The organism is Mesorhizobium sp. CU3, assembly GCF_006442965.1.
Classification (GTDB): Bacteria; Pseudomonadota; Alphaproteobacteria; order Rhizobiales; family Rhizobiaceae; genus Mesorhizobium.
Genome location: NZ_VFWX01000003.1, coordinates 167,445 through 222,599, shown reverse-complemented (window position 1 = coordinate 222,599; position 55,155 = coordinate 167,445). Strand labels below are relative to the sequence as shown.

General features: G+C 62.2%; 56 protein-coding genes and 1 pseudogene (2 of these 57 running past the window's edge). 26 read left to right on the top strand and 31 right to left on the bottom strand.

Features of this window, described 5'->3' with window-relative positions:
* The 8 genes in view from trbE to FJ988_RS07180 are tightly spaced (at most 11 nt apart) and all read left to right on the top strand, a layout consistent with a single transcriptional unit that may run on beyond the window.
* Positions 1–416: the final stretch of a conjugal transfer protein TrbE gene (trbE, locus tag FJ988_RS07215; protein WP_140816052.1), read on the top strand. 2,035 nt of this gene lie to the left of the window's left edge; only the last 416 of its 2,451 coding nucleotides appear in the window; its start codon lies off the left edge, out of view; its stop codon occupies positions 414–416.
* Positions 413–1,171, top strand: coding sequence for a P-type conjugative transfer protein TrbJ (trbJ, locus tag FJ988_RS07210; protein WP_140816051.1), 759 nt, complete (start codon positions 413–415; stop codon positions 1,169–1,171). The genes trbE and trbJ overlap by 4 nt, the downstream gene beginning before the upstream one ends.
* Before the next feature lie 11 nt (positions 1,172–1,182).
* Entirely contained in the window at positions 1,183–1,509 is a 327-nt protein-coding gene (trbK-alt, locus tag FJ988_RS07205) for a putative entry exclusion protein TrbK-alt (RefSeq protein ID WP_140816050.1), read from the top strand.
* 2 nt (positions 1,510–1,511) lie between these two features.
* Positions 1,512–2,882, top strand: coding sequence for a P-type conjugative transfer protein TrbL (gene trbL, locus FJ988_RS07200; protein ID WP_140816049.1), 1,371 nt, complete (start codon positions 1,512–1,514; stop codon positions 2,880–2,882).
* A 3-nt stretch (positions 2,883–2,885) separates the two neighbouring features.
* On the top strand, positions 2,886–3,575 hold the full coding sequence (gene trbF, locus FJ988_RS07195; protein WP_140816048.1) for a conjugal transfer protein TrbF: 690 nt from the start codon (positions 2,886–2,888) through the stop codon (positions 3,573–3,575).
* Positions 3,572–4,630, top strand: coding sequence for a P-type conjugative transfer protein TrbG (gene trbG, locus FJ988_RS07190; protein WP_140816047.1), 1,059 nt, complete (start codon positions 3,572–3,574; stop codon positions 4,628–4,630). The genes trbF and trbG overlap by 4 nt, the downstream gene beginning before the upstream one ends.
* Positions 4,627–5,760 (top strand): TrbI/VirB10 family protein, encoded by a 1,134-nt coding sequence (locus FJ988_RS07185; protein WP_140816046.1) that lies wholly within the window; start codon positions 4,627–4,629, stop codon positions 5,758–5,760. Before trbG ends, FJ988_RS07185 begins: the two co-directional genes overlap by 4 nt.
* Before the next feature lies 1 nt (position 5,761).
* The gene (locus FJ988_RS07180) at positions 5,762–5,986 is read left to right on the top strand and encodes a DUF2274 domain-containing protein (protein ID WP_140816045.1); all 225 of its coding nucleotides are present in this window, start codon (positions 5,762–5,764) and stop codon (positions 5,984–5,986) included.
* Positions 5,987–6,448: 462 nt separating this feature from the next.
* Here the strand turns inward: FJ988_RS07180 and FJ988_RS07175 are convergent, their stop codons facing one another.
* The 8 genes from FJ988_RS07175 to FJ988_RS31130 form a co-directional block, all read right to left on the bottom strand.
* On the bottom strand, positions 6,449–7,054 hold the full coding sequence (locus FJ988_RS07175; RefSeq protein WP_140816044.1) for a general stress protein: 606 nt from the start codon (positions 7,052–7,054) through the stop codon (positions 6,449–6,451).
* Between the two features lie 25 nt (positions 7,055–7,079).
* The gene (locus FJ988_RS07170; protein WP_140816043.1) at positions 7,080–7,832 is read right to left on the bottom strand and encodes a DUF4142 domain-containing protein; all 753 of its coding nucleotides are present in this window, start codon (positions 7,830–7,832) and stop codon (positions 7,080–7,082) included.
* A 568-nt stretch (positions 7,833–8,400) separates the two neighbouring features.
* The gene (locus tag FJ988_RS07165; protein WP_181183448.1) at positions 8,401–9,504 is read right to left on the bottom strand and encodes a sugar ABC transporter substrate-binding protein; all 1,104 of its coding nucleotides are present in this window, start codon (positions 9,502–9,504) and stop codon (positions 8,401–8,403) included.
* A 107-nt stretch (positions 9,505–9,611) separates the two neighbouring features.
* Positions 9,612–10,676, bottom strand: a complete 1,065-nt coding sequence (locus FJ988_RS07160; RefSeq protein WP_140816041.1) for a sensor histidine kinase — start codon at positions 10,674–10,676, stop codon at positions 9,612–9,614.
* Positions 10,676–11,122, bottom strand: a complete 447-nt coding sequence (locus FJ988_RS07155) for a response regulator (RefSeq protein WP_140816040.1) — start codon at positions 11,120–11,122, stop codon at positions 10,676–10,678. The genes FJ988_RS07160 and FJ988_RS07155 overlap by 1 nt, the downstream gene beginning before the upstream one ends.
* Positions 11,119–12,549: an ATP-binding protein gene (locus FJ988_RS07150; RefSeq protein WP_246688455.1), complete on the bottom strand. Its 1,431-nt coding sequence runs from the start codon at positions 12,547–12,549 to the stop codon at positions 11,119–11,121. Before FJ988_RS07150 ends, FJ988_RS07155 begins: the two co-directional genes overlap by 4 nt.
* A gap of 261 nt (positions 12,550–12,810) precedes the next feature.
* Positions 12,811–15,969, bottom strand: a complete 3,159-nt coding sequence (locus FJ988_RS07145; protein ID WP_181183447.1) for a GAF domain-containing protein — start codon at positions 15,967–15,969, stop codon at positions 12,811–12,813.
* 519 nt (positions 15,970–16,488) lie between these two features.
* Positions 16,489–16,980 carry a hypothetical protein gene (locus tag FJ988_RS31130; protein ID WP_246688454.1) on the bottom strand — a complete coding sequence of 164 codons (492 nt, stop codon included), beginning with the start codon at positions 16,978–16,980 and terminating at the stop codon, positions 16,489–16,491.
* Between the two features lie 448 nt (positions 16,981–17,428).
* Between FJ988_RS31130 and FJ988_RS07130 the strand changes: the two genes are divergently transcribed.
* From FJ988_RS07130 to FJ988_RS07095, 7 genes are all read left to right on the top strand, one after another.
* Positions 17,429–17,794, top strand: a complete 366-nt coding sequence (locus FJ988_RS07130; protein WP_140816037.1) for a low affinity iron permease family protein — start codon at positions 17,429–17,431, stop codon at positions 17,792–17,794.
* 926 nt (positions 17,795–18,720) lie between these two features.
* Positions 18,721–20,556, top strand: a complete 1,836-nt coding sequence (locus tag FJ988_RS07120; protein WP_140816036.1) for an EAL domain-containing protein — start codon at positions 18,721–18,723, stop codon at positions 20,554–20,556.
* Positions 20,557–21,069: 513 nt separating this feature from the next.
* Positions 21,070–21,618, top strand: a complete 549-nt coding sequence (locus FJ988_RS07115; RefSeq protein WP_140816035.1) for a hypothetical protein — start codon at positions 21,070–21,072, stop codon at positions 21,616–21,618.
* On the top strand, positions 21,615–22,244 hold the full coding sequence (locus FJ988_RS07110; protein WP_181183446.1) for an alpha/beta hydrolase: 630 nt from the start codon (positions 21,615–21,617) through the stop codon (positions 22,242–22,244). The genes FJ988_RS07115 and FJ988_RS07110 overlap by 4 nt, the downstream gene beginning before the upstream one ends.
* A 352-nt stretch (positions 22,245–22,596) precedes the next feature.
* Positions 22,597–22,968, top strand: a complete 372-nt coding sequence (locus FJ988_RS07105; protein ID WP_140816033.1) for a hypothetical protein — start codon at positions 22,597–22,599, stop codon at positions 22,966–22,968.
* Between the two features lie 480 nt (positions 22,969–23,448).
* A complete protein-coding gene (locus FJ988_RS07100; protein WP_140816032.1) occupies positions 23,449–25,563 on the top strand; it encodes a catalase in 2,115 nt (704 codons plus the stop codon).
* Positions 25,564–26,010: 447 nt separating this feature from the next.
* The gene (locus FJ988_RS07095) at positions 26,011–27,222 is read left to right on the top strand and encodes an FAD-binding oxidoreductase (RefSeq protein ID WP_140816031.1); all 1,212 of its coding nucleotides are present in this window, start codon (positions 26,011–26,013) and stop codon (positions 27,220–27,222) included.
* Positions 27,223–27,255: 33 nt separating this feature from the next.
* Here the strand turns inward: FJ988_RS07095 and FJ988_RS31125 are convergent.
* Together FJ988_RS31125 and FJ988_RS07085 are read right to left on the bottom strand one after the other, a co-directional pair.
* A pseudogene (locus FJ988_RS31125) lies at positions 27,256–27,703 on the bottom strand (ATP-dependent DNA ligase); the annotation flags it as partial.
* 76 nt (positions 27,704–27,779) lie between these two features.
* Complete coding sequence (locus tag FJ988_RS07085) at positions 27,780–28,841, bottom strand: site-specific integrase (protein WP_140816030.1); 1,062 nt, start codon at positions 28,839–28,841, stop codon at positions 27,780–27,782.
* Positions 28,842–28,956: 115 nt separating this feature from the next.
* Between FJ988_RS07085 and dusA the strand changes: the two genes are divergently transcribed.
* Positions 28,957–29,955: a tRNA dihydrouridine(20/20a) synthase DusA gene (gene dusA / locus FJ988_RS07080; protein WP_140816029.1), complete on the top strand. Its 999-nt coding sequence runs from the start codon at positions 28,957–28,959 to the stop codon at positions 29,953–29,955.
* A 9-nt stretch (positions 29,956–29,964) separates the two neighbouring features.
* Here dusA and FJ988_RS07075 read toward each other — a convergent pair whose 3' ends face one another.
* Both FJ988_RS07075 and FJ988_RS07070 read right to left on the bottom strand, forming a co-directional pair.
* Positions 29,965–30,669: a TIGR02281 family clan AA aspartic protease gene (locus FJ988_RS07075; RefSeq protein WP_140816028.1), complete on the bottom strand. Its 705-nt coding sequence runs from the start codon at positions 30,667–30,669 to the stop codon at positions 29,965–29,967.
* Between the two features lie 31 nt (positions 30,670–30,700).
* The gene (locus tag FJ988_RS07070) at positions 30,701–30,931 is read right to left on the bottom strand and encodes a DUF1289 domain-containing protein (protein ID WP_140816027.1); all 231 of its coding nucleotides are present in this window, start codon (positions 30,929–30,931) and stop codon (positions 30,701–30,703) included.
* A 124-nt stretch (positions 30,932–31,055) separates the two neighbouring features.
* On the opposite strand from FJ988_RS07070, the gene FJ988_RS07065 reads away from it, so the two are divergent.
* A complete protein-coding gene (locus tag FJ988_RS07065) occupies positions 31,056–32,090 on the top strand; it encodes a nicotinate-nucleotide--dimethylbenzimidazole phosphoribosyltransferase (RefSeq protein WP_407067723.1) in 1,035 nt (344 codons plus the stop codon).
* Here the strand turns inward: FJ988_RS07065 and FJ988_RS07060 are convergent.
* A complete protein-coding gene (locus FJ988_RS07060; RefSeq protein WP_140816026.1) occupies positions 32,087–33,607 on the bottom strand; it encodes a HAMP domain-containing sensor histidine kinase in 1,521 nt (506 codons plus the stop codon). The two genes, FJ988_RS07065 and FJ988_RS07060, sit on opposite strands and share 4 nt — an antisense overlap.
* A gap of 76 nt (positions 33,608–33,683) precedes the next feature.
* On the opposite strand from FJ988_RS07060, the gene FJ988_RS07055 reads away from it, so the two are divergent.
* The 4 genes from FJ988_RS07055 to FJ988_RS07040 all read left to right on the top strand — a co-directional run bounded on the left by FJ988_RS07055 (position 33,684) and on the right by FJ988_RS07040 (position 36,207).
* The gene (locus tag FJ988_RS07055; protein WP_140816025.1) at positions 33,684–34,307 is read left to right on the top strand and encodes a thermonuclease family protein; all 624 of its coding nucleotides are present in this window, start codon (positions 33,684–33,686) and stop codon (positions 34,305–34,307) included.
* A 41-nt stretch (positions 34,308–34,348) separates the two neighbouring features.
* Positions 34,349–34,960, top strand: a complete 612-nt coding sequence (locus FJ988_RS07050; protein WP_140816024.1) for a glutathione S-transferase — start codon at positions 34,349–34,351, stop codon at positions 34,958–34,960.
* Positions 34,957–35,607: a uracil-DNA glycosylase family protein gene (locus FJ988_RS07045; protein ID WP_140816163.1), complete on the top strand. Its 651-nt coding sequence runs from the start codon at positions 34,957–34,959 to the stop codon at positions 35,605–35,607. The genes FJ988_RS07050 and FJ988_RS07045 overlap by 4 nt, the downstream gene beginning before the upstream one ends.
* A gap of 108 nt (positions 35,608–35,715) precedes the next feature.
* Entirely contained in the window at positions 35,716–36,207 is a 492-nt protein-coding gene (locus FJ988_RS07040; protein WP_006205209.1) for an Lrp/AsnC family transcriptional regulator, read from the top strand.
* Positions 36,208–36,321: 114 nt separating this feature from the next.
* Here the strand turns inward: FJ988_RS07040 and FJ988_RS07035 are convergent, their stop codons facing one another.
* From FJ988_RS07035 to moaA, 13 genes are all read right to left on the bottom strand, one after another.
* Positions 36,322–36,894: a DUF3299 domain-containing protein gene (locus FJ988_RS07035; protein ID WP_140816023.1), complete on the bottom strand. Its 573-nt coding sequence runs from the start codon at positions 36,892–36,894 to the stop codon at positions 36,322–36,324.
* Between the two features lie 64 nt (positions 36,895–36,958).
* Positions 36,959–37,537, bottom strand: coding sequence for a GNAT family N-acetyltransferase (locus FJ988_RS07030; protein WP_140816022.1), 579 nt, complete (start codon positions 37,535–37,537; stop codon positions 36,959–36,961).
* Complete coding sequence (locus FJ988_RS07025; protein WP_140816021.1) at positions 37,497–38,201, bottom strand: DNA alkylation repair protein; 705 nt, start codon at positions 38,199–38,201, stop codon at positions 37,497–37,499. Before FJ988_RS07025 ends, FJ988_RS07030 begins: the two co-directional genes overlap by 41 nt.
* Positions 38,202–38,209: 8 nt before the next feature.
* A complete protein-coding gene (locus FJ988_RS07020; protein ID WP_140816020.1) occupies positions 38,210–39,079 on the bottom strand; it encodes an NAD(P)-dependent oxidoreductase in 870 nt (289 codons plus the stop codon).
* Positions 39,080–39,185: 106 nt separating this feature from the next.
* Positions 39,186–40,007 carry an ABC transporter permease gene (locus tag FJ988_RS07015; protein ID WP_140816019.1) on the bottom strand — a complete coding sequence of 274 codons (822 nt, stop codon included), beginning with the start codon at positions 40,005–40,007 and terminating at the stop codon, positions 39,186–39,188.
* Positions 40,004–40,720 carry an ABC transporter permease gene (locus tag FJ988_RS07010; RefSeq protein WP_140816018.1) on the bottom strand — a complete coding sequence of 239 codons (717 nt, stop codon included), beginning with the start codon at positions 40,718–40,720 and terminating at the stop codon, positions 40,004–40,006. The genes FJ988_RS07015 and FJ988_RS07010 overlap by 4 nt, the downstream gene beginning before the upstream one ends.
* Positions 40,721–40,797: 77 nt before the next feature.
* Positions 40,798–41,583, bottom strand: a complete 786-nt coding sequence (locus FJ988_RS07005; protein WP_140816017.1) for an ABC transporter substrate-binding protein — start codon at positions 41,581–41,583, stop codon at positions 40,798–40,800.
* 151 nt (positions 41,584–41,734) lie between these two features.
* Complete coding sequence (mobB, locus tag FJ988_RS07000) at positions 41,735–42,250, bottom strand: molybdopterin-guanine dinucleotide biosynthesis protein B (RefSeq protein ID WP_140816016.1); 516 nt, start codon at positions 42,248–42,250, stop codon at positions 41,735–41,737.
* Positions 42,247–42,879, bottom strand: a complete 633-nt coding sequence (gene mobA / locus FJ988_RS06995; RefSeq protein ID WP_140816015.1) for a molybdenum cofactor guanylyltransferase MobA — start codon at positions 42,877–42,879, stop codon at positions 42,247–42,249. Before mobA ends, mobB begins: the two co-directional genes overlap by 4 nt.
* A 5-nt stretch (positions 42,880–42,884) precedes the next feature.
* A complete protein-coding gene (locus FJ988_RS06990) occupies positions 42,885–43,805 on the bottom strand; it encodes a DMT family transporter (protein WP_140816014.1) in 921 nt (306 codons plus the stop codon).
* Between the two features lie 120 nt (positions 43,806–43,925).
* Positions 43,926–44,285 (bottom strand): hypothetical protein, encoded by a 360-nt coding sequence (locus FJ988_RS06985; RefSeq protein WP_140816013.1) that lies wholly within the window; start codon positions 44,283–44,285, stop codon positions 43,926–43,928.
* 112 nt (positions 44,286–44,397) lie between these two features.
* Positions 44,398–44,889, bottom strand: coding sequence for a hypothetical protein (locus tag FJ988_RS06980; protein ID WP_140816012.1), 492 nt, complete (start codon positions 44,887–44,889; stop codon positions 44,398–44,400).
* A 53-nt stretch (positions 44,890–44,942) separates the two neighbouring features.
* Positions 44,943–45,938 (bottom strand): GTP 3',8-cyclase MoaA, encoded by a 996-nt coding sequence (moaA, locus tag FJ988_RS06975; RefSeq protein WP_140816011.1) that lies wholly within the window; start codon positions 45,936–45,938, stop codon positions 44,943–44,945.
* 196 nt (positions 45,939–46,134) lie between these two features.
* Here moaA and FJ988_RS06970 point away from each other — a divergent pair, with 196 nt between their 5' ends.
* A complete protein-coding gene (locus FJ988_RS06970; protein ID WP_140816010.1) occupies positions 46,135–46,488 on the top strand; it encodes a gamma-butyrobetaine hydroxylase-like domain-containing protein in 354 nt (117 codons plus the stop codon).
* Positions 46,489–46,568: 80 nt separating this feature from the next.
* On the top strand, positions 46,569–47,180 hold the full coding sequence (locus tag FJ988_RS06965) for a pyridoxamine 5'-phosphate oxidase family protein (protein ID WP_140816009.1): 612 nt from the start codon (positions 46,569–46,571) through the stop codon (positions 47,178–47,180).
* A gap of 182 nt (positions 47,181–47,362) precedes the next feature.
* On the opposite strand, the gene FJ988_RS06960 is transcribed toward FJ988_RS06965, so the two are convergent.
* A complete protein-coding gene (locus FJ988_RS06960; RefSeq protein ID WP_140816008.1) occupies positions 47,363–47,815 on the bottom strand; it encodes a MarR family winged helix-turn-helix transcriptional regulator in 453 nt (150 codons plus the stop codon).
* 47 nt (positions 47,816–47,862) lie between these two features.
* On the opposite strand from FJ988_RS06960, the gene FJ988_RS06955 reads away from it, so the two are divergent.
* A complete protein-coding gene (locus FJ988_RS06955) occupies positions 47,863–48,771 on the top strand; it encodes an alpha/beta hydrolase (protein ID WP_140816007.1) in 909 nt (302 codons plus the stop codon).
* 109 nt (positions 48,772–48,880) lie between these two features.
* On the opposite strand, the gene FJ988_RS06950 is transcribed toward FJ988_RS06955, so the two are convergent.
* Positions 48,881–49,279, bottom strand: a complete 399-nt coding sequence (locus tag FJ988_RS06950; RefSeq protein WP_140816006.1) for a rhodanese-like domain-containing protein — start codon at positions 49,277–49,279, stop codon at positions 48,881–48,883.
* A gap of 357 nt (positions 49,280–49,636) precedes the next feature.
* Between FJ988_RS06950 and FJ988_RS06945 the strand changes: the two genes are divergently transcribed.
* Positions 49,637–51,529 carry a murein L,D-transpeptidase gene (locus FJ988_RS06945; RefSeq protein WP_140816005.1) on the top strand — a complete coding sequence of 631 codons (1,893 nt, stop codon included), beginning with the start codon at positions 49,637–49,639 and terminating at the stop codon, positions 51,527–51,529.
* Between the two features lie 39 nt (positions 51,530–51,568).
* Here FJ988_RS06945 and FJ988_RS06940 read toward each other — a convergent pair whose 3' ends face one another.
* The 3 genes from FJ988_RS06940 to FJ988_RS06930 form a co-directional block, all read right to left on the bottom strand.
* Positions 51,569–52,048: a hypothetical protein gene (locus FJ988_RS06940; protein ID WP_140816004.1), complete on the bottom strand. Its 480-nt coding sequence runs from the start codon at positions 52,046–52,048 to the stop codon at positions 51,569–51,571.
* A 67-nt stretch (positions 52,049–52,115) separates the two neighbouring features.
* Complete coding sequence (locus FJ988_RS06935; protein ID WP_140816003.1) at positions 52,116–52,841, bottom strand: lysozyme inhibitor LprI family protein; 726 nt, start codon at positions 52,839–52,841, stop codon at positions 52,116–52,118.
* 80 nt (positions 52,842–52,921) lie between these two features.
* Positions 52,922–53,179, bottom strand: coding sequence for a PepSY domain-containing protein (locus tag FJ988_RS06930; protein ID WP_140816002.1), 258 nt, complete (start codon positions 53,177–53,179; stop codon positions 52,922–52,924).
* A 417-nt stretch (positions 53,180–53,596) separates the two neighbouring features.
* On the opposite strand from FJ988_RS06930, the gene FJ988_RS06925 reads away from it, so the two are divergent.
* Positions 53,597–55,155, top strand: the 5' portion of a protein-coding gene (locus tag FJ988_RS06925) for an adenylate/guanylate cyclase domain-containing protein (protein ID WP_140816001.1). It continues 223 nt past the right edge of the window; only the first 1,559 of its 1,782 coding nucleotides appear in the window; its start codon is at positions 53,597–53,599; its stop codon lies off the right edge, out of view.

Here is a 55,155-nt window from a genome sequence, read left to right as displayed (position 1 = left end):
AGTCGCTCGCCGACATCGACAATTCGACGATTGCGCCGGCGATCATCGAAAGCTGTCCGACCCGCTTGCTGTTGCCCAACGAGCGCGCCGTTGAGCCGCAAATCACCGCCATCTATCGCCGCTTTGGCCTCAACGATCGCCAGATCGAGATCCTGGCGCGAGCGACGCCCAAGCGCGACTATTACTGCCAGTCGCGTCGCGGTAACCGTCTCTTCGAGCTCGGCCTGTCCGAGGTCGGGCTGGCGCTTTGCGCCGCGTCGTCGAAGAGCGACCAGGCCCTGATTGGCAGTATCATGGCCGAACATGGCCGTGACGGCTTCCTGGCGGCCTGGCTGCGCGCCCGCGAAATCGGCTGGGCCGCCGACCTCATTCCCAACCTCACCGTTCCCGAACCTGAAAAGGATCTCCAGCCATGACTATCCGTCAAAGTCGTCCACGCACCGTGCTTGTGGTCGCCGCGATGCTCGCCGCCCCGGTCGCTATCCCACCGATGATGATTGCGCCTGCACATGCTTTCATCGTGTTTGATCCGTCGAACTATTCCCAGAACGTCCTGACGGCGGCGCGCTCGCTGCAGCAGATCACGAACCAGATCACCTCGCTTCAGAACCAGGCCGAGATGTTGATCAACCAGGGGCGCAACCTGGCAAGCTTGCCTTTGTCCTCGCTGCAGCAGCTGCAGCAGTCGGTGCAACGCACGCAACAGCTTCTCGGCGAAGCGCAGAACATCGCCTTCGACGTCCAAGAGGTCGACAAGGCCTTCCAGCAGCAATATGGCGGTGTCTCTCTCTCGGCCTCCGACCAGCAACTCGTCGCGGACGCGCGCTCGCGTTGGCAAAACACGGTCGGTGGTCTTCACGACGCCATGCGCGTCCAGGCGGGTGTCGTCGGGAACATCGAGACAAGCCGCGCTCAGATGTCGGCGCTGGTCGACGCCAGCCAGTCGGCGACCGGCGCGCTGCAGGCCACGCAAGCGGGCAATCAACTGCTCGCGCTTCAGGGTCAGCAGCTTGCAGACCTGACCGCTGTCGTCGCCGCCAACGGCCGCGCTGAGGCGCTGACCGAAGCCGAACGTACCGCTGCGGTCGACCAGGGCCGCGAACAACGCAGCCGCTTCCTGACCCCTGGCTCCGGATATCAGGCTGGCGCCGTTCAGATGTTCCACCAGTGAGGGTCATTGCCATGAACGGCGAAGCCGTTGCTCGCATCGCGGCCATCGTCTTCGTCGCGGTCGCCTTGGCAGCCACCGGGATCGAGATGAGCCGGAAGAAGGAAAAGGCGGTGGGGGAGGGTACGCGAGCACCTGTGGCCTCGCTGCAAGACCCGCTTGGCGAGGCCATGCGCCGCTGCCAGGTCCTCGGCGAGGCGGCGCTGCGTGACGATGGGTGTGCGCGGCTGTGGGCCGAACAGCGCGATCGCTTCCTCGGTCTGGAAAAAGCGGGGGGAGGTTCGACAGGCGAGCCGGCCGTGTGGCAGTGGCCAGACGCCGCCTCACACGAGGCCCGATAGACATGGACAATACCGGGGTCATCGACCAATTCCTGGCCACCTTCACGCGCTACATCGACAGCGGTTTCGGTCTACTGGGCGGCGAGGTCGCCTTCGTCGCCACCACGCTGATCGTCATCGACGTCACACTTGCCGCGCTCTTCTGGAGCTGGGGCGCCGATGACGACATCCTGGCAAGGCTGGTCAAGAAGACGCTTTTCGTCGGTGTCTTCGCCTACCTGATCTCCAATTGGAACAGCCTCGCCCAGATCGTCTTCGAGAGCTTTTCCGGTCTTGGTCTCAAGGCAAGCGGAACCGGCTTTTCGGCACAGGACCTGCTGCATCCTGGCAAGGTGGCGCAAACCGGGCTCGACGCCGGCCGGCCATTGCTCGAGGCGATCTCCGGTCTGATGGGCTACGTCTCCTTCTTCGAAAACTTCATCCAGATCGCTTGCCTGCTCTTTGCCTGGGCGCTCGTCCTGCTCGCCTTCTTCATCCTGGCGGTGCAGCTCTTCGTCACGTTGATCGAGTTCAAGCTGGCGACGCTGGCAGGCTTCGTGCTTATCCCCTTCGGCCTCTTCGGCAAGACGGCGTTCATGGCCGAGCGGGTGCTTGGCAACGTCGTCTCGTCAGGCATCAAGGTTCTGGTGCTTGCCGTCGTCATCGGCATCGGATCGACGCTCTTCGGCCAATTCACCCAAGGTTTTGGCGGCGAAAACCCCACCATTGACCAGGCCATGGCGATCGTGCTGGCGGCGCTATCGCTGCTTGGCCTTGGCATCTTCGGTCCCGGCATCGCCAGCGGCCTGGTCGCGGGCGGACCGCAGCTTGGCGCCGGCGCCGCCGTCGGCACTGGGCTTGCCGCGGGCGGCATGGCGGTTGCGGGCTATGGCGCAGCCAGCATGGTGGCACGAGGCGGGACAGCCGCATTCACAGCAGGAGGGTCAGCGGCGCGTCGCGGTGCCTCACTCGCCGGGGGCGCCTCTGCTGCTTATACCCTTGGCGCCGCCGGCGAAGCTGGCGTGGCAGGCGTCGCTGCCGGCCTGGGCGGCGTCGCGCGTGCCGGCGTTTCGGCAGCGGTCTCCCCACTCAAGCGGACCGCCGCAAGCACCGGTCAGTCGCTCAAGTCGAGCGTCGCATCCGGCGCCAATTCAGTGGCCGACATCACTGGTGGTTCGTCGACCATGGGAACGATCGGCGGCGCCGCGCTCTCAGCTGCGGCGCATCCCTCCGGCACGGCCAAGCAGTTGACCACTCAAGGGCAACCCGAATGGGCCAGACGCTTGCAGCGCTCCCAGCGCGTCGCTCACGGCGCCCAGACCGCAGCCCACGCGGTGCGCGCCGGCGACAGCCAGGGCGGCGGCGCTTCGATTTCTCTTTCCGAAGGCGAATGATCCATGAACCTGTTTAGGCGCCCCGCAGTTCATTACGGCAAGACCCCTCGACCGGAAACACCCTATCAGAAGGCCGCGCAGATCTGGGATGAACGCATCGGCTCCGCCCGCGTGCAGGCGCGGAACTGGCGCCTCATGGCGTTGGGGTCGCTGATCCTGTCGGCAGGCCTTGCCACCTCCCTTGTCTGGCAGTTGGGCCGCGGCACAGTCGTGCCCTGGGTGGTTCAGATCGATCGCTTGGGCGAAGCCCAGGCCGTAGAGCCCGCGATCGCCGGCTACAAGCCGACCGATCCGCAGATCGCATGGCATCTCGCTCGCTTTATCGAACAGGTGCGCTCTATCCCCGCTGACCCCATTGTGCTGCGCCGCGACTGGTTAAGCGCCTACGAGTGGACCACCGACCAGGGCGCGGGGGCGCTCAACGATTATGCTCGCGCCAGCGATCCTTTCTCCGAGATAGGCAAGCAGCAGGTCGCGGTGGAGGTGTCTTCGGTGATCCGGGCTTCGCCGAACTCCTTTCGCGTCGCCTGGGACGAACATCACTATGAGGGCGGAAAGCTCTCCGCCACCGAACGATGGACCGCCATCCTGACGATCGTCTTCCAGCCGCCTCGCGACGCCGACCGGCTGCGGGCCAATCCGCTCGGCATCTACGTCAATGCCATCGACTGGTCGCGGGAGATGGGTCAATGAGCGGGAAGCGCGTTTTCTTCGTTCGGACCTTACATCGCCCGGCGCTTGTCGCCGTTCTGCTGTCGGCGGGTGTGCTCGCGGGCTGCGCCTCTCTCCGTAAACCGCCGCAGATCACCTACGATGCCTATGTGCCGCCATTGCCGGCCGCACCAATTGCCGCGACGGATGATAAGCCGAAGCCGTTGCATGCTCCGCCCGGCTGGACGCCGGCCCTTGGGGGTGCTGCGGCGGACACGCCGACCGCGCGCGTCGAAAACGCCAACGCCGCTGCGCGCATCCAGCCGCGGCGCGAGGGCTACTACAACGCCATCCAGATCTATCCCTGGAGCGAAGGCGCGCTCTATCAGGTCTATGCCGCGCCCGGGCAAATAACCGATATCGCGCTGGAACCAGGCGAAAGCCTGACAGGCGAGGGGCCAATCGCGGCGGGCGACACGGCGCGCTGGATCATCGGCGACACCGAGAGCGGTTCGGGCCCAACCCGGCGTGTTCACGTACTGGTCAAACCCTCGCGGGCCGACATCACCACCAACCTCTTCATCACCACCGACCGCCGCAGCTACATGCTTGAGCTCCGCGCCAGTGACAAACCATATATGCCGGCGGTTGCCTGGGCGTATCCGGCCGAGGCCGGCAGCCGGCGGCCAGCCGTTATCGAGACGCCAATCATCCCCGACGTCGCCGCCCGCAACTACCGATATGACCTTACTGGAGACACCCCGCCCTGGAAGCCCGTCGCCGTCTTCGATGATAAGCGCCGCGTTTACGTCGCGTTTCCGCGCGGCATTGTCCAGGGCGAAATGCCGCCGATCTTTGTGATCGGTCCCGACGGCAACGCTGAGATCGCTAACAGCCGTGTCTATCAAAACATCCTGATCGTCGACCGCCTCTTTGGCGCGGCTGAACTGCGTCTGGGCAGCGGCAAGCGACAACAGACCGTGAGGATTATCCGCATCAATCCAACGAGTCCAAACCGGCTGCCGTGGATTTCAGGGTTGAGCGGCTCGCCGAAGCTTTCAAATACGCAAAGGCAAAGAGGAGGGCAGCCATCATGACCGAGAAGGACGTCACCTCCGCTGCGATGCGGCTTCGCGCGGACCCGCCACGCGTGGCCCGCCTGTCGCGCAAGGTCCTTGCCAGCATCGGTTTCGTCGCCTCCATCGGTGTCGGCGGGGCGCTGATCTATGCGCTCCAGGCGCGCAATGCGGACACGCGTGGCGAGGAACTCTATTCTACCTCCAATCGGCAGCCCGCCGATGGCCTGGCGCGCCTGCCGCGCGATTACACGGGCCCGGTCCTTGGGCCTCCGCTGCCCGGTGACCTCGGCCGCCCCATGCTTGACGCCCGGAACAAAGGGCAGCCGCTCGTGCCGCCGTCGATCGCGTCGCCAGCTGTCGACGAGGCGGAACAGCACCGGCGGGCCGAGGAGGAGGCCGCCCGCACGTCGCGTGTCTTCTTCCAGTCGGATCCCGGAGCCTCAGCCCAACCGTCTGCCAACACGGCGACACCGGTTTCCGGTGCGGACGCCACCGGCCAGCCGGCGCAGGATCGCCAGGTCGCATTCCTCAATGCCGCTGCCGACCGGCGTACGATTTCGCCGGACCGCATGACGGCGCCGGCATCGCCCTTTGTCCTTCAGGCAGGAGCCGTCATTCCCGCCGCGCTGATCACTGGTATCCGTTCCGATCTCCCCGGACAGGTCAGCGCGCAGGTGACTGAAAATGTCTATGATAGTCCTACGGGCCAGTCGCTCCTGATCCCGCAGGGCACGCGCGTCATCGGTCAATACGACAACGGCGTCGGTTTCGGGCAGCGTCGCGTCCTTCTGGTCTGGAACAGGCTGATCTTTCCAGATGGCCGCTCGATCGTGCTTGAGCGTCAGCCCGGCGCCGACCCTCAAGGCTATGCCGGTCTTGAGGATGGCGTCGACTATCACTGGAGCGAGTTGTTCAAGGCCGCCGCGCTTTCCACGATACTTAGTGTCGGGGCCGAGGCGGGATCGTCCGGGCAACAGAACGACCTGGTGCAGGCCCTTCGCAGCGGCGCTTCCGATGGCGTTAGCCAAGTCGGGCAGCAGATCGTCGGGCGTCAACTCGACATCGCGCCTACACTCACCATTCGCCCCGGTTTTCCGGTCCGGGTCCTCGTCACCCACGATCTGGTTCTCGAACCTTACAGAGGTTGATATGGGCAAGCTGAAACTCGGGCCAATCGCCGACGACAAGCCAGTCAAAGTCACAGTTGAGCTACCAGCGCCTCTGCATCGCGACTTGGTCAGGTATGCGGAGATACTTGGGCTCGACGCCGGGCATACGCCGACCGATCCCATGCGTTTGATCGTGCCGATGCTCGAACGCTTCATTGCATCGGATCGCGCCTTCACGACGGCGAAAAGGACGTTCAAGTCCTAGTTGATCCAACAAACCAGTTTCGCGCCTGATCCCTTTCACGGATCACTCAGACCTCGTCGTGCTTTCAGGATCTCCGCCGCGATACTGCGTGGCGTTTGAACGGCGTTGGCAATAGCCGATGGCTTGGCTGTGCGGCACACCTTTGAGGTGCCACTCAGGGCTCTGTGCTCTAATGGTTATCTCAGCCTCGTGAGCTTGGCGCCAATCGATCTTGCGTCTTGTTGTTGCGAGGCGCCGCCGTTGATCGGCGACCGAGCGTTGCTTCGGCACCGTCAATGCAGTCGCATATCGCTCCTCTGGCTCATCTCCTGATGCCCAAGTTGGAAAGTCGATCGACCTGCGGACCGAGTGCTCGCCAACTCCAGCTGAATGTCTCGTTGCCCGATACCCGCGAACTTTTCCGCGCGCAATCTGTCCGGGCAGCGCAGGCGAAGGAGATCCCGCCTCCTTCGCCTGCCACGATCAGAGAGGCGTGGTGCGGCGGACTCGATCGCGCTCAGCCTCAATGTCCTCAAAAGGCTCTGCGCGGGGGTCGAAACCGGTCCACCCACCTGCCTCGTAGGCCCTGCGCCGTTCGTCAAGGTTCACCGAGCGTGTCCCGCGCAGGATGCGTTCCGCTTCACCGGTGAGCCGATCATCGACTTGGGCAGTAACCAGAGTACCGCCACGGCGCACGCCCTCGGCATAAAGATGGGCGTCCCTTTCCGGAACGCCGGACTCCGTCAGCGCCCCAACGATGCCGCCAGCTGCTCCGCCGACCACCGCGCCGCCGACGGCACCAACGGCCGTCGCCGCAAGCCAGCCTGCCGCAACGACAGGCCCTACGCCCGGTATCGCCATGATGCCGAGGCCCGCAAGAAGGCCACCGGCACCGCCGATCACGGCTCCGAGTCCCGCGCCCGTGGCCGCATCTTCACCGGTTTCTGATGGGGTATCGGTCTGATACCAGCTGTCGGAATTGTTCGCCACGATGCTGATATCGTCGCGCGGCACGCCAATCGCTTCCAATTCGCCGACGGCGTCGGAGGCGTCCTGATAGTCATCGAATAGTCCGGACACGTTGGTCATTTTCAACTCCAATTTTCGAGTTCGGTTATTGTGCGCCGGCGACAACGTTGCCTTGGAAATCAAGAGCGACGGCTACCTGTTTGCCATCCTTGTCGGCGGTTCCACGCCAAATGCCCTTGTCGTCTTTGGTCAACGCGCTGACATTTGAGAAGCCCGCGTCCTGGATCCGGTTTTTGGCCTGCGCTTCCGTGAAGCTGTTGGCTCCCGGCACAGGCGCCGACGCGTTCGACTGGTCGGTGCTCGTCGCCGCCGGAGCGGTGCTGGTCGTTGCTGAACTGTCGGTCTTGCTGGAAGCGATCTTGTCGATCATTTCCTGATGCATCTTGAGTGTCGGCAAGGTCTGCTGGGCAAACGTCTTGAGTTCGGCGTTGTCGCCGTCAGCCGCATAATCCTGGAACAGCTTTACTGCGTCCTGATGCGCGTCTTGCTGCATCTTGACATAAGGCTGATCGGCCGACCCGCTCGCAGCTTTCAAAGCCTCGAGGTCGCTCTTGTGCTTGGCATCCGTCTCCGACGGGACCTGGAGCTTCTGCTCTGCGGCGATCGACTGGAGCTTGGCGTTAGCCGCGCCGTGGTCGTCGATCATTTTCTGGGCGAAATCGTCGACGGATTTGTCTTGCGCCTTGCCGTGGACGATCTTGCTGGACTCGACCTCGAAGATGCCTCCCGCCGCGGCCTTGTTGACAAAATCCTGCGCCTTTTCAGCGCTCAGCGCTGGATAGGCAAAGCCCAACCCCACGGCCGTGCAGAGCGTGGCCGATAGCAAATAAGTCTTCATGGAACAGTACTCCCGGGCACCGAATGTGCTGGGATGCTAACAAGGCGTCGCGTTGTTTGTTCCGACATCGGTTCGATTTCGGCCACGGTTGCCGCACGACAGCAGGAACAAAGTTCCGGCTGGCGGCTGCTCGTGCAGCGATTTTTCCGAAGCGAGATGATGCGGAGATATCGTAGCAGCTTACCGCTCTTCAAGTCGCAAAGTCGGCTGCCTGATGAGATTCGCCGAAGCTTTGAAGCGCCTCGACGCCGCAGAGCGAAAGAAGGATTAATCGCCACGTTGTCGCCAAGGCCTCTGTGAGTTTTGCAAAAGCCTGGTACGCTTGGCAACCCGGCGCGAATATCGCGCGTACCCAGAACTTTAGCGCTGCGGACGCGGCGAACGGCGCGCGCTTACATCACAGTCTTTAAGGACGGGACGGTTAGTCTAGCCCGTGGCGATTCCGGAAACCTGCAAATGAGCTTCGCGCACGCGCGCTGCTAGGCGAGAACTGCAATGCAGTCGCAAGTATGCCGGCGCACAAGACGGACCGTGGGGCCGTGAGACAAACAAGACGAGGTGGTCGGTCTTATGGGGCTCCAGCTTCCGACGACCATGGGAAGTTTACATACTGGTCGCGGGTATCGTAGCAGATGCTTCCATACATGCGCAGATATGCATCGCGGCGCGCCCTGTCCGCGTAAACGGCGCCAGGATCGGCCAGGTCCTGCTGATAGTCAGCGAGATTGTCCGCCGTGATCATGTGGGGCAGAATGTCCATCGCCTGTGGTACACGCTTTCCCTCCAGCCAGTCAGCGGCATGCTGGCCCATGGCGTAGCCGAAAACTGGTGAATTGAGGCTGACGGTCGCTTTATATGGACTACCCCCTTTTTTGATTTCCGCGATTGCCTCCGGCTCGCCATCGATCCCCCCCAGAAACTGCTCGGGCCGATCCTTGCCCGCCTCGCGAAGCGCCTGCAATGCGCCCAGCACAACGCCGTCGGCGCCAAGCACGACGTCGACGTTAGGGTGGGCGAGCAGAACAGTGCGCATTGTTGCGAGGCCGCCTTCCTTGCTTACCGGTGTCGGGGAGATATCGGCGATGATCCGCACGTCAGGGAGCTTGTCCAAAGCGTCGCGGATCGCCGCGAAACGCGGCGTGAGGAACTGCAGGCTGTCCTGCGTCAGCAGCACCACATCGGCGCGGCCGTTGAGCTTGGATTGGATATAGGCAACGGCTGCATCGCCGAGTTCCTTGCCAGTCAGATATTGCGGCGCATTGAGAAGGGAGGTTGCAGGCGGCGCGACAACCGTGCTGACATAGGTACCCGACCACATGGCTTTCTGAAGGGAAGGTGCAAGGGCGGCCGGATCGACCGGCGAAACGACGACGGCTCCCATCTGCGCGGCGCGCATGGCCTCGACGTCGGTGATCATCTTGGTGCTGTCGTTGGCCGCAAGCGCGACCTGATATTCGAGACCTCTGTCCTTGGCCGCTTGCGCAAGGCCATGGTCGATGCCCTGGATGAATTCGCGTTCATTGTCCTTGGCGAAAGCCAGTTCCGGCCTTAGGCCTGCTGGCTTCGAACACGCTGGCGCGTTGGGATCGAACGCCTTGAAAACCGTGGGGCTGGTGATCCCAGGTGAGCCTTCTTGAGCAACCGCGGATGAGGCGGTCATGAGCAGCAGCATAGCCACACCCCCTACCGTCGCCGAACATCCTACGGCATGCTCACCCATCGTCGCGTTCTCCCCGGCGTCGGTGCATAGTTTCATGTCGCATACTAAATTCAAGAGCGCTAATGCTCGAGTTGGTCGGAGCCGGATGGAAGGCGGAAGCTCAGCGTTGCAGAGGTGCCGGGACTACGATCCTGGTAGGTGAGCTTGGCATCTATGCTCGCAGTCATGGCCTTGATGATGCGCGTGCCAAGGCCCGTTCCCTTGACCGTTCCGTCGTTGCGACCGACGCCATCATCTTCTACCGTCAGGACCGCTTGCCCATTGCCGTCTTCGCGCAGACTGACCCGTACTTCTCCCGAACGGTCGGGATAAGCGTATTTGAAAGCATTCGTGACCAGCTCGGTGACGATGACGCCGAGATTGATCGCACCATCGGTCCCAAGCCTGAGCGGGGCGAGGTCGTTGACCAGGGTCGCGCCATGTCCTTGTCCGCGCATGGAAGCGCTGAGGTTTTCCAAAAGCCCCGCCAGATATTCGTCAAGATCCACGGTCCCGACGGAGCGCGAGCTGTAGAGGCGCTTGTGAACGGAAGAAATGGCGAAGATGCGCGCCTTCGTCTCGGCGAGCGCATCCTTGGCGACCTGGTCGGCTATGAGATTGGCCTGCAGGCTCACCAATGACGATACCATCGCGAGGCTGTTTGCGACGCGATGATTGACTTCGGCCAGCAACAGTTCGGCACGGTCGCGAGCAAGCCGGACTTCGGCCTCGGCTGCCTCCTTTTCGGCCGTCAGGCGTGCCTTTGCGACCGCTTGGTTGAGTGCCGAGGCCAGCAAGGTGATGAAATCGTCGCCGATCGTCTTGGGCACGAAGTCGCTTGCGCCGGCCTTAAGCGCGGAGACGGCAACGTTCATCTCTGATGTTCCGGTCACATAGACCGACGGCGGGGCGCCACTGGTCGCCGCCAGCCGCTCAAGAAACTCCAGGCCCGTGCCCGTCGCCAGATAGTGATCGAGCGCCACCACGTCTATGCCGCCTTGGCCAATCCGCTCGAAGGCTTCGTCCGGCCCGGCGGCGTGCTCGACGACGAAACCCATCCGGCCGAGCTTCTTTTGCACCAGCCGGGCCAGCGCGTCGTCGTCGTCGACGTAGAGAACCCTGGTTGTCGTCGCGGCTTGCGTCATCAGGCGGTTTCAGGGACCTGGATGACGGTAAACAGCAGCCCCAGCTGGCGGATCGCGTTGGCGAACCCTTCGTAGTTTACCGGCTTCGTGATGTAGACATTGGCGCCAAGGTCATAGCAGCGCTGGATCTCGCGGCTATCGTCGGTGGTGGTGAGCACCACGACCGGAATGCGCTTCAGATGCGCGTTCGCCTTGAGGCGCTGCAGGATATCGATCCCGGTCATGTCGGGCAGATTGAGGTCGAGCAGGACAAGCATGTGCCGGCCGATGCTGACCTCGCCCGATCCGTCCGGGCCGAGCAGATACGAAAGTGCGCTGGAACCATTTGCAAACGCTTCGATCTGATTGCTGACGCCGGCGCGGCGAATGTTCTTCTCGATGAGCCGGGCATGGCCCTCGTCATCCTCGATCATGACGATCGTTACCGGTTTTCCTGCCTCGCTCATGCGTTCGGTCTTTCAACAAAGGTAGCGGTCAGCGGAAGCTCTAGCCTGAAAGTCGTGCCAGCGTCGAGCGCCGATTTGACGCTGATGTCGCCGCCCAGCCTGCGCACGACCGAGCGCACATAGGCAAGGCCGATGCCTTCGCCCGGCTGATCCTGCGCGCCGGCGCGGCGGAAGAGTTCAAACACGCGCTCAAGGTCCTGTGGGGCGATGCCGCGGCCGTTGTCGACAATCTCTATGGCCACGCGGTTGCCAGGAACGATCCGAGCGCCGACGTCGATCTTCAATGGCCGCTCGCGCGAGCGGTATTTGACGGCATTGTCGAGAAGGTTTGCGAAAACCTGCTCGAGCGCCAGTCGGTCGCTTTCAATCCGGGTCGCACCAAGATCAAGGCGTACCTCTCCGCCGGCTTCCTTGACCTGATGCTGGACGGCGGCCGCCGCGCCGGCGGCAAGATCGGCCAGCGGAAGCCATTCGGGCTTGAGCTGTCTGCGGCCTTCGCGCGACAGACGCAGGATGGCGTTGATCAGTCCGTCCATCTTGCGGGTCGAGGAGCGGATGAAGCCAATGGCTTCGGGAAGATCCTCGGTGGCGGCGTTGCGCGCATCGGCTACCAACGGATCGCTGGCATCGGCGGCTATGCCCGACTTTTCAATGAGCTCCTGGAGGGTCGCGACCCCGGTTTCGAGCTCGCTGGTGAAGCCCATGATGTTGACCAGCGGCGCTCGCAGGTCATGCGTGACGATATAGGCGAAGCGCTGGACTTCCTCATTGGCTTGAACGAGGTCTGCGGTACGCTCCTTCACGCGCTCTTCCAGCCCGGCGTTCAGCGCCTGCAGGGCGCGTTGCGCATCATTCAGCGCGCGCGTGTAGCGCAAGACTGACGCGCCCGCGAAGCCGACGACGATGACGATGGCGATGCCGCCAACGATCGTGATCAGCCGCAGCCAGGCGAAGTTCGATCTTTGTTCGGCCACGCTTTCCGTCAACCGGTCGTCGGCAGCCAGGATAATGCCGCTGAAGAAGATATTTGCCTCATCCATCAGAGCCTTGCCGCGATTTGTATTGACGATCGCCGCAACATCCGCGTCGTCACGTTGGCGCTTCAGGGAGATGGTGTTGTCCATCTCGGCAAATTTTTCGACCATGAGCGTCTTGAGCCGATCGAGCGCGGCCGTGCTGGCCGGATCGGCCGACAAAAGGGCACGCAGCCGCTCGTAGCGGCGCAGCGCTGTCGCTTTTGCAGTGTCGTATGGTGCCAGGTAGATTTCGTTGCCGTTGTAGACGAAACCTCGCTGGCTGGATTCCGCGGTCAACATGGCGTTGCGCAGCTCGACCGCTGTCGTGCGGGTGTCGCGTGCGGCAATGACCTCGTCGAAGCTGGCGCGGGAGCGCTCGGCGAGCATGTAGGTGATGGCGATGATCGCCATCAGGACAACGAAGCCAATCGCCAATAGGACACTTGTCGAACGCACGATGCGTCCGCTGCCAGGCGTGACGGCGAGTGGTGTCTCGATGGAACTCATAGGTTTCTCACGCAACCGAGGACAACGGGCGATCGAGTGAGCGAGACCACTGGCGACATTGGTCCGAAAGCATATTCAGCATGCGCCCCGATACGACGCAATCGCGCAGCGCGTCCACACCGGCGGCGAATGCGCTGAAGCGCTCCAACGAAGACACCGTAGCCTTCAAGAAGGTCGGTCCAGGATCTTGCGGACTTTTTCCGCGAGCTCATCGATCGTGTAAGGTTTGGTGAGAAGCTCGGTCCCAAAGTCGAGTGTGCCATTATGGACGATCGCGTTGCGCGTATAGCCGGTCGTGTAGAGCACTTTAAGTGTGGGCTGCACGAGTTTTACCTTGTCCACCAATTCGCGACCTGACATTTCCGGCATCACGACATCGGTAAAGAGCAGGGAGGGCACATTGCCAGCCTGGATGGCCTCGAGGGCGTCGCGAGGTCCTCGCATTTCGACAACTGAATAACCAAGTTCGCGAAGCGCCTCGACGGCCATGGAACGCACGCGGTCCTCATCTTCGACGACCATGACCACTTCATGCTGCTTGCCTGGGATCACCTCGGACGGCGCTAGCGGCTCGCCTTCTGCAACGCTTCCAAGTGAGCGCGGCAGGTAGATCTTGACCGTGCTTCCGACGCCCATTTCTGAATAGATCTTTACGTTCCCGCCGGATTGACGGACGAAGCCGTAGACTTGGCTCAATCCCAGCCCGGTTCCCTTGCCCACGGCCTTGGTGGTGAAGAAGGGATCGAATGCCTTGCTCATCACATCGGGCGTCATACCAATGCCGGTATCGCTAACCGCAAGAAGCACATATTGCCCGGCAGCGATCGCGTTTGCCTTGGCATACCGCTCATCGACGTGGGCGTTGGAGGTTTCGATGGTCAATTTGCCGCCACCGGGCATGGCATCGCGTGCGTTGACGCAAAGGTTCAACAACGTACTTTCAAGCTGGCCGGCGTCCACCTCGACGTGCCAGAGGCCTGCTGCGAGGACGGTTTCAATCTGTACTGTCTCTCCCAGCGTGCGTCGCATAAGCTCTCCCATGCCGGCAACAAGCCGGTTCGGGTTCAGGCGCTTCGGGGCCAGGGGCTGCTGTCGCGAGAAGGCGAGCAGCCTCTTGGTCAGCTCCGCGGCTCGTTGCGCGCCGTCGATAGCCCCGTCGACGAAAGCCTGGACGTTGGTGTCGCCGTTTCGCAGTTTGCGTTGCACGAGATTCAAGCCGCCTATGACGACGGCGAGCATGTTGTTGAAGTCATGCGCGATCCCGCCGGTGAGTTGGCCCACGGCCTCCATCTTCTGGGCCTGGCGAAGATGTTCCTCAGCTGTCGTGCGCTCGGCGACGGCCTCTGCCACGCGCTGCTCCAGGGTCGAATTCAACGACTGCAAGGCTCCAAATAGCCGCGAATTGTCGATCGCTGTCGCTGCGTGACCGGCAAGGCCTAACAAAGCGGCCTCGTGCTCCGCGCCAAAGATGCCTGTTTCGGAATGCCCGAAAAACAGTCCGCCTAGCACCTCGCCGGATCGGGAGATAACCGGGACCGCCAGATAGGATCTCACAGGCAGATGGCCCTCGGGCATTCCTTTGCGGGGCGCATTCTTTCCGTAACGTGGGTCCTTGAGGATGTCGTCGGAGCGCACCACGCCGGCGCCTCGGAACGTGGGCTCGAAGACCGCAGTATTGCGCGGCATGGGAAAGTTCTCGAACGCAGATCGCGGCGCCCCGGACAGCGTGTAGAGCATGTAGCTGTCGCCTTTCTCATCGACGACATTATAGAAGAACGCCCCGAACTGGGCGCCGCAAAGCTCGACCCCGACATCGGTTACTGTTTGCACGATGCGGTTTACGTCCAATTCGGACGCCACCGCGGCGGCTGTGGCGTTAATGACCTGCAGGTGGCGCTCGACGCGTTTGCGGGCCGTAATGTCCATGACGGTCCCGATAAAGCGTATGGCGCGGCCTTCCTCGAAGAGAGCGTCGCCGGTCGCCGCGATCCATCGCTCCTTGCCGTCCTCCAAACCAACGGTGCGATACTCTATGTCGTAGCGGGAGGATCCGCCCGGACTTATTGCTTGCCGGACAGCCTCATCGGCGCGATCGCGGTCGTCGGGGTGCAGCCCTGCCAGAAAGGCGCCTTCATACGTGACCTCTGCCTCTGGACGCAGCCCGAAAAGCGCCTTGCATCGGTCATCCCATCTCAGCGCGCCGCTGACGGGGTCGTAATCCCAGGTTCCGATCGCGGCTGCGTCCGTGGCCAGCCGCAAACGTTCCTCGCTGGCCCTCGCGGTTTCCTCGGAGCGTACCCGCTCCACATGCGCCCATGAGCGCTCGGTCACTTCCTTGAGCAAGGCGAGCTCGCGTTCCAACCACATCCGGGGATGCTTGTCATGGATGGCCATCAGGGCCGTGAGCCGGTCCTGCTTGACCAGCGGCATGCATATCGTGGCGCTTATGCCGATGTCCTGGAAGGCTTTTGCTGCTTGCGGCTCGATCTCGGACAGATTGTTGTTGATGATCAGCGGCCGGTTTTCCTTCAGGGTGCTGACCGCAAGCCCTCCGAAATCCGCGAGGCTGTAATAGCCCACGATGCTCGGCGATCCCGGTGCGGCCCAGTCACCGCGAATGGTAAAATGATCCTGGTCCGGTTCCATATCGGCATAGGCGCAGATCGAAACCTGGAGGTGTTCTCCCAGAAGTCTCGTGGTGATCGCCATCACGGCATCGCTGTCCTTGGCGACGGCGCTCTCGCGGCCAAGCCTGTCGAGGAACGCCAGTCGCTCGGCGCTTTCACGTAACGCCTTCTCTGCCTTGAGGCGTTCAATCGCGGTACGCGTCCGGTCAGCGACTTCTGATACGAGGGCGACATCGTCCGCGCTCCAGTGGCGCGCGGATTCGTGGTTCAGGTAGAACAGCGCGACAACCCCGCCATGCTCGCTGACAGGTAGGTTGATGATCGATCTGGCGCTGATGGCCTTGAGCGCGCCGGCCCTGTCGCGTGTGCGCGGATCAGTCTCCGCATCCTCGAAAATGACGGTCTCGCCGCGCTTGAGATCCTCGATATAGCTGCCGTAGTCTCGAAATTGTAGCGTGCCTGCCAGGCTTTTGACGCCAGGAGCATTCCAGTCGCGGTCAATGGTTATGGTTTCGCGCTCGACATCGATGGTGCCATAGCCGGCGCGGCTAACCTTGAAGTGTTGTCCCAGAAGTTCAGCCGCTGCGTAGGCGAGAGCGCTGGGGTCACTGATCGAGCGAATCCGGTCGCCGAGCGCGGCGAGCAATGCAAAGCGCAGCGTATCGTGTTGGCCAAGGCCGTCGGTTGTCGCCCCCAACTGGTGCCCCCCTAATGTCCAGCGCCATCAATGCAGAGCCAGCAAGATGGTTCCATGTCGGCGCGTCCGTGCAGAGGGCAAAACAGTCATGCAAAGGTCTTCGATGCGAGTTGGTGCGGTTATCGATGAGTTGGCGCAGCCCATGGCCGGCCTGCAGGTTTTCTCCAGCGAAAGGGAACAAGCTGCAATCCGATTTGTTGGAGGGATGTCTGCGGTCGCCCCCCTCAAGCGATCGCGGACTGGTGGAAGCACCGGCCCGCGTCCTCGCCGAGGGGCGCGGGCTACCGTTTTGGAAAACGTCGCAACCAAGCGGAGCCATTGACGCTTCCTCGCGTCGCATACCGGAGCAGAAGCATGCTTAGATTCTTGATCACTCTTGGGGCGGTCTGTGCCGTGTTCAAGCTTGGAAGGAATGTTCGCCGAGGTGAGGCGCGTTTTGCTTAGCGGCCCGTTGGATTACAAGCGCCGGCCATAATCACGAGGCTAAGACGAGGTCTCTGGTCGATCTGAGCAGAGGATTTACGCTTGGAGCAGGGCCCGGCCATATTGCGTCCATAACCGGTCGCAATCCCACTTTCTCAGGCTCGGCCTTCCCGGCAACTCGCACCGGACCATTGCACCGCGAACATCGTAGCCGAGCACTGACGCGTTTGCGACGAACTGGATTGCTTCCCCCAGGCTGATAGCCCCGATCCTGATTTCGGCCTTACTGTTCAGATCAATTACTCCGAAGATTTCGACCTTTGTCGCTCTGCCGGCCATAACGGTCGAGGAGATTGCATCGTTCAAGGCAAGGAGCATCTCAAAGTTCCCGTAGCGCCCTCCCAACTTCGTCTTGAGGATTTGGTTCCAAGTCGTGCGATGACCTGAAATTCCATCCCGTGGCGGAAGTGTCGCTTCAATCAGTGCTCTGCCCGCTTGTGCATCGGCCTCGTCAGACGCAACTCCGACCAAAGTCCCGGCCAAGAGCGTAATAGTCTGATTGGTGCAACGAAAGGCGCCAAGCCACATTGATGGCTGTCCGGCGACTAAGTCCCTTCTCGCTGGATGTGTCAAAGCGTCAAGATGCCCGCCAGTCCGCTTCGAACACGGATGGCGGGCATCCTGATCGGGTCTGCAGGAGATCAAGCATGCACAGCATCATTTACATCGTCGGCCTAGTCGTCGTGGTCCTTGCAGTCTTGAGTTTCTTTGGCCTTCGCCGCTAGCGGTACGAACCGGTGCAGCAACAAGTGAGCAGTAACTCGAGGTCAAGGCGGCTTTGGATCGCAATCAGCCTGCTCGTAGGAGGGGGCGTCCTGATCTTGCTTCTGGGACTTTCCTACGCCGTATTGACCCAACACCCGATAGGATAATGCCAACACTTTTCAGATGCCCGATGCTCCTGCCATAGTTGGCATACGCACCGATCATGTCATTTGTGATTGCTGATGCTCGCAAGCGGGGCTCTGTGATAGCTATGAACAATTTTCTCTTTCGAAGCGCTGACTTCCTCTCGCGACCTCCCGGGTTTTATGCCGTGGTCGTTGCGATGCTGGCGTGCACGCTGCTCGTGCCCTTTGGATTGACCAACGCTGTCACGTATGTCCTTTCGGTCGCGGCCATCATCATCACGGGCGTGGTCTTGATACAGGGCTACCGCGACACAGCCGCAATCCACGCCAAACTCGACGAAATCATTGTGTCCCTCAAAGAGACGCGAAACGACGTCGTTGGGCTGGAGCATGAAGATCCAGACCGGATAAAGACGAAGGTCGATCAACTCGAAGCCGAGGCGAACGCTGCTGCCACGACCGCGGATCGGCGCGGTCTATCACGAGGTTAGAACGGCGATAGTCTCCCCGACCGGCAGCGGAGCTTTGCTCGTTGGTATGTCAAAAGCGATAGCCAACATAACGCCTATAGCACCATTGTCCGCTGGCAACGCGCTTCAGCCGCGACATCCGCCCCGTGGCAAGGACAGCCTTAATGTACTCGCAAGACTACCTCGCGCCTCAGGATATCGCCCTGCTTTCTGCTGTAATCGAGAAATACTGCCAAAAAAGCGGGATAGCTCCTGACAGTCCAGATCGCGAACAGGTAGCCCTGAGGGTGCTTGCTCTTTTCAAGATAGGAGTACGGTGCCCGACCGAGATCACGATCCGCCTCGGCAGAAGTTTTGGGAGCGCCGCTTAAGGCGTTGTTGCGAGCCGCCTAACCGTGGCGCAATACGCCGGGGAGCGAGGGTAACGGCCGCGCCAGGCTTCGCAACGATGCGTTTCCTTCAAGGATTTCACGGCCTCTGCGAACTTGCGTAAGTCATTGCCGTGGCGGCGGATGAGGTGGCGCGTTTGGCTTTCTGAAACTGCGTGGCTTTCAACGACGTGCTTGACGTCTGTCTCTTCGCCTTTGAGAGAGCGGCTGCGTGGCTTCGTGGCGCTCCCATGGTGTTGTCTCGAGCCCCGGTCATCGATTAAATCCCTGCGCCAGCCGTTATCAACCGGTGATCGACAAGAAGGATTCAGCGGAGTGCGCGATCGAAATCGCTTGGCGCGTCACTTGAAGGGGGTGACCGGGGTGGCGCCAAAGAACGGTGTTTGGACGGTTTTGGAATCCATTTGCGACCAGCAGTTCCGATAAATTCGAGGGTTTCGGAGTTCAGTCTTTGTTAAGCTGCCGCACAGCAATACTAAACCTCTGCGCTGCAATTCCATAAAGCCACTCGCTTACCATGTCCGTGTGGGTCATGTCGAACGAACGGATCGAGGTAGCATGCTGCGTCTTCAAAACAGCATCCTTGAAATGATTGCGAGAGGCGAGTCGCTCGAAGCGACGACCCATCGGCTGTGCCGCCAAATCGAGAAGATGCTGCCAGGTATCTGGTGCTCTGTGTTGCGGGTCGATCGCAGTGGGCTGCTGCATCCACTCGCAGGCTCGTCCTTTCCTGACAGCTATCTGGCAATGCTTGATGGCTTGATGACCGGGCCGCTCGTCGGTGCTTGCGGAAGCGCGGCCTATCTCGCCGAACCGGTTGCCGCCACGGACATTGCAACCGACCCTCGATGGGAGGGTTTCAGGGATCATGTTCTGGCGCTGGGACTGCACGCATGCTGGTCAAGCCCGATCTGCGACGCCACTGGCGCCGTGCTCGGCACCTTCGCGCTCTATTTTCCTGAGAGCCGTGGCCCATCTGCCCAGGAGCAAGAGGTGGTCGCCTCCTGCACGGCGCTGTGCGCTATAGCTCTTGAGCGCCACCAGAAGGTCGTCGAACGTGAACGAGGCGCTTACGTCGACGCTCTCACCGACCTGCCGAACCGCGCCAGCCTGGACATAGCTCTGGAGCGCTTGTCCTGCACCCAACCTGGTGCATGGGCGATACTCATCGTCGATCTCGATAACCTCAAGGCCATAAACGACACGTTCGGTCACGCGATAGGGGACTCGCTACTGCAGAAGGTTGCGGCGCGTATCGCGACAAGCGTCGCACCTGACCGGGTATTTCGCATGGGCGGGGATGAATTCGCCGTAATCCTGCATAGCACAGAGTCGGGCCGTGTCCCGGATGATGTCGCGAGCTCGATTTTGAATGACCTTCGCCGAACAGTGGATTGCTCGGGACATGTAATCTTGCCGCGCGCGACCATAGGAGGCGCAGTTCTCTCGAGTGCTCACAGTCAAGCTGCACAAGTGCTCCAGCACGCTGACTTTGCCCTCTATCACGCGAAGGAAAACGCGCCTGGCAGTTTTGTGCGCTACTGGCACGGGATGGGAACCGCCATTGAGTCCCGCATTGAGGTTATTCGCGATGTCGATGCAGCATTGCGGGCCGGGCGCGTTGACGCGTTCTACCAGCCGATACTAAGGCTTGACACCCGTGCGATCGTCGGTGTGGAAGCTCTGTGTCGGCTGCGCAAGCCGGACGGAGAAATCCTCCCCGCGGCCGCTTTCCAAGAAGCCACATCGGACGTTGCCGTAGCCTCGCATCTGACCGAACAGATGATGGCACGTGTTGCAATGGACGTGCGCTCATGGCTTGAGCAAGGCATTGCCATCCAACACGTTGGGCTGAACATCGCGTCGGCGGATTTCCATAGCGGAACCCTTTTTCAGCGGCTGGAAGGCGCTTTCGGGCGCATGGGCGTGCCGTTGAAACACATTGTCCTGGAGGTCACGGAGTCGGTTTACCTCGGTCGTCGAGATCCTGTTGTAGCGAAAGAGATCATGGAACTCCGCAATCACGGCCTGCGCATAGCGCTAGATGACTTCGGAACAGGCTTCGCTTCACTGACACATCTACTGAACGTGCCCGTAGACGTTATCAAGATCGACAAGTCTTTCATCGACACGCTCGTCGACGGAGGACCAAGCCTGGCGATCGTCGAAGGCCTCGTCAACATCGCTCGAAAGCTGGGCATAAGGGTGGTTGCGGAAGGGATCGAGGATGAAGCCCAGGCGGATCTCCTTGGCCAAATCGGGTGCGAACTCGGACAGGGGTTTTTGTTTTCACAGGCGGTTTCGCGCCACATCGCAACCGATTTGCTCAGCCGGTTTGCACAGCCCAGTAATACCGGAGATGCAGCCAAATCGGCGGTTCGGCGAGCGATCTGATACGGTGAGGCGGGCCACCATCCGTCGGCGCCTAGCCGCGGTTGGTGACGACCCGCTGAAGGATATCATGCAAATGTCGGCTGCGGGTCGCGTGCCGTCCCGCGGCCAACCTGGGATGGAGCGATAGCGCCGCACGCCGAATAGGTCGGCTTATCATCTCCATCGTCTGATGGCCGGCGGCTCGGCTAGCCGGACCAGTTCGTTCCGCCTTCACGTTCGTCCTCAGGCCAACCAGGCCGTGAACTCATAAATGGCGCGGCCGATAGCTCGCCACTTTCCACTGTCAGTCGATCTTCAAAAGCCCCACGCGCTGAACGGACTTGCGGAATACGTTAGAGCGGCCACGCGGATGCCCAAGTTGCATCAGCCGCTTCACGTCTTGAATGACACCAGGTGTCCAATGGCTCCGGTGTAAGGAGATTAAATGAGGGCATCACGCCGCTCGGCCCCGGCCACCAAGGTTACTATCGTCGGCAGTTGCTCTAGTGTCGGGCGAAAAGAGGGAGACGCCTGATGCACTGGCTACTCGGCGTGCTGAGTCTTGTGGCGATCGTCGTGTCCGCCCTTGTGCTGGCACTTGCCATCGGCGCGGCACTCGACCCCACCAGTAGCTACGCCGCGACGACCGCGTCGTCGCTGTGGCCCACGTTCGGTCCACATTTCACATTGCTCGCGCTTTTGGCCACACTGCTCGCTCTTTCGGGTTGGCGATGGGGCCCGCTGTGGCTTGGTCGCGTCGCGGTCTTTGTTTCCACAATGTCGCTGCTCGCATCCTCCTTCATCGTTGGCAGCATCATGGCCGCAGCCACTTCGAGTGGAGGATCGGTCAACCCCATCGCCGGACTGGTGCTCGGCAAGATCGACGAGCCGCCTCCAGATAGGACCGTGACAGTCGCAATAGTTGACGGACAGAGCCTCGATGCGGCAATCTATCTCCCAGCTCGGCATGTCTTGGGCGCGCCGGTCTACGTCTATATTCACGGCGGCGGCTTCATGATCGGCACTCCCACCAAGACCGCCGCCGACCTGCGGTGGGTCGCCGATCACGGTGGGTGGTGGTGAGCATCGATTATCGGCTTTTCAAGCCCGACGTCCCTACCTGGGACAAGGCACCCGCCGACGTCGCCTGCGGCCTCGCCTGGGTCTATGCGAATGCCACGAGCTTGGGCGGCGATCCAGAACGCATCGTTCTCCTCGGCGACTCTGCGGGCGGCAATCTCGCAGTGAACCTTGCCTACAGCGCCGCGCTCGGAACGGCGGTGTCAAAATGCGGGCCGGTCCCCGTGCCCAAGGCAGTCGTTGTACAGTATCCAGCGGTTGATCCTGTCGCGACATACGAGCGCGGCTTCCCTGTCCCGGGATTCGAGCCCCAGATGCTCATGATGGGCTATATTGGCGGGACGCCTGAGCAGTTCCCCGAGCGCATCAAGGCGATCAGCTCGGCCACCTACATATCTGATAAGGCTCCAGCCACGCTTGTAATCGAGCCTGAAAAGGATGGCCTTGTGGTCTCTGATGGCGTCTATAACTTTGTCGATGCCGCCAGAGCTGGGGGAATTGACATCGAGATGGCGCGCATCCCATTCGCCAATCACGTCTACAACCAGATCGCGTCCAATTCGATCGGCAATCAGGCGCGGCTCACCATCACCGTGCACTATCTGCAATCGCGGGGCCTCGCGCCCTAATAGCAGCTCCGTGTCATTTGCGAAGCATGTGGCGACACGACCATATACGCTTTGACGGCGACCTCGGGTAACACCGGTTCGGGGGGCAGAGGGCGCAGTATCTCGACGACGTCGAGGCGGTCGACCAGGTCGCCTTCATCCCCGGCGCAACGCTGGAACTGCTCGACGGCATCGGCAGCAGCTTCACCTACAAGCAGGGCACCAGCAAGTTCAGGGGCGGCGCGCTTTGACGTGACCCGGCAGATGGACGCTTTCTATCAGCAGCCGACCCATTCAGTTCGGCCTGCGCTGGCTCGACGTTTCCGGAAAGCGAGGGATCGGTCGCCGCCTTCAACTTCAACGCAGTAACGAGATGTTTTATGTGGCGACGCCGGCGCTTGAACTCGGCGCCGACATTCCAATCAGCGACAAGGCCAGTTTTTGCGCCTATGACAAGGCAGGCGTCGAGTTCTCGACCAAGCAATGGGAAATCGAGGGACGGTCAGAGGCGGCCGAGAACCTGCCAGGTGCACCGGCTTTGCACTTGACGGAAGCAATAGCTTCGCCGCTCTATCGCGTCGTTGCCGAATTTGGACTTAACGGAGTTGATGGCGTCCACCTCTCGGTTAAAATTTTGCACCGTCGAGGAAACGGTCGAGCAGAACGCGGTGGGCGCATCTCTCAAGGTCGACTTCCAATCAGCCTGATATGGTGGCCGGGACGGTGTAGGGCGCGAAAGTGCTGACGCGCTAAGCGTTTTGACCGAAAGACTTATCCTTCCGCGAAATAAACCTCGAACGAGGTTGGGCGCGTTGGGTGTCTTGGAGCCAGAGGACGCGCCATCCCGAATCCTGGAACTCCCAAGAGAGCTGGCTGCTGCGATAGCGCTGCGAAGCAGGAAACGCCCGCCGAAGCGACGTCATGCAATTCCAACTCGATCAGTTCGTTACGCGGACGTTATAGAAACGACGGTCATGCGCATTTGTTCGGACCGAGTTCGCCGGAGCGGATCAATGCAAGATGCAGTACGCGGCCTGGTTGCCGATCCAATACCGCACTGGCTGCGTCGCAAGGCAGATGTCTTCAGGTCGACGTATTTCTCGCTAGGCCGGCCGTCCGATGCAAAACGCGAAACAGGCCGGTCGAGACAGAAGCGACCCTCCTGGAACAATACGCCCGGCCGCGGGTTCGGTTCTATCAGCCCCGTAACACCCAGGAGACGCATATGCCTCGGAAAGCTACCCCGGCCGACGCCAAGACGACTGCCAAAATCCACGATCAGGAACTCGTTCGCGGCAATGGCGGGGAACTGCACCAGGTGGCTGAAGCCGGTTCCGAGGTGTTGACGACAGCGCTGGGCGCGCCGGTCTCGGATGACCACAATACATTGAAGGCCGGCGAACGCGGCCCGACGCTGATCGAGGATTTTCATTTCCGCGAAAAGATGTTCCATTTCGATCATGAGCGCATTCCCGAGCGCGTGGTTCATGCCCGCGGCTACGGGGCGCATGGATATTTCGAGACCTACGAGTCGCTCGCGAAATACACCAAGGCCGACATCTTTCAGCGGCCCGGCGAGAAGACGCCGGCCTTCGTGCGTTTTTCGACGGTCGCCGGCAGCAAGGGGTCATCCGATTTGGCCCGCGACGTTCGCGGCTTCGCCGTCAAGCTTTACACGACGGAAGGCAACTGGGACCTCGTCGGCAACAACATCCCTGTGTTCTTCATTCAAGATGCGATCAGGTTTCCGGACATGGTCCATGCTGTGAAGGAGGAGCCGGACCGGGCTTTTCCGCAAGCGCAGTCCGCCCACGACAACTTCTGGGACTTTATTTCCCTCACGCCGGAATCAATGCACATGATCATGTGGGTCATGTCCGATCGCGCAATCCCGCGCTCCTTCCGTTTCATGCAAGGGTTCGGCGTCCATACCTTTCGCCTCGTCAACGCGGACGACGAGTCGACTTTCGTCAAGTTCATCTGGAAGCCGAAGCTCGGCATGCAGTCGGTGGTCTGGAACGAAGCGGTGAAGATCAATGGCGCCGATCCTGATTTCCATCGCCGTGACCTGTGGAACGCCATCCAGTCCGGTGACTTCCCGGAGTGGGAGTTGTGCGTGCAGCTCTTCGATCAGGATTTCGCCGACAGTTTCGATTTCGACATCCTCGATGCGACCAAGCTCATTCCTGAGGAGATCATCGAACCCATCCCTGTCGGGCGGCTGGTTCTCGACCGCATGCCGGAAAACTTCTTCGCCGAGACCGAGCAAGTCGCGTTCATGACGCAGAACGTGCCGCCGGGCATCGACTTCTCAAACGATCCGTTGCTGCAGGGGCGCAACTTTTCTTATCTGGACACACAGCTGAAACGTCTCGGCAGCCCCAACTTCACGCATCTTCCGATCAATGCGCCGAAATGTCCCTTCCACCATTTCCAGCAGGACGGGCACATGGCGATGCGCAATCCGGCCGGCCGCGCCAACTACGAGCCGAACTCCTGGGGCGAGGGGCCGCGTGAATCGCCCAAGCGCGGCTTCCGCTCATTTGCAGACGCCGAGGAAGGCCAGAAGGTCAGGCTGCGCGCCGAAAGTTTTGCCGACCACTACAGCCAGGCGCGGCAGTTTTTCCGCAGCCAGACCGAGCCGGAGCAACGCCACATCGCCATGGCGCTTACGTTCGAACTGAGCAAGGTCGAAACGCCGGTCATCCGCGAACGCATGGTCGCCCACCTTCTCAACATCGACGAAACGCTGGCGAGCAAGGTTGCGGACAAGCTTGGCATCAGGAAGATGCCGAAGCCGGCCGATGCGGCCGTGGCGCCGCGCGACGACCTCGAACCCTCGCCGGCGCTCAGCATCATCAACAACGGCCCGGACAGCTTCAAGGGCCGCAAGATCGGCGTGCTGGTCAGCGACGGCGCGGACGCGGGCCTGCTAAAGGCGATACAAAAGGCCGCGAAGGCGGAAGGGGCGACAGTAGAGATCGTGGCTATGCGTGTCGGTGGCGCCGAAGCCGCCGACGGCAGCTGGATCGAAGCCAAGCATATGGTCGACGGCGGACCTTCCGTCCTGTTTGACGCGGTGGTGCTGCTCGTCTCCGAGCAAGGCGCCGAGCTGCTCGCCAAGGACGCGGCCGCCAGGGATTTCGTGTCCGACGCTTTCGCTCATCTGAAGTTCATCGGCTTCGTCGAAGGTGCAAAGCCGCTGCTGGCGATCGCCGGTGTCGCGCCCGATGCGGATGAGGGGCTTATAGGGCTCACCGCGGATCGCTCGGCTCGGACCTTTTTAGAGACCTGCCGCAAGCTGCGGGTGTGGGCAAGAGAGAGCGCTGTGAAGCTCTGACCATCGCGCAAGGTCCCGGCGCGGATCGGCGCGCCGGGGTACAAGGAACTCATTCCCCGCAGGGCTGGCCATTAGATAGGTAAACCTCGGCTCGACCTCCATCGTGCCTCCATCGTTTCGCGCTCCCAGCGCGCGCCGGCCGCGGCGCTCATAATCTTTGCGAAGGCCGAAGCCGATAAACCTGCCTGTTGGCGAGGTGGCGGTGAAAAGTCGAACGGCTTGTATTGCCGGTCGGCGATGTGGCGGGCGAGAATGCCTTCCTCGGTCGGCGTGATCAGCTCCGGCTCGTAATGAAATCATTCGGGCAGTTAGCCGGAAGCAGCAAATGAATCGCCTTAGCAAGCCGGCGTGACAGGTCTTGATCTTGTCGAGGTCGGAACCGGTGCCCGACGATGGAATGGAACCGGCAGGCGGTAAAGCGGCTTATGATGGCAACGGGGAGTTTTCATGCCGCGCAAGCTGGACCTCAGAAGCGGGACGCCTGTCTGGTCCGCATATCGTTCGCCGTCGGTGCCCACCGGCCGGCTTACTCGGGACATCAAAACCGATGTGCTGGTCGTCGGCATGGGCATAAGCGGTGCGATGATGGCCGAGGCGCTGACGAGGAATGGACTTTCTGTTGTGTGCATCGACCGCCGAGGACCACTGAAAGGCTCGACTGCCGCGACAACGGCACTGGTGCAATTCGAAATTGACCAGCCGCTGATCAAGTTGTCCAGGATGCTCGGTGTCGAGGCCGCCCGACAGGCATGGCGGCGTTCACGTCTTGCGCTCGTCAATTTGCAAGGCAGGATCGCCGAACTCGACATCCGATGTCGAGCGGCAAGCAGCCCGTCGCTCTATCTGGCAGGTACTGTGCTCGGCGCGTCGGATTTGCGCATGGAGGCCGAGGCGCGCAAGCATGCCGGGATCGGCGCATCCTATCTGCCGCGCGAAATGCTCCGGGCCGAATTCGGGATCGATCGTGCTGGCGCCATTCTGAGCCAAGACAATTTGGCGCTCGATCCGCGAAAGCTGACTTCTGGCTTGCTCCTCCAAGCCTTGCAGCGCAAGGCACGTTGCTACGCTCCAGCGGAGGCGAGGGCGATCGAAGACGATCGCTCAGGGGTGACGGTCGCGACGAGTCAAGGCCCGGCGATCCGCGCGCGCCATCTCGTCCTGACGACAGGCTACGAACTTCTTGATTGCGTGCCTGCGCAGGCCCATAGCATTATCTCGACCTGGGCGATCGCGACGCCGCCTCAACCGCGGAAAATCTGGCCGCGCGCCGCCATGGTCTGGGAGGCTTCCGACCCGTATCTCTATTTTCGCACGACGGCGGATGGTAGGGTGATCTGCGGCGGCGAAGACGAAGACTTCACCGACGAGCAAAAGCGAAATGCCCTGATATCGAGAAAGGCAACCGTCCTGGCGAAGAAGCTGGTGCAAGTCTTTCCCAAGATAGACGCGGCCGTGGAATTTGCCTGGACTGGGTCCTTCGGCTCGACGGCGACCGGGCTTCCTATCATCGGCACTTTGCCTCAGCACCCACGCGTCCATGCGGTGATGGGCTATGGCGGTAACGGTATCACCTTTTCGCAGATAGCGTCGGAGCTTGTTTCGACTTCGATCGCCGGCAAGGAGGATGCGGACGCGGCCTTGTTCGCGTTCAAAGTATGATTGAATATCCGTCCTTGAGACTCGCGGCTCAGTTTACTCGATCTGCTCGAAGGTGCATTGGCGTGGTGCCTTTTCGGGCCGCCAGCGCACGAGCCTCGTTCCGTGCCGGAAGCGCTCGCCAGTGACTTGGTCAAAACGCACTTCGACGACAAGTTCCGGCTTCAACGGTTGCCAGTGGCCGCTGCGCGCGGTGCTGCAGCGGCTTGGCCGCCTGGCGCCTTGCCGGTGGAAGCCGGATCCGCCACGCGGCCGTTCGAGCTTGTCCGTCAGCGCCGCGCTTGGGATTGGCGACAGTCGAGGTGAAGCCGACATGGCTGAGCAAGCCGCGATCGTCACAGACCCCGACCAGCAGCGAACCGACCTGCCGTTTGCCGTTCAGGTAGCGGAAGCCGCCGACCACGCAATCGCAGGCGTTTCACCTTGACCAGCGCCCGTTCGCGTGGCCTGTAGGACCGTCGAGCCGTTTGGCAACTACACCGTCCCTGCACCGCGGCGCGCCGGTCTTTATCAGTTGTGCTAGCCGGGCCTGCACCCTGTTGCTGCGGCTCGGGCTTCGACTATGCGGCCGTTGCAGCGTGAAGGGTATGAAGCATCTCGGGCTTTAGATGTGTGTAGCGTCGCAGCATCTTCCAATCCTTATGACCTGTGACCAAAGCTACCTGCTCGATTGTGAAACCAGCTTCGAACAAGCGGCTGGTGCCTTCATGACGCAAATCATGAAAATGAAGGTCGTTGATATCCAGCTCGGCGCACCCACGACGAAAGGCGGTGCCAACCGACCGATGATTGAACGGGAAAATTCGATCATCGTCATTGCTTCGCTTTGCGCGCTGCTCCTCGACGATGGTCCATGCATCGTATCCAGTTGCTGCGAACAGCGGTATGCGCTGATTGTTGCCTTTCTTGTTGCGAGGATCTTTCCTGTCGCGGATGAGCAGCATGCGCGTGCGACTGTCCACGTCGGACCAGCGCGCCGTGCAGATTTCCTCCTGTCGCATCGCTGTGGCAACGGCGAAACGTATGATGCGGCCAACCGGCGCTAACTGAAGCGGGTTCGAATCGAAGTGAGCGATCAGCTTGTCGAGTTCGTCCTGGGTGGGTCGCCTGTCGCGCTCACATCCCTTGCCGACAAGGCCGAGGTGCTTGAGTGCGATACGCGCAAGATCGACTGGTTCGACCTTTACCGGTAGACCATGGACGGCCGCGGCATGACATAGGACAAGTTTTATAAAGCCGATGTCTATTCCGAGCGTCATGGGGCCAGCACCTTGCGCGGCTCGCTCACGACCGAACCGAATAAGCCGCTCGCGATCGAGCGCCGCGATGTTGCACTTGCCGAGATGTCTTTTCAGCATAGCGAGGGCCGCGGACTTGGAGCGGCGAGGGGACTTGCCTACATCGCACATGTCGTCGATATGAAGGTCGATGAGTTCGCCGAACGTCTTGAGGCGCGCTATGCGGGATTTGGTCGGCGTCTCGCCGCGATCGACTTGGCGTTCAGTTTCGGTCGCCCAGCGGCGTGCGTCGTCTCTTCGCAGAAAGGTCTCGCTGACGTAGCGACCTTTGCGACGGACTTGTACACGCCAGGAACCGGATGAGAGCTTTGTGTAGGTGGCCATTTTTTCGTGTGCGCTCCGTGTGCACTGAGAGATCGAAACGTGGCGAAAAGGGTCGTATTCTGGCGTAAATTCGGGTGGGTGCGGCAGGTGCTAAGAATTTGATGTTAAAGAAAAAATGCTGAAAAATCAAGAGCATAGAGTGGCCGTGGCCCCGATGATGGACTGGACGGACCGGCATTGCCGGTTCTTCCACCGTCAGCTGACGCGCCGCGCGCTGCTTTATACCGAGATGGTGGTGGCCGACGCGGTCATTCATGGCGCGCGCGAACGGCTGCTCGGTTTCGACGATGCGGAGCATCCGGTGGCGCTGCAGCTCGGCGGATCGGATCCGGCAAAGCTTGCCGAGGCGGCGCGGGTCGGCGAGGCCTTCGGCTATGACGAGATCAACTTGAATGTCGGCTGCCCGTCCGACCGGGTGCAGTCGGGCACGTTCGGCGCCTGCCTGATGAAGACGCCGGTCCTTGTTGCAGATTGCGTGGCGGCGATGAAGGCGGCGGTGAAAATCCCCGTCACGGTGAAATGCCGCATCGGCGTCGACGATCAGGATCCCGAGCCTGCCCTCGATACGCTGGCCGACGGCGTGTTCGCGGCCGGCGCCGATGCGCTCTGGGTGCATGCGCGAAAGGCCTGGCTGGAGGGGCTGAGCCCGAAGGAGAACCGCGAGATCCCGCCACTCGACTATCCGCGCGTCTATCGGCTGAAGGCGAAAAAGCCGAACGAATTCATCGGCATCAATGGCGGCATTCAATCTCTCGAAGAAGCCTTGGCGCATCTTGGCCATGTCGACGGGGCCATGCTTGGCCGTGCCGCCTATCATACGCCTGGCATCCTCGCCGGCGTCGATGCCGCCTTCTATGGCGATGCGCCCGGCGCCTTCGACTATGCGGCGCTGGTCGACGCCATGGCCGATTATGCTGCGCGCCACATCGAGAAGGGCGGGCGGCTCGGCCATGTTACCCGCCATATGGTCGGGCTGTTTCACGGACAGCCCGGTGCGCGCCGCTTCCGGCAGATCCTGTCCACCGAAGCCAACAAGCCGGGCGCCGGGCCGGATGTGCTGCGGACCGCATTCGCGGCGATCGATTTCGCGGCGGCCGAGCCCGAGGCGGCCTGACTTTTCCGATCAGTCCCGCAGGGTCATGCGGTCGCCGCGCACGTCGAACCCCGACAGCGAGCTGATGAAATTCATCCCGAGCAGGCTTTGTTCCAGCATGCCGGGCGCCGCCACCATCACCATCATGTTCTTGCGGGTGATGCCGCCGATCGCAACCTCGTCGGTCCTGACGGTGGCCGCCCGCGCCATGCCATTGGCGGTCGAGACGTCCACATTGTAGCTCAGCGCCGCGGGATTGAAGCCGGCCGCCTGCGCATCCTCGGAGGTCAGCACCGTGCTGGTCGCGCCGGTGTCGACGACGGCTCGAACCGGCGTGCCGTTGACCAGGATGCGGGCTTCGAAATGGCCGTTGCCGGCCTTGTCGAGCGTCACCGTCGGGCGGCCGTTCTCCACGCCCAGCGCCAGCGGGCTTCCGGGAACGAGGCCCGCCGTCACGCGGTGAGCCACATCCTGCAATTCGTAGCGATACTGGTAGCCGGCGATCAGCGCCAGGACGAGGGCCGCCCAGACACCGAGATTGCGCGCCATGTCGCCCAGCGGACGGCCGGAGCGAAGCAGGCTGGCGCCGATCACCGTGACCAGCACGACGACCCAGATCAAATGGCCGAAATTATCGTTGTTCATGCCGAATGTGCGGCCGGCGGAATTGTTGAGCATGAGCAGCACCACACCGATGCCGATCGCCGCCATCACGATCCAGAACAAACGACTCAACGCCAAACCTCTATCTCAAACGGCCGGTATCTCAGACAGCGCCGCGTTCGCGCGTCATGCGGGTGCGGCGGGTTTCGCGGCGCGGGCGCCGCTCGACCGTTTCCAGCCGCGCCGGCAATTCCGCCATCACCGCGCGGCGCGTATCCGGCGCCATCGTGAGCCAGGCCGAAATCTCGTCGCGCGTGCGGCCGCAGCCGAAGCAGAAGCCGGTCTTCATGTCGATCGAACAGACCAGGATGCAGGGGGATTCGATGGCGGTCATACGGTTCTCTTGCCTTTCCTCCACATGGTGCAACCGCCGGAGCAATGCAAGCCCTCCGCAATGCGCCGCCGGCCAACGCATTCGCGGCATGTCCAGGCGGTTGTGCCGGTCCAAGAAGGCGGCTATGCCGCTGGCGACCCCGCAACGAGCCGCGATCGACATAATGCCCGCAACGCCTTTCGACGATTTCCGCAGCCTTCTGGCGGCGCTGCCGCCGGCCGATGAGGCGGCCGAGTCCAAAGTACGCATGCTGTTCGCCAGGGCCGACAAGCCAAAGGCCTCGCTGGGGCGGATCGAGGATGTCGCGGCCTGGCTCGCCGCTTGGAGCGGGCGGGCGCCGCCGGCGATCAACCGGCCGCTGGTGGCGATCTTTGCCGGCAATCACGGCGCCGTCCGGCACGGCATCTCGCCAAGGCCGGTGGCGGCGACCGCCAATGTGGTCGAGCTCTGCGCCGCCGGAGGCGCCGCCATCAACCAGGTCTGCATAGCCAACGATCTCGGCCTTAAGGTCTTCGACCTTGCCTTGGATATCCCGACCGGCGACATCGCCGAGGAAGCGGCGTTCGACCAGCGCGGCTGCGTCGCGACCATGGCCTTCGGCATGGAGGCCGTCGCCGGCGGCGCCGACCTTTTGTGCCTTGGTGATCTGGGCGTCGGCAATTCGACCATCGCCGCCGCCTTGTGCGCGGCATTGTTCGGCGGCCAAGGCGCCGACTGGGTCGGACCGGGATCCGGCGCCGATGACGCGATGATCGCGCTCAAGGCCGATGTGGTCGACCGGGCGCTGGCGTTTCATGGTTCCAGCCTTGGCGATCCGCTGGAGGCCCTGCGCCGTGTCGGCGGACGCGAATTCGCGGCGATCTGCGGCGCAATCCTTGCCGCCCGCATGCAGAAGATCCCGGTGCTGCTCGACGGGTTCGCGGCGACCGCCGCGGCGGCCGTGTTGCACAAAGCCAATCCCGTGGCGCTCGACCATTGCCTGCTTGCCAGCCTGTCACCCGAGCCCGGCCATGCCAAGGCGGCTGGGCTGCTGGGGCTGCGGCCGCTGCTCGATCTTGGCATCAGTCACGAGGAAGGGGTGGGCGCGGCTCTCGCTGCGGGCATTGTCAAGGCAGCGGCGCTGACGAGCTCCGGCATGGCTGCAGCCATACGTCGTTAGCGCCGCCGCGCGGCGACTGTTTTGGTTGGCAGCGCCGGCAATTCCTCCATCACTCGGCTGAGCGGGAAGATGGCGATCGCCTCGGTGCCTTCGCGCAGCTTGGAGTGAAGCTCGAACTCGCCGCCATGCATGGCGAGCAGGCCCTGCACGATGGGCAGGCCAAGGCCGGTGCCCTGTTCGGCGCTCTTGATGGCGATCGAGCCCTGGCCGAAGGCCGAAAGCACCACCGGGATTTCTTCATCCGGGATGCCCGGGCCATTGTCCTTGACCGATATGTACTGGCCGCCGCCTGCCGTCCAGCCGACGCGCACGCGCACCTCGCCGCCGGACGGCGTGAACTTGATCGCGTTGGACATGAGGTTGAGCGTGATCTGGCGCACTGCGCGCTCGTCGGCGAACAGGCGGGGCAGGGTCTCCTCGAACTCTTGCACAACCCGGATGTCCTTGTTGCGGGCGCGCAGCTCCATCATGTGGCAGCAGTCCTCGACGATCATCACCAGAACCACCGGCTCCTCGTTGAGCTGGTAGCGGCCGGCCTCGATGCGCGACAGATCGAGGATCTCGTTGATCAGGTCGAGCAGATGCTGGCCGGATTCGTGCACATCATGGGCATAGTCGCGGTAGGTCGGATTGTTCATCGGCCCGAGCACCTCATTGGCCATCACTTCGGAGAAGCCGAGAATGGCATTGAGCGGTGTCCTGAGCTCATGGCTCATCGAGGCGAGAAAGCGCGATTTCGCCAGGTTGGCGTCCTCGGCGCGCCGCCTGGCTTCGTCCGACATCGATTTCGCCGTTTCCACCTCGGCAATCAGCGCGTCCTTTTCCGAGCGGAAGGAGAGAAGCATCAGCGAGGATTGATTGAGGTGGCGAGCGATATAGCCGAAGAAGGGAAGCGCGACGATAAGGAGCGCCGCCATGGTGACCTCGATCGGCGTCCAAAGACGCACAACGACATAGACGTAGACGGCCACGGGAATGGCGAAGGTGGCAAACAGGGCTCCGCCCAGCGAGGACGCCATCACGGCGGTCGTCGCCATGGCGATCAGCAGCACCATGGCTTTGCCGACATGGAACTGGTCGACCTGGCACGTGGCGCAGCCGATCCAGGCGAACCACGCCCAGGCGAGGCCACACAGGAAGTGGCCAATCAGGAAATCGCGTCGCGTCTGCACCGGGTCGAGCTCGGAAGCTTCCGTCTTTTCGACGCGACGCGCCATGAAGGTGACGACCGTGTAGCAAAGCAGCGTGACCAGCGCCCAGATGGTGATTTGGCTGTCCAGTCCAACCAGACGGCCAAGACCGCCGACGGCGAGCACGAGCAGCGGGATGGCGGTCGCGCTCACCACCATGGCACGCGCATGCAGCTTCAGGAGATCACGGTCGAAATCGAGGCTGCCGGCCTGCTGCGAAAGGCGGTCGCGCGTCTTGCGTACCGCGCGCGCCACATCGCTGTTGCGGTGCGGTTTTCGGCGGTCCACAATGAATTTATCCGCTGTGTTCGAGCGTAGCAAAGGCATACAAACATCAATTTCTGCGCGCAGCGATTTCCAGTTCGTTAAGCTACGTTCGAATGATTAAGAGACTGTTTGCCATATGAGCCGCTCCTGGCAGCGAGGACCGCGCCGGCGCACCGCGGCAAGCGCGCCGCGAAGCATGGGGCGCAAGCTGCTCGACTGTTGTCTGGCCGTGCTTATCCTCGGATTGCTTATCCTGGTGGCCGCTCGTATCGACCGCTTCGAGACGCGCAAAGAGCAGGGTGTTCCAATCGTCAATGACGGTGATTCGATCACGTTGGGGACCGAGCGCATCCGCATGCGCGGCATCGACGCGCCGGAATATCTGCAGGTCTGCCAGAAGGACGGCGCCGATTATGCCTGTGGCAAGCTGGCGCGGCAGTCGCTGGTCAAGCTGATCGCCAACCGGCCGGTGTCGTGCAGCGGCTGGCAACACGACCGCTATGGCCGGCTGCTCGGCTATTGCAAGGCAGGCGACACCGACCTCAACCGCGCCCAGGTGGAGGCTGGATGGGCCGTCGCTTTTGGCGATTTCGAAATCGAGGAAGCCGGCGCGAAAGCAGCCAAGGCGGGCATCTGGGCCGGCACGTTCGATGCGCCGCAGGATTGGCGCGACAGTCATCACGGCGCTCCGGTCGAGCGCAGGCACGGCATGCTGGCTTCGGTCGGCGACGCGCTGAGCGAATTTTTTCGCTTCCGGTGACGGATGCGCCCTATGATCCGGAAAGAAATCAGGAGGATCGTATGAAACTGTTCGACGGCGGCCGCGCGCCCAACCCTCGGCGTGTGCGCGTCTTCCTTGCTGAAAAGGGCCTGACGGTGCCGCTGGTGCCGGTCGACATGGGTGCGCTGCAACATCGCGAGCAAGCCGTTGCCTCGCGCAACCCGCTACGGCGCCTGCCGGTGCTTGAGCTGGATGACGGCACGATCATCACCGAATCGATCGCCATCTGCCGCTATTTCGACGAACTGCACCCCGAGCCGGCTCTGTTCGGCAAGGGCGCACTCGGCAAGGCCAAGGTCGAGATGTGGCAGCGGCGCATGGAACTGAACCTGATGGGCTCTGTCGCAGCCGCCTTCCGCCATATCCACCCGGCAATGAAGGAATGGGAGGTGCCGCAGATCCCCGAATGGGGCGAGGCCAACAAGCCGAAGGTGATCGAATTCCTGCATATTCTCGATCATGAGCTGGCGGATCGGGAATTCGCTGCCGGCGACGACTATTCGGTCGCCGACATCACCGGCATGATCGCCATCGATTTCATGAAGCCGGCCCGCATAAAAGTGCCGGAAGAGTGCGCCAACGTGCTGCGTTGGTTTGCGGCGCTGAGCAGCCGGCCGAGCGCTGGTGCCTGAGGCCTCGCGATTTGAATAGTCTGACTGCCGCAAGCGACGCGCTGGAGCGTCTCACAGCACAGGTACGGGCTTGCCGTATCTGCGTCGAGCATCCGCTCGGTCGGCCCTTGCCGCACGAGCCGCGTCCGGTGCTGCTGCCGTCCTCGGCCGCGCGGATCCTGCTGGCCGGCCAGGCACCGGGCACCAAGGTCCACTTGTCCGGCATGCCGTTCACCGATGCGTCCGGCGATCGCTTGAGAAGCTGGCTCGGCGTTAGCAGCGAAGAATTCTACGACACGCAAAAGTTCTCCATCGTGCCGATGGGGTTCTGCTTTCCCGGCCAGGACGCCAAGGGCGCAGACCTGCCGCCGCGCCGCGAATGCGCACCGGCCTGGCGTGCGCAATTGATGGCGCTCATGCCGCAAATCGATCTGGTGCTGACCATCGGCGGCTACGCCCAGGCCTGGCATATGGGCACGACGCGAGCGGCATCCTTGACGGACACTGTCAGAAACTGGCGTGCGATCTGGGATGCGTCGGCCGGCCCGAAAGTGCTGCCCTTGCCGCATCCGTCCTGGCGCAACACCGGCTGGCTGAAGAAGAATCCCTGGTTTGAAATGGATTTGCTGCCCTTCCTGAGAGCGGAAATCCGCTATCGCATCCATTAGTGATCTCGCAAGATATCACTCGCTTTTGCCGCCTTTGGCAGAATTTCTTTCTTGTGAAAGCTAAAAATCTCATGGATTATAGCCAAACTATTCCCCTGGAGCCTCCCCATGGACCGCCTCGACAGAAAAATTCTCCGCCTCCTGCAGGAGGACGCCACGCTTGCGGTGGCCGACGTTGCCAAGAAAGTCGGCCTGTCGACGACGCCATGCTGGCGGCGCATCCAGAAGCTGGAGGAAGAGGGCGTCATCAAGCGGCGTGTTGCCATCCTCGACCATGAGAAGGTCAATGTGCGCGTCACCGTGTTCGTGTCGATCCGCACCAACTCGCACAGCCATGAATGGCTGCGCCGCTTCTCCGAAGTCATCCAGGAATTTCCCGAGGTGGTCGAGTTCTACCGCATGAGCGGCGACGTCGATTACCTGTTGCGCGTCGTGGTGCCCGACATCGCGGCTTACGATGCCTTCTACAAGCGGCTGATCGCCAAGATCGAGATCCGCGACGTGTCGTCGTCCTTCGCCATGGAGCAGATCAAATACACGACCGAGATCCCGCTCGACTACATGGTGCTGGACAAGGAGTCGGGTGCGAACGCCGCGTGAGCGGCGCGCTTTTAAAGCGCGTCGCGTCGAAACGAATTCAAGCAACGCGCTTTAGATTTTTGTTTGATGCATGTCGTTGCCGCAAAACCGCTGCGCACTTTTGCGCGACATGCATTAGTTCTTCTTTTTGTTGAGGAAACTCCACGGCGAGTTGACCGGCAGCGTGACCGTATCCGGCACGGTATCGACGCTCGCCACCTCGGCCTTGCGTACCGTGTAGCCCGACTGGACGATCGAGACGCCGTCGAGGATGAAGAGCTGGCTCTTCTCCATGCCAGGCTGCAGCGTGCCGGTCACCGCGACCGGTTCGTAGGCCTCTTTCATCTTGTAGGGATGCGCCGGCGTGACGAGCACGATCTGATTTGGCGGCGGCGTCGGCATGTGGCTGCAGGCGCCGGTCCAGGGCACCAGCAGGAACTGGTAGACGAGGTCGCCGTCCCGGTCGACCGGTAATGCATAGCCGGCTAATTGTATCGTCTTGTCCTGCAGGTTGAGCGACAACGTCTCGCCGTGATCGGGCAGCTTTGCCGCGATCATCGGCAGATTGGCGTCCTCGGCGATCGCTTGCGTTGCAGGGCGCAGGTCCTTCCAGAAGATGTGCGCGACGTCGGCCGCGGCATCGGCTCTAGTGGCGGCAACGAGGAGCGCGACCGCCAGCGCCGCGCTTGATTTGAAACGCTTGCTCATGGCCGCTCCATCCTCCGCCAGTCCGTTTTCGGAATCGAGTAAAAGCGTCGTGACCGATCCGGGCTCACTGTTCAAGCCGCATCACATGGCGGCGCGTACCGGCTGTGCCAATCTCATGAAAACCCCGCGCCACGAACATGTCGCGAAAACCCATGAAGCGATAGCTCGGCGCGGCCGCGTCGACGGGATAGGCCTCGACGACGCGTGCGCCCTTGGCGAAGGCATGCGTGATCGCGGCATCGAGCAGGGAAGAAGCCAGGCCGCCGCCGCGCAAGCTTCTCGGAACGTAGAAACAGACGATCGACCAGACATCTTTCTCGCCGTTGTCCTGCTCTTTCCAAAGCCGGCGATAGGTGTCGCGCGGCGCGACCGAGCACCAGCCGACCGTCTCGCCCCCGAGCTCCGCGACGATGCCGACCGGCGTGCGGCCATCGATCCGCGCCAGCATCATGCGCTTCTTTTCGCCGTTCTGCATGTGCTCGCGACTTGAGTGGCGCCAGGCCATGCACCAGCAGTATTTCGGCGCGCCTGGCTGTTCGAAAAGATCTTCGAAACGACCCCGCGTTTCCCGCGTCACCTCGATGAAGCGGATACCCGCCAGGTCAGGCTTCTTTGGCGATGAGCCTTTCGAGCTGTTTGGCATCCGTTAGTTCCTTCACCGCATCCTTGCCGATCCAGCGTGCCGTCTTGTCGGACGATGCCGCAAGCTTTTCAGCCAGCGCCAGGGCAGGGGCGTGCAGCGCCATTGAACGCTTGCCGATCTGCCGCAGCGCCCAGTTCACCGCCTTGCGGACGAAGTTGCGCGGATCGCCGGCATGTTTCTCGATCAGCGGCAGATAGGAAAGGAAGGTCGCGTCCGGCTCTTTCTTGAGATGCACCGCGCCCCAGGCCAGCATGGCGAAGGCGGTGCGGCGGACGAATTCGCGCTCGTCCGCGGCGAATTCGTCGATCAGCTCTCGCCAGAACGGCGTCTCGACAAACAGGTCGGAAACCGTGTCGACGATCTCCCAGCTGTCAAAATCCGTGGCCCAGCGCCGGCATTGGGCGAGGTCGACCTTCTTAGGCTCGCCGGTGAAGGCCGCGATCAGCCGCGCCTCGCGAATGCCGCTGTCCCAGAGAAGCAGCGACCGCTCGTGGTGTTTCTTCAATTTGCGCGCCAGCGGCCGCAATTCGGAATTGCCGATGCCGAGCGCGGTCGCGGTGTTGATGCCGAAGCGCGCCATGCCGGCGCGGTTTTCCTCCGTCCCGATCGAGCGCAGATATGCGACGATATCGTCGGTGCTCCAGCTCGGATCGGGCGCAGCCATCGCGCGGCCTATTTTTCGAGACGGGCGAGCAGCGAGGACGTGTCCCAGCGCCGGCCGCCCATCGCCTGCACATCTTTGTAGAATTGGTCGACAAGTGCGGTCACCGGCAGCCTGGCGCCGTTGCGGTTGGCCTCGGCCAGGCAGATGCCGAGATCCTTGCGCATCCAGTCGACAGCGAAGCCGAAATCATATTTGCCGGCATTCATCGTCTTGTGGCGGTTTTCCATCTGCCAGGAACCGGCAGCGCCCTTGGAGATCACCTCGATGACCTTCTCGATGTCGAGCCCGGCCTTCTTGCCGAAATGGATGCCTTCGGCCAGCCCCTGGACGAGGCCGGCAATGGCGATCTGGTTGATCATCTTGGTCAACTGGCCGGCGCCCGCCGGCCCCATCAGTCCGACCATGCGGGCGAAGGCGTCGATGACGGGCTTCGCCTTGTGGAAGGCAGCCTCATCGCCGCCGACCATGACGGTCAGCACGCCGTTCTCGGCGCCGGCCTGGCCGCCCGAAACCGGCGCGTCGAGGAAGGAGAAACCTGCCTTGCGCGCGGCCTCGTCGAGCTCGCGCGCGACCTCGGCCGAGGCGGTGGTGTTGTCGATGAAGATGGCGCCCTTCTTCATCGCGGCGAAAGCGCCGTTGGCGCCGGTCGTCACCGAGCGCAGATCGTCGTCATTGCCGACGCAGGAGAAGACGAAATCCTTGCCCTCGGCGGCCTCCGCCGGCGTCGGCGCCAGCCTGCCGCCATGTTGGGCGACCCATTGCTCGGCCTTGGCCGTGCTGCGGTTATAGACGGTGACGTCGTGGCCGCCCTTGTTCTTGAGGTGCCCGGCCATCGGGTAACCCATCACGCCCAGACCGAGAAATGCCACCGATGCCATAGACCTGCCTTCCAACAAAACAGAGATTTCAGTCGCGGAAGGTCTAGGCCATGGGAAAAATTCGTCAAGGCGCGCAGGGCCGCATCGACTGGTGCAGGCCGGCGCTCTATCGGTGAAGGTGCACGGTGATCCGGCGCTCGATCCACTCGACGCCGTGGCGCAGGATCTCGACCATCACCAGATAGACGATCGCGACCCAGATATAGGCCTGGATGTCGAAGGATTTCGCATAGGCGAGCTTTGCATTGCCCATCAGGTCGTAGACGGTGATGATGGCGACGATGGCGGAAGCCTTGATCATCAGGATCAGCTCGTTGCCATAGGGTCTGAGCGCAACGATGATCGCCTGCGGCAGGATGATCTTGCGCAGCGTCTGCAGCCTGTGCAGGCCGAGCGAGGCCGCACCTTCCCATTGGCCGCGCGGAACGCTTTCGATGGCGCCGCGCAGGATCTCGGCCTGGTACGCCGCGGTGTTGAGCGAGAAGGCGAAGACGCCGCAATAAAAGGCTTCGCGGAAGAACCACCAGAGCCCGACTGATTCGAGTTGTGGCCGGAAAGAGCCGACGCCGTAATAGACGAGATAGGTCTGCACGAGCAGCGGCGTGCCGCGGAAGAAATAGACGTAGCAATAGGCAAGCCCGGACAGGATCCGGTTCCTCGACATGCGGCCATAGGCGACCGGCAGCGAGAAGATCGCTCCAAGCACCATCGAGATGGACACCAGCGACAGGGTCGTTCCCAGGCCCTGCAGATAGGCCGGCGCGTAGCGGGCGAAGAATTCGGGATTCCAGGCGTAGATGAGATAGGCGACGATGCCGAGACCGAAGAGGATCCAGACGCCGACCAGCGCGTAGCCAACGATGCGGGCGCGCGGCCAACCGCGCGCCAAAGGGGGCGGCTTGTCGACGATGGCTTGGCTGATGCTCATCGTGCCGCCCTCCGCCCAAGATGACGCAGGATGTAGCCGCTGGCGATCGAAGACAGGATGGCCAGAGCCAGGAAGATCAGCGCCGCGACGCTGTAGAACAGGAAGGCATGCTTGGTGACGCGTGCCGCCACCCCTGATTGGCGCAGCGTCTCGGCGAGGTTGACGACCGAAACCAGCGAAGTGTCCTTGAGCAGGCTCAGCCAGCAGTTCTCGAGGCCGGGGAACGCGATGCGGATCAACTGCGGCAGGATGATCAGCCGCATCGTCTGCCATTTCGCCAAGCCGACGGCGTAGCCGCCCTCATACTGGCCTTTGGGAATGGCGCGGAACGCCGAGAGAAAGACCTCGCTGGCATAGGAGGAAAAGATCAGCGACAGCACGATCATGCCGGCGATGAAGCTGTTGACGTCGATCGTGGCGTCTGGGTTGAAGAGCCGCACGACATATTGCAGCAGCAGCGGCATGCCGAAGAAGAACAGGAACAGCGTCACCAGTTCCGGCAGGCCGCGAAAGACGGTGGTGTAGATGTTGGCCGCTAGCCTGAGCGACGGCTCTTCGTGCTGCTTGGCGAAGGCGACGAAAAAGCCGATCACCAGGCCGATCGGCAATGTGGCGAGCGCCAGTAGAACGGTGACCAGCACGCCAGACGCAATGTCGTCACTCCAGCCGTCCGGTCCCCAGCTCAGAAGTGTCCAAATGCTTTGGGCCGGCATTGACGGGTCGTGTCTCCGTGGCGATCCCGGAAGGAGAAAGGGGCGGCGAGGTGTGCCTCACCGCCCTGGCTAACTTGTCAGGATTCGGCGCCGTAGACGTCGAACTTGAAGTACTTGTCGTTGATTTCCTTGTATTTTCCGTTCTTGCGGATGGCGTCGATCGCGGCGTTCAGCTTGTTGACCAGATCGGTCTCGCCCTTGCGCACAGCGATGCCGGCGCCCGGCCCGAAGATCTCGACAGGCTGCGGCGAGGGCTGGCCGAGGATCTTGCAGCAGGCGCCATCGGGCGAGTCCAGCCATTGCTGCAGCACGACGATGTCGTCCTCGATGGCGTCGAGGCGTCCATTGGCCAAGTCAGCCTGTTCCTCCGGGCTGCTCGGATAGCCCTTGATGGTGCTGTCGGTATAGGTCTTCGAGGCATAGTTGAAATGGGTGGTGGTGGTGGCGACGCCGATGTTTTTGCCGGCGAGGTCTTCCTTGGTCACGCCCTTGAGCGGCGAATCTTTAGGCACGGCGATCGCCGAGGGGGTGTTGTAGTATTTGTGGGTGAAATCGACCTTTTCCTGGCGCTCGGGCGTGATCGACATCGAGGCGACGATGGCGTCGAACTTGCCGGCCTGAAGTGCGGGGATAATGCCGTCCCAGTCCTGCGCGACGAAGGTGCACTTCACCTTCATCTCGTCGCAGAGCGCCTTGGCGATATCGATGTCGAAGCCGACCAGCTGGCCGTCCGAGGTCAGGTTGTTGAAGGGCGGGTACGCGCCTTCGGTGCCGATCCTCAGGGTCTTTTCCTGAGCCTGGGCAACGCCAAGTGTCAGCAGCGCGGCCGAAGCGGCGAGCGCGATACGCAGTGCAATACGCATGATGATCCTCTCATAGTGTCATGGCCGCTGTCCCGTGCGGCTCTTGTGGGCGGAGCTTCTTGACCGCCCGCTGGGGCGGATACTCCCACTCTTTGCGAGAAAAAAGCAACTGCAAATCAACGGCAAACGACAATCGCCGTGTGCCGCAGCGTTACTTGGTTTTACCGGCGAGACCCGTGATGTGCTCGATGAAGTCGGCGATGGACTTGGTGTCGTCGAGATCGAAGACCGGCAATGTCTCGCCTTGGATTGCGTGGTCGGCGGCGACCGCGACGATGTTGGGATCGTTGGCCGAAAGCGGCGCGCGATCCTTGGCTTCCAGTCGCCTTGCCTCGATCTTCTCGTGGGTCTCGCGCTTGTAGCCCTCGACCAGCACGATGTCGGAAGGCGCCAGCCTAGCCAGGATGTCGTCCAGCTTCGGCTCGTCTTCGTTGCGCAATTCATGCATCAAGGCCCAGCGCCGGCCGGAGACGATTGCCACCTCCGTCGCGCCGGCCTCGCGATGGCGAAAGCTATCGGCGCCGGGCTTGTCGATATCGAAATCATGATGCGCGTGCTTGACGGTCGAGACCGTCCAGCCGCGCGCCACCAGCTCGGTGACCAGCTTCTCGGTCAGGGTCGTCTTGCCGGAATTCTTCCAGCCGGTGATGCCGAATACGCGTCTCATGGCGGCAGGCTTTGCAACAGACGCTCAGCCACCGCAAGGTCGTCCGGCGTGTTGACGTTGAAGAACGGGTCGATACGCTCGCCTGCGGCCTCGATCATGGGAAAATCGACGGCGACGAAGCCGTGCCGCTCCATGAAGGCGGACACCTTGCGGTTGTCCTCGTCGACCAGGAAACGGCCCAGGGTATCGCGCAGGCCGAGCGGCCAGAGCGCGAAGGTCGGGTGCCACCGGCCGCTGCAACTGGCGACCGCGATCGCATCCGGTTGTTGTCGCGCCGCCTGAGCCAGGCGCTCGACGAGATCGTCCGGAAAGAAGGGCGTGTCGCCCGCAGCGCTTGCCAGCCAGCCGCAGCCGGTTTGTGTCGCGGCCCACTCGAGGCCGGTAAGGATGCCGGCGAGCGGCCCGGCATAACCGGGAACCGTATCGGCTGTTATCGGCAAATCGAGCCCGGCAAAGCGGGTTGGGTCGCCATTGGCGTTGATCGCCAGCGCGGCCACCTGCGGCTGCAGGCGCTTGGCGACATGATCGATCAGCCTGCTCTTTCCAAGCGAAAGCAAAGGCTTGTCGCCGCCGCCCATGCGCCGCGACAGGCCGCCCGCCAGGATGATGCCGGCAACGCCTTGTTCCATAGCGCTTATATGCCGTCCGGCGCCATGTCGGGTCCAGCGCTTTCGGCGGCCGGTTGTTGCCGGCCGACGATGCGCTCGCGGTAGAGCGCGTAAAGGCCGGAGCCGATGATGATCGAGGCGCCGGCGATCATCGGCAGGTCCGGGACGTCGCCGAAGATGACGAGGCCAAGCAGGATCGACCACAAAAGCGCGGTATATCGGAACGGCGCGATGAAGGAGATGTCGCCCGAGCGCATTGCCTTGATGATGAACTGATAGCCGACCAGCACCAGCACGGCCGCCAGCGCCAGCAGCGCGGTTTCCTGTCCAGACATCGGTGTCCAGCCGCCCATCGGCGCCAAAAGCAGCGCGCCGAGAATGGTCATGGCGAGCGCCGTCGCCGTCGACACCAGCATGGTCGGAATCGCCTGCGGAATGCGCTTGGTGGCGAGGTCGCGCACCGCGCAGCAGACGACGCTGGTCAGCGCCAGCAGCGAATAGACGCTGAAGCCTTCGAAGCCCGGCCGCACGATGATCAGCACGCCGGCGAAGCCGATGGCGATGGCGAGCCAGCGCCGCCAGCCGACGCCTTCGCCGAAGAACAGCGCCGCGCCCATCGTCACCGCCAGCGGCAGTGCCTGCAAGACGGCCGAGACATTGGCGATCGGCAGATGTGCCAGCGCGATCAGGAACGACACGGTGGCGCCGGCTTCGCCGGCCACCCGCATTGCCACCATCGGCTGCAGCATTGCCGCCGGATTGGCGAGCGCACCGCGCTGCCAGGCTAGCAGACCGACGAAGAGCGAGGCGAAGGCGCCGCGCACCAGCATGACCTGCGCCATGTTCATGGATTCGGAAGAGAATTTCGTGATCGCGTCGTTCAAGGTGAAGCCGACCATGGCCACGATCATGAACAGCGCGCCGCGCAGATTTGGCGAAAGAGGCAAAGGCGTTTCCAGTTATAGCTTTGCACCAAGCCTCTAACAGCGGATGGAAAAACAGCAACGCTAAAGAAATGGGCCACGGAATTTCCGCGGCCCGATATAGGTCGACAAACTTTCGAATGCTTATTTCTTCGGTGTGAGCGTCTCTGTGCCGTTGCCGTTCTGGCCGGCGATCGTCCACAGACCGTGCAGCGAGCCGTCTTCCTCGATCTTGTAGACGACGAGACCGATTTCCTTGCCCATCGCGTAGCCGGCCGAAAAGGCATTGTCGTTGCGCATGCAGATGCCGTCGGAGGTCGAGCCGCCGGTTTCCCAATGGATCGTGCAGGTCGTGTCGCTGGTCAGGGTGATGGTGGCCTCGCCGCCATATTTCGAGCCATCGAAATTGGTGCCGGCGACGGTGTAGGTGCCGCCGATCGACTGGGCAGCCGCAGGCAGCGAAGCAAGTCCAAGCATTGCGAGTGAAAGAATGATTTTGCGCATGTGTACTCCCCCTTGAGCGAAAACCGCGGTCGGAGGCTAGGCCGGAACGGGGCGCCGGTAAATCGGACGCGGGCTTGCGCAAGAGGTTTATTTGCAGTGTGGCGCGACTGCCTCAAGGTTCGCGCAGGCTTTTGGCGATGGCGCCGACCAGCGGGTCGTATTTCGCCTTGAGCGAGGCGGGATATTCGATGAAGACGGTCCGGATGACCTCGTCCTTGCCGAACAGGCGGCGCTCGTAGAAAATCTTGCCGTTCTTGGTGCCGGAGAGCACCGCCCAGTTCTTGCCCGTCTTGCTGTAGGTCACCTTGTAGCCCGGTTCGGTGCTCGCCTTTTCCCCTTCGACAAAGCTCTGCGGCGTTTCGTCGTCGACATTGTTGATGCCGGAGCAGGTCAGTTCGGCGCCGTCGGCGCTGAGCCATTGTCGGCCATCGCCATTTGTCGGTTCGGGCAAGGGGTCGTTGAATATTTCGTCGGGGAAAGTGCAGGACTGGCCGAACCGCTCATTTATATAGGTGAACGGCCTTGCGAGCGCGGTTGTCGTTGCGATTGCCGACAAGCACAGGATCGCCGCCCACGACCGGCCGATGCGATGGAAACGGTGCATAGTACCCCCTGGTCGCTGACCAGAGGCGATCATGCACTAATCACTCGAAAAAATCAGCCGCCGGTGACGCTCATATGTCGCGACACCGAGGGACGGCTGGTTCGGCGGTCGATAATGAAATCATGACCCTTCGGCTTGCGGCCGATGGCTTCGTCGATCGCCGCGCCGACCAGTTCGTTGCCTTCCGAAGCGCGCAACGGGGCTCTGAGGTCGGCGGCGTCCTCCTGGCCAAGGCACAAATAGAGCGTGCCGGTGCAGGTCAGCCGCACGCGGTTGCAGCTTTCGCAGAAATTATGTGTCATCGGGGTGATGAAGCCGAGCCGGCCGCCGGTCTCGGCAACATGGGCGTAGCGGGCCGGGCCGCCGGTCTTGTAGGCGATATCGGAAAGCGTGAACTGGCGCTCCAGCGAGGCGCGCAGCAGCGACAGCGGCAGATATTGGTCGGTGCGGTCGGCCTCGATCTCGCCCATCGGCATGGTCTCGATCAGGGTCAGATCCATGCCGCGGCCATGCGCCCAGCGCATCAGCTCGGGGATCTCGGCATCGTTGAAGTCGCGCAGCGCGACCGTGTTGAGCTTGATCTTCAGCCCGGCCTTCTGCGCGGCGTCGATACCTTCCATGACCTTGCCGAGATTGCCCCAGCGGGTGATCTGATGGAATTTTGCGGCATCGAGCGTGTCGAGCGAGACGTTGATGCGCTTCACGCCGCAATCGGCGAGTTCGGCGGCAAAGCGCGACAGCTGCGAGCCGTTGGTCGTCAGCGTCAGCTCTTCCAGCGCGCCGCTCTGCAGATGCCGCGACAGCTGGCGCACCAGATGCATGATGTTCTTGCGCACCAGCGGCTCGCCGCCGGTCAGCCGGAGCTTCTTCACACCCTTTTCGATGAAGACGGTGCAGAGACGGTCGAGTTCCTCGAGCGACAAAAGATCCTTCTTCGGCAGGAAGGTCATGTCCTCGGCCATGCAATAGGTGCAGCGGAAATCGCAGCGGTCGGTGACCGACACGCGCAGGTAGCTGATCGTGCGACCGAAGGGGTCGATCATGTCCATCGTCGAAGCGTTTCCGTGGCCTTTGGCGGCGTCGTTATATACAGCTATGTGATACGATCCAATGCGGCATTCAAGATAGAAGGTCTTGATCTTTGGTAACATTCTCCGACCGACATTGTCTGTCGGCTGTCCTCAAGCGGCTTTCCGCACCCTGCGAAGCGGCGTAGGGAAGGGCGCAACCGAAATAGGACCATTCATGACGGCGCCGAAGGAACTCAGGGTCTCGAAAGACCGCAAGCTGCTCACCGTGACCTTTCCGGCGCATCAGCCCTTCGAACTGCCGGCGGAATTGCTGCGCGTCGTTTCGCCTTCGGCGGAGGTGCAGGGCCATTCGCCGGAGCAGCGTGTGACGGTTCCCGGCAAGCGCGATGTCGCGATCCTCAAGATCGAGCCGGTCGGCAATTACGCGGTGCGCATCACCTTCGACGATTTCCACGACACCGGCATCTTCACCTGGAATTATCTGCACACGCTGGGTCACGAGAAGGACGAGCGGTGGAACGCCTATCTGGCCGAGCTGGCGGAAAAGGGGCTCAGCCGGGATCGATAGTTCCGCCTGGAAACGACTGCCTGTCGTCAAAACGTCACGCATGTGGCGTAGCGCCGGCAAGGGTTCGAAAGGACGAGAAAATGTCACTCATCACATCGGTCGAACAGCTCGGGGCGCTTTACGGTCTTCCCGGCGAAGCCTCGATCGTCAAGGAACTCGACCATGTGATTCCCGAATACGCTGCCTTTATCGAGGCCTCGCCCTTCGTGGCGCTTGCGACCAGCGGGCCGGAGGGACTCGACTGCTCGCCGCGCGGCGATCTTGCCGGCTTCGTGCGCATCGTCGACGACAAGACGCTGATGATGCCGGACAGGCGCGGCAACAACCGCGCCGATTCGCTGAAGAACATCATCCGCGATCCGCGTGTCGGGTTGCTGTTTCTGGTGCCGGGCTCGGGCACGACGCTTCGCATCAACGGCCGCGCCCACATCACCACCGATGCCGCGCTTTGCGCGTCCTTCATCGTCGACGGCAAGCCGGCGCGATCGGTGACGGTCATCGCGGTCGACACGGTCTATTTCCAATGCGCCCGCGCCATCGTGCGCTCGGAATTGTGGAACCAGGCCAGGCATGTCGATCCGAAGTCGCTGCCGACGCCCGGACAGATCCTCGAGGTCACCAGCCGCAAGAACATCGACGGCGAAGCCTATGACAAGGAATGGCCGGAGCGGGCAAAGAAAACCATGTGGTAGCCGGTGCACCGCTATTCAGGTGAGGCTGGCCTGCAAATGGCGGCCTCCTGCGCTTCCGGTGCTCACGTACCTTAGTACGCTCCGCCCCGGTTCTCGGAAGCCGCCCGGTTTGGTCGCTTCGCGCCCGTCTTCGACTCCGGCGCATCCTGGCCTGAATCTCGGCGCACCCGTCGGTGCTGGCGCTAGGCTTCCTTCAGCACGTCATAGATCTTGCGCATCTGATCGCCGATCAGGTCGCACTGCTCCGGCGTCGATTGGCTCATCGCCTTTTCGATCAGCGCCATGTGAACCTTGAGCGCCTGCATCAGCAGGGCTTCGCCGGCCTCGGTGAGGTTAAGCCGGAGCACGCGCTTGTCCTTCTCGTCGCCCTCGCGCCGTACCAGCCCGCGCGTCTCGAGCTGGGGCAACAGCATAGTGACGTTGGAGCGGCCGACCAGGAGTTTGCGGGCGAGGTCGTGCTGCGACATGCCGGGGTGGCGGTAGAGGTTCATCAAAACGTCGAGCTGCGCCGGCTTGAGGTCGAGTGGGGCGAGCTTTACCGCCAGCGTGCGCTCCAGCACATGGCAGGCGCGCGCCACCGCAACCCAGTTGCGGAAGCGTGGATTGTCCCAGGGCAGCTCTTGTTTAATGTTCATGTTTGAACTATTATGTTCATGCTTGAACGAATGGATGGATGTCCAATATGGCATCATTTGGATTGAAGGTCATCCGGGGCGTCTTCGGCGCGGCCGAGCATGTGATACCTCGCCTGAGCGGTCGCGCGGCGTTCGAATTGTTTTGCCGCACACCCAATGTCAAAGCGCTCACCGATGGCGAGCGCCGGGCCGTCGAGCGCGCCTCCGCCTTCATGGCCGAGGCACGCCACCACCGGCTGAAGACCAAAAGAGATTGCGTTGTGGTGCACGAGTTCCGGCCTGAACCGGGCAAGGATTCGCGCGGCACCGTGCTGGTCATCCATGGCTGGCGCTCGCGCACCGAATACATGCGTTCCATCATCGAAGGGTTTTGCGGCGCCGGCTACAAGGTCGTCTCGCTCGACCTGCCGGGGCATGGCCATTCGCTCGGCCGCCATCTCAACATGGTCAATGCGGTGGACGCGGCACGCGTCGCCGGCGAATGGTTCGGTCCGTTCGCGGCCGTCGTCGGCCACTCCTTCGGCGGCGCCATCGCTGCCAACGCCGTCGCGGCCTCGGTGAAGGGCATGCCGCCGCTGGCCGCGCAAAAGATGGTGCTGATCGCGGCGCCGAGTTCCTTGCCGGCGATCTTCGACGATTTCAGCGATATGTTGAATGTCGGGCCGCGTTCGCGGGTCGCCATGGCCGACAGGGTGAAGCATCTGTCGGGGCGGCCGCTCAGCGAGTTCACCGGCGATCGCCAGCTTGCCGCCGCACCCGTGCCGACGCTGATCATCCATGCGCCCGACGATCGCGAAGTCCATGCCGACCATGCGACGCGTTATGCCGGCGCCGGCGAGCATGTCAGCCTGCACTGGGCGAACGGGCTCGGCCATCGGCGTATCCTGGCCGACAAGGATGTCGTCAAGCGCGCCGTCGGTTTCGTGACCGAGGAGCGTGAGGCCACGCTGCACTAGAGCGGGTCGGCGTTTCACGGAATCGCCGACCGCTCTAAGCGTTTGTTTTTACGCAAGTCCGGACGGAAAACCGCTGCGCTCTTTTCCTGGAATTGCTCCGGGAATTGGTTCAGCCGGTCTTCTTCTTCGCCGGCTCGACCGGCAGGCCGGCCGCTTTCCAGGCGGTGTAGCCGCCGAGAATGTGCTTGACCGGCGTCAGCCCCATATCCTGCGCGGTCTTGGTCGCCAGCGCCGAGCGCCAGCCGCCGGCGCAGAAGAACACGAAGGTCTTTCCGCTGGCGAAAAACGGCTTGTGGTAGGGGCTCTCCGGGTCGATCCAGAACTCCAGCATGCCGCGCGTAACATGCTTGGCGCCGGGGATCTGACCGTCGCGTTCGACCTCGCGTGGATCGCGCAGGTCGACGAAGATCGTGTCGTCATCCTCCAGCAGCGAGGCCGCTTCTTCCGGCGATACGACCTCGATCTCGGCGTTCGCTTCGTCGAGAAGCTGGCGATAACCCTTTTTCACGGCAAGCCCTCCCGGCCACGGTTGTTGCAGCCGCCGGAATTTCGATCACAAAGCCCGATGTTTGTCACGCCTTCGTGGCGGTCATGGTTTCCCATGCGGCCACGGCTCCGGCAATGCTTGCAGCGCCAACGCCTGCCCGTTTTTCGATGCCCTTTTTGATTGTGTGGGATCCGCGCAATTCATTGTCGCGGGTCTCACAAGGATGTGAAACTGTTCTGCAACACGGCTGCGAAAATTTATGGAAGCTTAACGAAATCGGTATGAATCGGTATAGTCACGTCTTAGATCCGCCATGCGGAAGGCGGGATCGTCAAGCGGCGCGGAACGGGAACCGGTTTCAACCGGTGCGGGTGATTCATGAAATTCCTCGGAAACAACAAAGCCGTCATGCCGATCGCGATTGCGGCGACGCTGGCCTTCGGCCAGCAGCCGGCGAGCGCGCAAGGGCTGTTCGACATGCTGTTCGGCGGCGGCATCCGGCATAATCCTGAGGGCGAGTTTCCACCGCCGCCGAAGCCGCGCAAGATTAATCCAGGGGCACCGGCCGGCGGGCCAGCCGTCAGGATCAGCAGCCCGACCTACAACACCTACAAGGCCGACAAGCTTGTACGCGTCGACTTCAAGTCGTTGCTGCCGGCGCCTCAGCCGGCAATGACAACCGCGAGCGCGCAAGACGCCGCCTTCGTGCCGACAGTCACGAGCAACAGTTTCCGCGATGCCGTGGCCGGCTTGAGCGACTATGAGCTGTTCGCCGAGTCCGATATCGCCAAGGCGCTGGTCGCCTATTACTCGGCCAATCCGGATTTCATCTGGGTGAGCGACAATGCGCCCAACAGCAGGGCGCAGGATGTGGTGCGGGTGCTTGGCGAGGCCGCGAGCTACGGCCTGACGCCGGCGGATTACTCGGTCGACATCCCGGCGGCCACGACTTCCGCCAGCCCGGAAGAACGCACGAAGGAAATGATCCGCTTCGAGATGGCGCTGTCGGCGCGTGTGCTGCGCTATGCGCAGGACGCGCAGAACGGCCGCGTCGAGCCCAACCGCATGACCGGCTATTACGACTTCCCGGCCAAGCCGTTCGATCTGGAAGGCGCGCTGAAGACGCTGGCGCACACCCAGGAAGTGCGCACCTACCTAGAATCGCGGCATCCGCAGAATGCCGAGTACCAGGCGCTGCGCGTCGAGCTGGAAGCGCTCGAGGCCAGCGAGGAAAACGAGGTCGTCATCGACCCGAAGCTGTTGCTGAAGCCCGGCGAAAGCAGCCCGGAACTGCCTAAGTTGCTGAGCCTCATCGCCAGCAACCTCGATGACGAGATGGGTGGCAGCTACGGCGAAATCCTCAACAGGCTGGGCAAGAGCGAGCTCTACGATCCAGAACTGGTGCCGGTGATCAAGGCGGTACAGCAGAAGGCCGGCATGAAGGGCGACGGCGTCATCGGCCCGCGCACGGTGGCACTGTATGTCAGCGCGTCCAAGGCCGACAAGATCGAGAAGGTCAAGGTGGCGCTGGAGGAACTGCGCTGGCTGCCCTCCGATCTCGGCAGTCCGCGCGTCTTCATCAACCAGCCGGCCTTTACCGCCAGCTACATCGACAATGGCGAGGAGAAGCTGAAGACCCGCGCGGTCATCGGAAAGGTCACCAACCAGACCGCCTTCTTCTACAACCAGATCAAGCAGGTCGACTTCCATCCCTATTGGGGCGTGCCGCAGTCGATCATCGTCAACGAGATGCTGCCCAGGCTGCGCAACGATCCCGGCTATCTCGACCGCGCCGGCTACGAGGTGACGGATGCCCGCGGCAAGCGCATCCCGTCCTCTGCTGTCAATTGGGGTGCTTACGGTGCCAACATCCCCTTCAGCGTGCGCCAGCAGCCGAGCGAGGCTAACGCGCTGGGCGAATTGAAGATCCTGTTCCCCAACAAGCATGCGATCTACATGCACGACACGCCGCAAAAATCGTTCTTCGCCCGCGACATGCGCGCGCTGAGCCACGGCTGCATCCGCCTTCAGGATCCGCGCGGCATGGCTGCCGCGGTGCTGGACACCTCCGTCGACGATATCGCCGAGAAGCTGAAGCACGGCCATTCGACCGAGAGCGTCACGCGCGTCATCCCGGTCTATGTCGCTTACTTCACCGCATGGCCTGACATGTCGGGCAAGGTCGAATATTTCGACGACGTCTATGACCGCGATTCAAGGCTGATGCAGGCGCTGGACGCGACCGAAGCGGTGCGCACGCCGTCAAGCTGAGCGCCGTTTGTTTTCACGCAGTTTCGAACGGAAAACCGCTTAGGTCCTTTCCTGGAATTGCTGAATGAGCGGGCGCTGGAAGCCGGCGTCCCGCCCGGCGATCAGCCAGTAGACGAAGCCGGCGACAAGGCCGGAGGCGGCGATGATGCCCATGTCGGCGTAGCGCTCCGCATCGTCAGCCACGTTTGGCCAGATCAGCACGAAGCCGCTGGCCGCTGCCGCGGCGCCAAACAGCATGTGCAGCCAGAAGCCGCGCAGCGAGAAGAATTCGGCGATGAGTGCAAGGACCAGCGTCTGCATGCCGGTCAGGATGATCGTCAGGAAATAGACGAACATGCCGAGCGGCGGGACCACCAGCACGGCAAGGGGCGTGAATTCCATGAGCCCGAAATAGCCCGGCGCGTTGGGTAGCGCGCTCAGCGCGACGTAGAGCACCACCACGGCAATCAGCCCGACCAGCACCGCGACCAGATAGCCGACAAGCACCATCAGGATGCGCTTCAGGATGTAGCCTACCATTGCCTGCACCCCCCGTGCCCGCAATCAAGTTGCGCAGTCAGCCATCAAAGTTGTGCCGATGCAAGGGTCAAGCTCCGCCGCACAAATGCTCGGAGTCGGGAAGCGCCCATGTGCCTTTCAGCGCGAGATCGATGCCATAATAGACCTTGCCGCGCAGATCATCCTTTGGACAATCGCGCGGGATCGCGAGCAGACACATGACGACCGGATCGCCGACTTTCGAACTCGCCAGCCCTGGCTCTCGATCATAAGATACGGCGCCGCCGCCATTGGTGAATGTCGCCGCGCTGCCGCCTTCCGGCGGGGCGGTTTCCAGCGGGTCGTCGCCCAGCCTCGTCGTCAACGTCTTGATATGGGTGAACCCGCATTTGCCGACCGAGGCGGGCAGGGGCTGATCGGCCGGATTGGGCGTGTGCGCCGCCAAGTCGAGCGCCTTCTTGCCGATCAGCGCGACGTTGTAGTCCTGTACCCAGGGCGGCGCGAAGCCGTAGGTCTGCAGGGCATTGTTCTGGGCGCTGACGATGCAGGCCGCATCCGACTTGCAAGCGTTGCGGTCGGCCACCAGCGCCCGTGCGATCTTGCGCTTGTCGCCGCCGAAAGCGGGCTCGAAACCGCCGTAGGCTTTGGTGACCAGTGCATCGATGGCCGACATTTGCGGGTCGGCGCAGATTGCCTTTTCGGTGGGGAGTTGCGCCTTGCGGCAATCGAAGGAAGGACCATCCGCCAGCGCCGGCGAAGACGCCATCAAAAACGCGGGAATAAGCCGGGCGAACGCTCGAACGTAGTGGCGCATGTTTTCCTCCAGCCGTGCCCGCTGATCGATGGCCAAATCTATGCGGAATGCCGAGCCTGGGGAATGGTGAAGTGGCGGGCTTATTTCGGCTCGCCGGTCACCGGGTCATAGGTGATTTCAACCTTGGCCTTGTCAGTCGTGTAGTAAGTGACGGTATAGCCGCCGCTGTCCCAGTCGACTTCCTTGATATAGCGGAAATCGGTCCGCTGCTCGACCTTGGCAATGATCTCCGAGAGCTTCTTGGCGTTTTGCGGCGGCAATGCCTGGTCGTCCGCCGCGAAGGCCGGTCCGCCGGCGAGCAAAGCCGCGATCCCGGCTGCCAGAACAACTATGCGCATGACTGCCCCGCAAATTCGTGTTGGCATGAGTGCGGTAAAAAACTCGCATTCAGGTGGGTTGGTTCCGTGGCTCAAAAATAGCGCCTGTCGAGGCGCATGTATCGAGGCGGCCGATCCCGGCGGCCCTGCGTGTCAATTTGCGGTTGTATGACCGGAAAAGCGCTTTGATTTCAATGGTTAACAGCGGGGCGGCGAGGTGGTTTCCGACATAACGAAGGGCTAACCATGTGCCGGAACGCGAATTCGTCATATTAGCGGTTCGTGGTAGAGCTTTTGGCGAGAGCCTGTTAGAATTCTCGATATTACAGGGTGGCAACGGCGCGCCGAGCCTGCCGGGGATTCTCCTCGGCAAACGGCGAAGTGTTTTTGAGCGCAAGTCGCCTGATCCGGAATGAAGCAGGGACTGGGGGCTCTATCATGGCTGAACGGAATTACACCCGTCAGCTCGCGACAATCATTTCGATCGACGCCGTAGGGTTCTCGCGGCTCATGGGCATCGACGACGAGCTCGCCGTGGCTGCCTTCGAGGAGAGGCGCGACATCATTGCCGACAGCTGCGGCAGCTTCGGCGGGCGCACCTTCGGCGACGCCGGCGACAGCATCATGGCCGAGTTTGGCAATCCGATCGAAGCGCTGCGTGCGGCGTTCGATTTTCAGGAAAGGATCATGGCGCTCAACACCTCGGTCGCCAAGGACATGCGCATGCCGTTCCGCGCTGGCATCAATACGGGCGACGTCATCGTGCGCGAAGGCCGTCTCTATGGCGACGATGTCAACATCGCCGCTCGGCTGCAGGAATTCGCGCCGCATGACGGCGTCGCCATCTCGGCGACGACGTGGCATCACGTAAAGGACAAGACGGCTGCGGTCTTCACCGATCTCGGCGAGTTCAGCCTGAAGAACATCGCCTTGCCGGTGCATGTCCTGATCGCCGGGCGCGGCGGCAATGGCGCTCCGGCGGCGACCTCTTTCGCGACCATTCCGAGCGCTAGCGGTCACTACAGGCCGCTTGCCAAAGGGCCGCCGGCAATCGCCGTGCTGCCGTTCCAGGGGGAGGGGGCAGAGCCCGATGTCGGCTATATGGCCGACGGCATTGCCGAAGACATCATCTATGGTCTGTCCAACACCCGCTGGCTTTCCGTGATCGCCAAAGGCTCCAGCTTCCAGTTCCGCGACGACAGCCTGGGCACGCGGCTGATCGGCAACGCTCTCGGCGCGCGCTACATCGTCAGCGGCACGCTGACGCGCTACGATCGCCAGATCCGCCTCAACGCCTCGCTGACCGACACCTCGAACGGTCGCTTGGTCTGGTCGCAGCGGTTCGACCGCGACCTCGTCGACATCTTCAGCCTGCGCGACCAGATCGGCAGCGAGATCGTTTCGATACTCGACAAGGAGGTCGACCGGGCCGAGCAGGCGCGCACCTTCCAGGTGCCGTGGGAGAGCCTGGAAACGTGGCAATTGGTGCGACGCGGCCGCTGGCACATGAACCGGCGCACGCGCCGCGATACCGAAATCGCGCTCGACTTCTTCGACAAGGCTTTTCGCGAGGACCCCAATTCGAGCGCGGTGCTCAACGAACTGGCCTGGTGGTATTTCTGGCGCGCCTGGCTTCGCTTCGGCGACAGCGACGATCTGGACAAGGTCGAGACGCTTGCGCGCAAGGCGCTGCTCATGGACAGCCTCGACGCCCGCCCGCACGCCTATCTCGGCGCGGCCGACATCATGCGCGGCCTGCCGGTGCTGGCGGCCGAGCACCTCGCCGAGGCAATCCACATCAATCCGAGCTTTGCCTTTGCCCGCTCGGCCATGGGCAGCGCGCAGCTTTTGCTCGGCGACGCCGGCGGGGCGATACCGTTCTTCCTCGATACGGAACGGCTGAGCCCGTTCGACCTCTATCGCTTCCACAATCTGGGCGAACTGGCGGCGGCCTATTGTTTCGTCGAGGACTGGCCATCTGCCATCGCCGTTGCCGA

What these genes read in the sequence shown, in the direction of transcription:
- trbJ (WP_140816051.1), top strand. Translation starts at nt 413, where the DNA reads ATGACTATCCGTCAAAGTCGTCCACGCACCGTGCTTGTGGTCGCCGCG.
- trbK-alt (WP_140816050.1), top strand. Translation starts at nt 1,183, where the DNA reads ATGAACGGCGAAGCCGTTGCTCGCATCGCGGCCATCGTCTTCGTCGCG.
- trbL (WP_140816049.1), top strand. Translation starts at nt 1,512, where the DNA reads ATGGACAATACCGGGGTCATCGACCAATTCCTGGCCACCTTCACGCGC.
- trbF (WP_140816048.1), top strand. Translation starts at nt 2,886, where the DNA reads ATGAACCTGTTTAGGCGCCCCGCAGTTCATTACGGCAAGACCCCTCGA.
- trbG (WP_140816047.1), top strand. Translation starts at nt 3,572, where the DNA reads ATGAGCGGGAAGCGCGTTTTCTTCGTTCGGACCTTACATCGCCCGGCG.
- FJ988_RS07185 (WP_140816046.1), top strand. Translation starts at nt 4,627, where the DNA reads ATGACCGAGAAGGACGTCACCTCCGCTGCGATGCGGCTTCGCGCGGAC.
- FJ988_RS07180 (WP_140816045.1), top strand. Translation starts at nt 5,762, where the DNA reads ATGGGCAAGCTGAAACTCGGGCCAATCGCCGACGACAAGCCAGTCAAA.
- FJ988_RS07175 (WP_140816044.1), bottom strand. Translation starts at nt 7,054, where the DNA reads ATGACCAACGTGTCCGGACTATTCGATGACTATCAGGACGCCTCCGAC.
- FJ988_RS07170 (WP_140816043.1), bottom strand. Translation starts at nt 7,832, where the DNA reads ATGAAGACTTATTTGCTATCGGCCACGCTCTGCACGGCCGTGGGGTTG.
- FJ988_RS07165 (WP_181183448.1), bottom strand. Translation starts at nt 9,504, where the DNA reads ATGCTGCTGCTCATGACCGCCTCATCCGCGGTTGCTCAAGAAGGCTCA.
- FJ988_RS07160 (WP_140816041.1), bottom strand. Translation starts at nt 10,676, where the DNA reads ATGACGCAAGCCGCGACGACAACCAGGGTTCTCTACGTCGACGACGAC.
- FJ988_RS07155 (WP_140816040.1), bottom strand. Translation starts at nt 11,122, where the DNA reads ATGAGCGAGGCAGGAAAACCGGTAACGATCGTCATGATCGAGGATGAC.
- FJ988_RS07150 (WP_246688455.1), bottom strand. Translation starts at nt 12,549, where the DNA reads ATGGCGATCATCGCCATCACCTACATGCTCGCCGAGCGCTCCCGCGCC.
- FJ988_RS31130 (WP_246688454.1), bottom strand. Translation starts at nt 16,980, where the DNA reads ATGTGGCTTGGCGCCTTTCGTTGCACCAATCAGACTATTACGCTCTTG.
- FJ988_RS07130 (WP_140816037.1), top strand. Translation starts at nt 17,429, where the DNA reads ATGAACAATTTTCTCTTTCGAAGCGCTGACTTCCTCTCGCGACCTCCC.
- FJ988_RS07120 (WP_140816036.1), top strand. Translation starts at nt 18,721, where the DNA reads ATGCTGCGTCTTCAAAACAGCATCCTTGAAATGATTGCGAGAGGCGAG.
- FJ988_RS07115 (WP_140816035.1), top strand. Translation starts at nt 21,070, where the DNA reads ATGCACTGGCTACTCGGCGTGCTGAGTCTTGTGGCGATCGTCGTGTCC.
- FJ988_RS07105 (WP_140816033.1), top strand. Translation starts at nt 22,597, where the DNA reads ATGTTTTATGTGGCGACGCCGGCGCTTGAACTCGGCGCCGACATTCCA.
- FJ988_RS07100 (WP_140816032.1), top strand. Translation starts at nt 23,449, where the DNA reads ATGCCTCGGAAAGCTACCCCGGCCGACGCCAAGACGACTGCCAAAATC.
- FJ988_RS07095 (WP_140816031.1), top strand. Translation starts at nt 26,011, where the DNA reads ATGCCGCGCAAGCTGGACCTCAGAAGCGGGACGCCTGTCTGGTCCGCA.
- FJ988_RS07085 (WP_140816030.1), bottom strand. Translation starts at nt 28,841, where the DNA reads ATGGCCACCTACACAAAGCTCTCATCCGGTTCCTGGCGTGTACAAGTC.
- dusA (WP_140816029.1), top strand. Translation starts at nt 28,957, where the DNA reads ATGCTGAAAAATCAAGAGCATAGAGTGGCCGTGGCCCCGATGATGGAC.
- FJ988_RS07070 (WP_140816027.1), bottom strand. Translation starts at nt 30,931, where the DNA reads ATGACCGCCATCGAATCCCCCTGCATCCTGGTCTGTTCGATCGACATG.
- FJ988_RS07065 (WP_407067723.1), top strand. Translation starts at nt 31,056, where the DNA reads ATGCCGCTGGCGACCCCGCAACGAGCCGCGATCGACATAATGCCCGCA.
- FJ988_RS07060 (WP_140816026.1), bottom strand. Translation starts at nt 33,607, where the DNA reads ATGCCTTTGCTACGCTCGAACACAGCGGATAAATTCATTGTGGACCGC.
- FJ988_RS07055 (WP_140816025.1), top strand. Translation starts at nt 33,684, where the DNA reads ATGAGCCGCTCCTGGCAGCGAGGACCGCGCCGGCGCACCGCGGCAAGC.
- FJ988_RS07050 (WP_140816024.1), top strand. Translation starts at nt 34,349, where the DNA reads ATGAAACTGTTCGACGGCGGCCGCGCGCCCAACCCTCGGCGTGTGCGC.
- FJ988_RS07040 (WP_006205209.1), top strand. Translation starts at nt 35,716, where the DNA reads ATGGACCGCCTCGACAGAAAAATTCTCCGCCTCCTGCAGGAGGACGCC.
- FJ988_RS07035 (WP_140816023.1), bottom strand. Translation starts at nt 36,894, where the DNA reads ATGAGCAAGCGTTTCAAATCAAGCGCGGCGCTGGCGGTCGCGCTCCTC.
- FJ988_RS07030 (WP_140816022.1), bottom strand. Translation starts at nt 37,537, where the DNA reads ATGCCAAACAGCTCGAAAGGCTCATCGCCAAAGAAGCCTGACCTGGCG.
- FJ988_RS07025 (WP_140816021.1), bottom strand. Translation starts at nt 38,201, where the DNA reads ATGGCTGCGCCCGATCCGAGCTGGAGCACCGACGATATCGTCGCATAT.
- FJ988_RS07020 (WP_140816020.1), bottom strand. Translation starts at nt 39,079, where the DNA reads ATGGCATCGGTGGCATTTCTCGGTCTGGGCGTGATGGGTTACCCGATG.
- FJ988_RS07015 (WP_140816019.1), bottom strand. Translation starts at nt 40,007, where the DNA reads ATGAGCATCAGCCAAGCCATCGTCGACAAGCCGCCCCCTTTGGCGCGC.
- FJ988_RS07010 (WP_140816018.1), bottom strand. Translation starts at nt 40,720, where the DNA reads ATGCCGGCCCAAAGCATTTGGACACTTCTGAGCTGGGGACCGGACGGC.
- FJ988_RS07005 (WP_140816017.1), bottom strand. Translation starts at nt 41,583, where the DNA reads ATGCGTATTGCACTGCGTATCGCGCTCGCCGCTTCGGCCGCGCTGCTG.
- mobB (WP_140816016.1), bottom strand. Translation starts at nt 42,250, where the DNA reads ATGAGACGCGTATTCGGCATCACCGGCTGGAAGAATTCCGGCAAGACG.
- mobA (WP_140816015.1), bottom strand. Translation starts at nt 42,879, where the DNA reads ATGGAACAAGGCGTTGCCGGCATCATCCTGGCGGGCGGCCTGTCGCGG.
- FJ988_RS06985 (WP_140816013.1), bottom strand. Translation starts at nt 44,285, where the DNA reads ATGCGCAAAATCATTCTTTCACTCGCAATGCTTGGACTTGCTTCGCTG.
- FJ988_RS06980 (WP_140816012.1), bottom strand. Translation starts at nt 44,889, where the DNA reads ATGCACCGTTTCCATCGCATCGGCCGGTCGTGGGCGGCGATCCTGTGC.
- moaA (WP_140816011.1), bottom strand. Translation starts at nt 45,938, where the DNA reads ATGGACATGATCGACCCCTTCGGTCGCACGATCAGCTACCTGCGCGTG.
- FJ988_RS06970 (WP_140816010.1), top strand. Translation starts at nt 46,135, where the DNA reads ATGACGGCGCCGAAGGAACTCAGGGTCTCGAAAGACCGCAAGCTGCTC.
- FJ988_RS06965 (WP_140816009.1), top strand. Translation starts at nt 46,569, where the DNA reads ATGTCACTCATCACATCGGTCGAACAGCTCGGGGCGCTTTACGGTCTT.
- FJ988_RS06960 (WP_140816008.1), bottom strand. Translation starts at nt 47,815, where the DNA reads ATGAACATTAAACAAGAGCTGCCCTGGGACAATCCACGCTTCCGCAAC.
- FJ988_RS06955 (WP_140816007.1), top strand. Translation starts at nt 47,863, where the DNA reads ATGGCATCATTTGGATTGAAGGTCATCCGGGGCGTCTTCGGCGCGGCC.
- FJ988_RS06945 (WP_140816005.1), top strand. Translation starts at nt 49,637, where the DNA reads ATGAAATTCCTCGGAAACAACAAAGCCGTCATGCCGATCGCGATTGCG.
- FJ988_RS06940 (WP_140816004.1), bottom strand. Translation starts at nt 52,048, where the DNA reads ATGGTAGGCTACATCCTGAAGCGCATCCTGATGGTGCTTGTCGGCTAT.
- FJ988_RS06935 (WP_140816003.1), bottom strand. Translation starts at nt 52,841, where the DNA reads ATGCGCCACTACGTTCGAGCGTTCGCCCGGCTTATTCCCGCGTTTTTG.
- FJ988_RS06930 (WP_140816002.1), bottom strand. Translation starts at nt 53,179, where the DNA reads ATGCGCATAGTTGTTCTGGCAGCCGGGATCGCGGCTTTGCTCGCCGGC.